Raw genomic sequence first — 57671 nt, 5'->3', positions numbered from 1 at the left:
ATATAAAAAATCATTTAAATACTGTTAAAAGTGTTATTACTAATACAAAATCTCAATTTATTGTTAATTCTCCAGTTTTTGGTAATTTAGGTTTACTTATTCTAAGTGATAATGTATTTTCTTCAATATCAAATAAATGGATTATTGGATCTATTCTTTTACTTGCACTAGGTATTATCATATTTTATTATTTCACTAAAAACTCTACAATTAACCATTATTCACACCGAAACTATATTGAACAAAAAAAATATATAGATGCAGAACGACAGCGAATAAGTAGTGAAATGCACGATGAAATTGGTGCAGGTTTATCTGCTATAAAGCTTTTTTCGGAAGTAGCCAGTAAAAACAGAAAAGATGTTGACGAAATCAGGCAAATTAATGTTATGATTAATGAAATGGCTGATAAAATAAATGAAATTATATGGAGTACGAATGCTGAAAGTGACAATTTAGAAAGCCTTTTCGATTTTATAGAAGGACAGTCTAGAAAATTATTTGAACATTCGAGCATTACATTTACGGCGTCGATGCCAAATGATATTCCTGATGTAATCATTACAAGCCAAATCAGAAGGAATAATTACTTGCTGATAAAAGAAGTTGTGCATAATGCGCTTAAACATTCGAAAGCCACCACAGTCCATTTAGGAATAAGCATTAGTAATGGTCTAGTTATTTATTCTATAAAAGATAATGGGATTGGCTTTGATCCAAATGTTACGAAAATAAATGCAATGGGTTTAAGTAATATTAAGCTCAGAATAGAAAGGTTAAAGGGCAGTCTGATTATCGAAAACTACAAAGGAACAGGCATTCTTATAAAAATTCCTTTAGAAGGAATGATCATGAAATTTGAAAAGAAAAGGTTTGGATGGATATTTCCTGAAAAAGAAACCCGCCGTTAAGGACCAGATTAGCTTTCTTGCACATTATAAAACTATTTTTTTCTTCTTGAAGAAACTTCCGATTAAATCCAGGAATAATTGGGGTTATAAGTAATATCGAACAGAGCTAATTGAGCCTAGACAAAATGTGCCATGGGAAGCGTTCGCATAATAAATTATAGGCTTTGCATAAAGCTTCAAATACCAAAAGGAATAATTTTTACATTTGATTGTTAGCAATCCTTAACCATAATCAGCTAATGATTATTGCAAGGATTTAAGTTAACGCCTCAAATTAGGCAAGATACAATCTTGCCTTTTTTTATGCTTCAGATTTTTATTAAAATTCTGTATTACAAATATTTAGTTATCTATTAATGAATATTGAATTGCAACAAAGAACAATAGATATTTTTAACTAAAAAGATGAGAATGCTTGAGAGCTTAATAAAGCTAGCAAAATAAGCACGAGTGAGAAAACTATTGCTGAATTTGTAGTGTTCGTTTTATAAATAAAAAACCCTCTTTAAAATTAATTAAAGAGGGTTTTTAGTACCCCGGAAGGGACTCGAACCCCTGACCCTCGGTTTAGAAAACCGACGCTCTATCCAGCTGAGCTACCGAGGCCCATTTTTTTAACGTGTGCAAATATAGAAGTTCTATTCAATAAGGAGAAATAAATTTTAATTATTTCAGCCTATTTCAGGATAAAAAACCAAGAATTCTTATAAGTAATTCAAAACTAATTAATTACCTAGACACTTTTTTTTGCTGTTTCTAAATGTAAAAATGCTTTTAAACGCTTTTTCTGCTTTAAGCATATTTTTCGAAGATAAAAGTTGTGGAGAATAATAAAAATCAAGTTTAATTTGATAAGTTTAAAATTAAATTTAGATTTGTCTAAAAATAAATTTAGATAAATATGAATCCCTTTAAATATCTCTTATGCCTTTCTCTAATTGTATTTCTTTCGGGGCTGGCAAATGCCCAGGTTAGGATTTTAAAAGGTCGGGTAACATCTGCTACAGAAGCCAAAGAAAACATTAGTGTTAAAATCCTGGGTTTGAATAAATCTGTAAAAACAAATCACATGGGGCAATATACCTTTGAGCAAATTCCCGTAGGTAATTATGAAGTTGTTTTTAGTGCAATTGGTTATCAATCAAAAAAGGAGCGAGTTACTATAGATAAGGATGATCAGTTGTTGGATATAGAAATTTTGCTAGGTGAATCAAGTTTGAATGATGTTGTGATTACGGGCGTTAACCGTGCTACAGAATTGAGAAAAAGTCCTGTACCCATTGCCGTACTTTCACAAAAAATCATGAATCAAAGTGTAAGTACGAATCTTATTGATGCAATTGTGAAAGGTATTCCTGGAGTATCAGCCGTAACGACTGGGCCAAATGTTTCGAAACCCTTTATCAGAGGATTAGGTTATAACCGTGTACTCACATTATATGATGGTTTAAGGCAAGAAGGACAGCAATGGGGCGATGAACACGGAATAGAGGTAGATGAGTATGGAATTGCCCGAGCAGAAGTAGTTAAGGGCCCGGCAAGCCTAACCTACGGCTCTGATGCATTGGCGGGAGTTATTAATATGATTCCCTATAATCCTAATTTTGATGATGAAAAACTGAAAGGTGATTTTACGCTAAATTATCAAAGCAATAATGGAATGGCGGGTTCTTCATTAGGTTTGGCATATATTAAAAACGACTGGAAATATACATTTAGGGCAACTGGCAAGGCTGCACACAATTACTACAACAAGGTTGATGGCTATGTTTATGGAACAGGTTTTAGAGAATATAATTTATCGGCGAGTGCCAGAATAGATAAAAAATGGGGCTTTTCAAAAACTGCACTTACATATTATGATAACCTAATGGAAATTCCCGATGGGAGTCGCGATTCGCTAAGCCGACGTTTTACCAGACAGATTTTTGATAATGGAGATGATATTAAAAACCGACCAATTGTTCCAGAGGATGAGTTGAAAAGCTATACCCTAAATCCCCTTCATCAGCACATTCAACATTATAGGTTTTACAATTCCAGTCAGTTTAAATTAGGGAATAGTGATTTAAATGTTTTAATTGGAGCACAACAAAGTGTAAGACGCGAATATAATCATCCAACTGTTTCAGCACAGGCGGGTTTGTATGTTGTGTTAAATACTTTAAATTATGATTTGAAATATAACCTGCCAGATTTTGCTGGAATTGAAAGCACTTTTGGAGTGAATGGAATGTTTCAGGGCAACAGGAGCAAGGCAGCAACCGATTTCCCGATTCCAGACTATGATTTGTTTGATATTGGCGCATTCTACTTTGCTAAAAAATCTCTTGGAAAAGTTGATATCTCTGGTGGCATCCGTATGGATAGAAGAAACATCAATTGGAATAATTTTTATGTTGGAACAAATGCACAAACAGGTTTTGGTCAACAAGTTACAGCCAATGCTCCTGGAGCAGAGCTTCAGTTTCCATCTTTTAATAAAAACTATTACGGCTTATCTGGAAGTGTGGGCTTAACCTATAACCTTTCAGAGAAATTGTTGATTAAGGCAAATTTAGCAAGGGGCTATCGTGCACCAAATATTACCGAAATTGGTTCTAATGGTTTAGATCCTGGTGCCCACATTGTTTATTTAGGAAACAGAACTTTTAAGCCCGAATTTAATTTACAACAAGATATCGGCATTATTGCTTACTTAAAGGATGCTGATATAAGCATGGAGGTTTTTAATAATAGCATCCAGAATTATATCTATCAATCGCGATTAACCGATGCGGCTGGTAATCCAGTTGTTATTGTGCCAGGGAATTTAACATATCAATACCAACAAGCAAAGGCGAGGTTGTATGGAGCCGAATTGAGTATTAATTTACATCCATCGCAATTAAAATGGTTAACTTTTAACACCAGCCTTGCTTATGTAGTTGGTTTAAATAAAGATGAATCTTTGTTAAATCAACATGGCGAAGCCGCAAAATACCTGCCTTTTATACCGCCTTTACAAATTCGTTCTGAAATTAAGATGACAGCTCAAACCACAAAGGGAACTTTTGATAAGCCTTATATCAAGTTTGACGTGGTATTTAGTGCAGATCAGAATAGATTTTATGCTTTAGATGATACGGAAAGTTTTACCGCTGGATATGGCTTACTTAATGCAGGGTTAGGTTCTGGAATCCGATCGAAATCGGGTAAAACCATCTTAGATATTTTTATTCAGTGCGATAATATTTTTAATACGGCTTATCAGTCTAACTTAAACCGTTTAAAATATTTCGAATATTACAATTCATCGCCCAATGGCCGTTCTGGAATTTACAATATGGGTAGAAATATAAGTTTTAAAGCGATTATACCTTTTTAACATACATATAACACGTAATGTGGAAGAATGGAATATCAGTAAATGTGTTAGCGAAAAATATCCTCTACTGAAAGCATTCTTCCTCCATAGCACTTCCTTCTTTTTATTACCTTTATCTTATGGAAGAATCATTAAGCGAACAAAGGCTAAATTTTTTAAGACAATCAATTGGAAAGGTTATTTCAAATTCGCCTTCTAATTTTATGAATTGGCTGGCTCCAGTTTTGGTTAAAGCAGAAAACGGTATTCTGATTTGTAAGTACACCATCCGTAAGGAGATGACAAACCCTTATCAAATTTTACATGGCGGTGTTACTGCAGGTATAATTGATGATTTAATTGGCGCTACCGTTTTTACTATGGGCCTGAACGATAGATTTACTACAGTTAATAACTACATAGATTATTTTGCGCCAGCAAAAGAAGGCGATGAGGTTATTGCTGAAACTGCAATCGTAAAAAGAGGGAAAACAATCTTAAATCTTCAGTGCGAGATATTTTTACCGTCAAAAAAGCGTTTAATTGCTAAAGGCTATTCCAACATGTTAAACATAGGTTAAGCTTTTTTTAATGATAAGATAAAAAGTTATTAATTCCTTTAAATTAACGAAACATTCTCGTTTTAAATTTGTTATAAATTAACCAAAAATATAATGAGCCATGTTAGAAAATTATTCCACCCTACAATTTATTGTTCGAGGCAAAATTTTTACGGGATTTTGCATGCGTATTAACGATGATTTTCATGAAACTTATGCTGTAGTTTTAGATGGTTATCACTCTTTTTGTGTTTGGTTAGATGATAAGTCAGCCAAATGGCATGCTTCAAAGAATGTAGCGATCGATCCTGATGCTATCGATGAAATTATAAGTAGAATTTCATTTCCACCGCAAACATCTTAAATTTCTGTAACAAAAAAGTTGCCGAATAATTATTGAGTTATTCAGCAGGTTTATGCGGTATTATGCAGTAATTTCTTCTCTGAAAGAATGATTATAGTTTGTTATGTAGTTTTTAATAGACTGCAATTAGGTTAAAATTTGTATTTTAAGGCAACTTAAACAAATCACTAACCTAAATCTTTCATTATGATTAACAAATTTTTACTAATTCTGTTAGGGATTTTGACGTGCCATTCTGTTTCCTTTGCCCAAACTTCGATAAAAGGCAAAGTTACAGATGATACAAACGTCGGAATTCCTGGTGTAAGCGTAATGGTAAAAGGAAGTACCACTGGTGCTTCTACAAGCAATGATGGAACGTATTCTATATCCGTTCCTGCAAATGCAACTACGCTCGTATTTACTTCTTTAGGCTTTGCTACTCGCGAGGTTGCTATTGCAGGTAAAACTCAAATTGATGTTAAATTAGCCTCAAAAGACAATGATCTTGATGAGGTTGTGGTTACCGCTCTTGGTATCAAAAGATCACAAAAATCGTTAGGCTACTCTGCCCAGCAAGTTGATGGAAACAATTTGTCGTTAACAAAAGAGCCCAACGTAATTAGCGCATTGGCAGGTAAAATAGCTGGCGCTCAGGTTACGGGTTCATCTGGAGCAAGTATGGGTGGCACACAGAAAATTAAAATAAGAGGGGTTAACTCCGTAACTGGAGGCGGACAGCCATTAATGGTTGTAGATGGAACACCAATTTCTAATTCCAATTTTAGTAGCTCAAATGGGAACGGTGTAGATTATGGAAATGTTGGCCAAGACATAAACTCCGATGATGTAGAAAGTATTAATGTGCTTAAGGGACCTGCTGCTTCAGCACTTTATGGCTTAAGAGGGCAATACGGCGTAATTTTAATTACTACAAAAAAAGGCAAAAAAGGCGCTAAACGTGTAGAAGTAAGTTTAAATTCGGCATTGTCGGTAGAAAATGTTGCCAATTTTATGCCAGTTCAAAACATTTATGGGGTTGGTAATAATCAAACCTTTTTAACTTTTTCAAACGGAGAAAAGTATGTAAATGGTAACGATGAGAGCTGGGGGCCAAAAATGGATGGTACACCAGTAAGAATGTTCTATAGCTTTTATCCTCAAGATCCAGATTTTGGGAAACTTACTCCGTTTGTTCCTCAACCAAATAATATTAAAGATTTTTATGAAACTGGCTTTAACGCAAATAATGGTATTACGCTAACAGGTTCTAACGAAAGTTCTGTGTTTAGAATGAGTTATACCAATGCCTATATAAATGGAACTTATCCTAATTCATTCTTAAAAAGAAATAATTTTAGTTTAAGTTCTTCTTTTGATATTACCTCAAAATTAACCGTTGGTGCAAATGTAAATTATGCAAATAATAATGGTCAGCGTCCTGTTCAGGGTTATCAAGGATCTTTTACAGGGGCTAGTCAATGGTTTCAACGTAATATTGATATCAACCGATTAAAAAATTACAAATATGCGGATGGAACAATATTAAACTGGAATGTAAACCCAAGTACGTCGGGCACTTCTTTAGGTACCATTGTTTCAAACCGACCATCAGATTGGAATAACCCTTATTTTGATGCTTACGAAAATTTAAATCTTGATAATCGTGATCGTTTATTTGGCGATGTAAATTTAGGTTATCAGGTTTTACCCGAACTAAAACTAAGTGGATTTATCAGATCGGATAGATATACTCAGAATATTAATAGAAGAAATGCACTTGGTGGCCGTTTAGATGAAAGCTATAGTACAGGGAAATATCAAAATATAGAAACCAACTACGAGTTTTTAGCGCAATACAGCAAAAAGTGGAATGATTTTGATTTCAACTTAAATGCAGGTGCAAACTTATTAACACAAAAATATGATTATGTAACCTCAACAACTAGTGGAGGTTTATCTTCTCCTGGATTTTACAGTATTGAAGCATCTATCGATCGCCCATTAAGTTATTCGTATTTGAGAGAAAAAGAAGTGAGAAGTGTTTATGCAATGGGATCTTTTGGTTATAAAGACACTTATTTTGTTGATGCCTCAATTAGAAATGATATTTCTTCGACCTTGCCTGATGATAATAATTCATATTGGTACCCATCAGTTTCTGGAAGTTTTGTCTTTAGTAATCTGATTAAATCAAATACACTTTCCTTTGGTAAATTAAGAACATCTTATGCTATCGCAGGTTCTGATTTATCACCCTATGAAACAGCCATAAACTACACAACAGGAACGGTTTATAAAGCTCAGGCTAGCACAGTTACTACAGGTTATGTACCTGATAAATTGAAAAACCCAAATATCAAGCCCTCATTTGCAAATTCATTTGAAGCTGGTTTAGAATTGAAATTTCTTAAAAACCGCGTTGGTTTAGATTTTACTTATTACAAACAAAGAAACAAAAATCAAATTATTGATTTATCTGTTTCAGGAGCAAGTGGTTTTACCAGTACAGTTGTTAATGCTGGCGATATTCAAAACCAGGGAATTGAATTGGTTTTAACAGGTAAACCAATTGTTTCGAAAATATTTGAGTGGAATGCAACGATTAATTATGCTAGAAATAAAAGTAGAATTAATGAATTATATCCAGGCATTAATGTTTACCAGTTAGATGCGAATGTTTATTCGAGCCAAACTGTATTTTTAAATGCAACAGTTGGACAACAGTTCGGCACATTAGTTGGTCCAGGCTATAAACGTAGCGCTGATGGACAACTGTTGATCGGGGCTGATAATTTGCCTGTACAAGAATTAAATAAGGATTTTGGAACGGTTGTGCCGAAATTTACGGGAGGTTTTGTTAACAACTTTAGAATCTGGAAATTCGATCTGGGTACAATGATTGATTTCCAAAGTGGCGGAAAATTCTTTAGCTGGAGTAAAATGTTATCAGTAAAATCAGGGCAGGCTGAAGAAACTGTTGCCCTAAACGGGAACGGTGTTAATGTTCGTGAGCCTTTAGCTAATGGCGGAGGTGTTTTAGTAAGTGGTATTTCACAAGCTACAGGTTTGCCAGTTTCGAATTATGTAGACGCCAGAACATATTTCAGAAATAAAATTGCTACACAGATTTACGAAGAATGGCTTTACGACGCAACTTATATTAAACTAAGAGAAGTTAGCTTAGGTTATACTTTTGATAAAGCAACCTTTAAAAAGATGCCATTTAAATCGTTAAGAGTAGCTGCTATAGCCCGTAACCCGATAATGATTTATCAAAAAGCACCAAAAGGATTAGACCCTTCGGAGCTTTCAGCTGGTAGTGCAACCATTAGCTGGATAGAAAAAGGAGAGCTGCAAACGGTTCGTTCTTTTGGATTTAATTTGAATGTTACTTTTTAATCTTCTCAAACATGAAAATATTTAATAAAAAAACATATTTAGCCCTACTTTCTCTAGCCTTAATGGCTAATGGATGTAAGAAATTTGATTCTAGTTTAAGTACTGACCCAAATAATCCTGCTACACTTTCCAGCGTTCAGTTGATCGCAAATGCGGAGTTTTCGCTACCTGATATTAGTTCCTCACCGTATGGGGTACATTATGCTCAGCATTTATCCTTAACTGCTTTCCCAGATAATAGTCGGTTTGTATCTACAAATTTTAATTTTTATAGTTGGTACTCAGGTCCATTGAAAAATCTGGAAGAAGCTATTGCAAACGCTAAAAATTTGAGTGATGGACCATTGGCAAACCAAAAGGCTGTGGCGAAAATATTGAAAGTTTATTTTATGTGGTTTTTAACCGATAGATGGGGCGACTTGCCTTCATCGGAATCTTTAAAAGGTTCTGCGAACTACACACCTAAATACGATAAACAACAAGATATTTATAACCAATTGTTTATTTTGTTGGATGAGGCCAATGCAGAAATTGTATTAACTAACGGTAATATTAAAAATGATATTGTTTACAATGGAGATATTACGAAGTGGAAGAAATTAGGTAATACAATTCATATGTTAATGGCGCTGCGTTTATCAAAGGTAGATGCTGTTAAAGGGAAAGCAGAGTTTTTAAAGGCAATGGCCAATGGGCCAATGGTTGCCAATACAGATAATCTGGTTTATAATCATCTTGCTGAGCAAGCGAATGAAAACTATTGGTTTAATTCTTTTAGTCGCTTAGGAAGAAACTGGTACGCTTTGAGTAATACATTGGTCGATTATATGAAACCTTTGAATGATCCGCGATTACCCGTTTATGGAAATTTAAATAGTTCTGGAACTTACGGGGGATTAGAATTTGGCAAGGCTTCGCCAACTACTGCTGATATTAATAATTCGTCGCTTTTAGGAACTGCATTACGCCAACAAAATTCACCTGTAACGCTTGTAACCTATTCGCAATTATTATTTGCTATGGCTGAAGCAGCAAAAATTACCTGGTTGCCTGGTGGAGATGCCCAAGCTCAAACTTATTACAACAGCGCAATAACCGAGTCAGTAAGACAATGGACTGGTTCTATTACTACAGTGCCAGCATTTTTGGCGCAACCAGGTGTAGCGTATGATGCTGTTGATGGTTTAAGGAAAATTGGATATCAAAGGTGGGTTCATTTATTTCTAAATGGTTACGAAGGTTGGTCAGAATTTAGAAGAACTGGATTCCCTGTATTAACCTTGCCAGTAGGAATAAACGGTGGAATTATGCCTCGCAGAGATGGTTATCCAACTCAGGAACAATCTAATAACAGTGCAAATTATAATGCAGCTGTTGCAGCATTTCCTTACGGTGGTGCAGATGGTTTAAATACTAGAGTTTGGTGGGATAAACCTTAATTACTTAACAAATTTTAAGTCAACCGATTTATAAAACAAAATGCTTGCTCGATTATTCGAGCAAGCATTTTTTGTTTTGCATCAATATCTTCTAAAAAAAATCTGTTATGATAGAAATCCTTGTGTTATCCGAAGAATAAATAAGCTAAACCTATGGCAGTACAAACGCCAACTAAATCGGCCAGTAACATTGCGCCAACTGCATATCGGGTATTTTTGATACTTACCGAACCAAAATAAACAGCAATTACATAAAAAGTGGTATCAGAAGCACCCTGAAAAACACCAGATAATTTACTTGCGAATGAATCAGCACCATAAGCCGTCATCGTATCAACCATCATTCCTCTGGCTGCACCGCCACTTAATGGCCTGATTAAAGCAGTTGGTAAGGCCTCAACAAAACGTGTGTCTGCTCCAAGGAAAACAAATAAATTTTTAATACCCATAATTACCACATCAAAAGTTCCGCTGGTGCGTAACATACTGATTGCTACCAGCATGCCAACTAAATATGGAATAATTTTGATTGCTGTTTCAAAACCATTTTTAGCCCCATCAATAAAGGCATCAAAAACATCAACTTTTTTATAAATTCCTCCTAAAACAATAAGCAGAAAAACAAAAAGAATAAGTCCGTTACTTAAAAGTCCTGAAAACGATTTAATTCCAGCTGCATTTAAAGAAGTTACATAAAAAACTAGTAGAGCTATTACAATTGAAATGCTTAACACCCAACCAATAATTACAGGTTGGAGTAAATTTATTTTTTGTTTAAATGCAACGATTAACATCGCAGACATGGTGCCAACAAATGTTACAATTAAGCAAGGAATAAAAACATCAGTAGGATCAGAAGCATTTTGAGAGGCACGGATAGCAATCACACTTACTGGAATAAGACATAAGCCTGCAGCATGAATACATAGAAACATAATCTGAGCATTAGAGGCTGTTTCTTTATTAGGATTAAGTTCTTGCAAACTTTCCATTGCTTTTAAGCCAAAAGGCGTAGCCGCATTATCTAAGCCTAACAAGTTTGCAGAAAAATTCATGATCATGTGACCCATTGATGGGTGGCCTTTCGGTATTTCGGGAAAGAGTTTTGAAAAAAAAGGGCCTACAATTCTCGATAGTAAACGAATTCCTCCAGCTTTTTCAGCAATACTCATGAAACCCATAAATAAGGCGAGTATACCAATCAATTTTAAGCATAACTCCACTGATGTCCAGCAAGTTTCTATTATGCCATTTACCTTTGTTAGGTTTGTCGGATCATCTGCTTTACCAATCACCATCCAACTAAAAATTTCAGTTTGCCCAAAAAAAATACATTTAATTGCAGCTACAAGAATCGCAATAACTATAAATCCAGACCAAATTCTGCTTAATGCCATTTATTTGTTTTGTTTAGTTTATAAGTTGAAAATACCTTTTTTACTCGAAAGTCCATAATCGATAAATTTAAAATTATCAATTATGGACTTTTGAAATTAGCTTTTAATTTGACTTAAGGTTTATCGTCGGTTAATTCAAATCCCCAGGTTTTACCTTTTTCGGTTGCAGGGATACCATTAGTCATCCATGCTGGCGCTTTAGCACCTTTTAGATAGTAATCGAAAAATTGTTGCTCGCGAATTTGAATGTCTTTACGGTTTTGGCGTTGAACCAGGTTATGAGCTTCACCATTATAGTTTAGCATCCATACTGGTTTACCCAAACGGCGCAGGCCTGTAAACATTTCAATACCTTGATACCATGGCACAGCTCCATCGGCATCGTTTGCCATAACTACAACAGGTGTATTTACTTTAGGAAACATAAATAAGGGTGAGTTTTCGGTATATAACTCTGGTTTTTCCCAAAGGGTAGCACCAATACGGCTTTGTGTTTTTTCGTATTGGAATTGACGGTTCATACCACTTTCCCAACGAATACCACCGTAAGCAGATGTCATATTTACAACTGGCGCACCTGCCCATGCAGCAGCGTACATATTATTTTGTGTAATTAGGTAAGCAACCTGGTAACCACCCCAGCTTTGTCCCTGAATACCAATTTTGCTACCATCAACCCAACTGTTTTTCTTTAAATTTTCTACTCCCGAATTGATAAATTCTACTGCAGATTGACCTGGATGACCAGTTGTGTATGAAATATCTGGTGCGAAAACTAAATAACCATTACTCACAAAAAATGAAATATTTAATCTTGATGGAGTAGGAGCTGGCGCCTGATAAGAATATAATCCATCAGAAAGTTTTTCGTAGAAATATACAATCATTGGATATTTCTTTAAAGGATCGAAATTTTCTGGCTTATATAAAATACCTTCAGATTGATAACCTTTTGGAGTAGTCCATTTTACCAATTCTGCTGTTCCCCAGTTGTAACTTGCTTGTTGCGGGTTAGTGCTTGTTAATTTTGTTTCAGTTTTGAAATCGTTTGTAACATAAACATCAGGCGAGGCTACATAATTTCCTTTATCGAAAATATAAACATCAGCATCCTTAGCTTTCAATAAATTAGAGTATTTAGCTTTACCCATCACCACTAAATCAGGATTTTTTACTACACCAACATTTTTGCGGTAAAAGCCATTTTCTTTTGTTAAAGTATTAAAACTACTTAACCAAACCAACTCATTTGCTTTTACGAACTTAGTATCTGCACCACGTTCAAAACGATTGTCTTGTTGCGCTCTTTCGTAACGCAATGCAATTTTATTATCTCTGCCGAAGTTATTAGTAATATTTTTTGGCTGACTTTTTCCGTCTGGCGAAAATGACCAGATATCATATCTATCGTAAATTAAAACAGACTTATCATCTTCGGTCCACGTAGCAATGCCGTAAGCTTTCGGCGTATCTGGAACATCGTTTTCCTCATCGGCAAACTTAATCGCCATGCCATTATTTAATTGAGAAACTTTTCCAGTAGCAACATTGTATGTAAACCAGTTCGAAGTATTTTCATCAAAATAGATTACATAATTGCCCGCTGGAGATGCCGAAGCATTACCATTTAATTTTTCAATAATTTTTTTACGCTGACCAGTTTTGGTATCAACTAAATAATAATCTCTTAAAGTAGAACCGCTCCATTGAGATTCTACTCTGCGACCAAAATCCGTAGAAGCTAAAACAAAGTTTGCATTACCATCGCTCACCCTATTTGCATCAGGTAAAGATAAATCCGTTAATGGGATAACTTTTGGATCATTGCTGTAAACATCTATAACAGAAAGAAAACTTCTTTTACCGTCTCTATCTGCATTTTTAAGTTGCATTGGTTGCAAATAATCGTCTTTGTAATTCCAAACATCAACTTTTGCAACTTCGAAATCTACAATAGTGGTATCTTTTGCCTTTTTAATAGGCGCAATACCGAAAAATAATTTTTTTCCGTCTTTACTAAATGAAACTCTTCCATCACCACTAACCGACCATTTAGCTGGTAAACCTGGCATATCATAATCAACTATAGTTTGTGCAGTATCAAGCGTTAAAGAATTGTAGTAAATATTAAAATCTTTAATTTCTTGTTTTTCAGGACTTTGTTCTCCTACAAAAGCCAGGTGCTCGCTCTCATCATCAAAAGTAAATCCTTTAAAGCTGCCTTTACCTTTTACCAAAGTCTTAAGCGTTCCTTTTTCTGTATTTAAAAGGAATACACCTTGAGGTGCAGATTTATCTTTTTTGGAACCACTACAAGCGAAAACCAGTTGTTTCCCATCTTTGCTGAACGCATAGTCAGTAACATACTTATAGGTTTTATCAGCGTTAGTTAATAGATTTTTGACAATCAGATCAGTTCCTTCGTCTTTTTTAGGACCGCCAGCAGGTTCATCGTCAGCAAAATCCGTTTCCGAATCTTTTTTAGGTGCAGTAGTAGCAGCTTTTTTTGCAGTATCTAATTTATCTAATTGATAGGCCATATAGCCAAAGCCAGTTTCTGGAAATTTAAAAGACTTTACTCTTGCAATTTTAGTTACCGTATTCGAAGTTAGATTTGCTATACCCAAACTATCTTTTGGCATTGCATCGGGTTTTGCTTTTTTAATTTTTGCCTGGCGTAAATCTTTATAAAAAGGTTTTATTAGAAAGGCAGCGAATTTCGAATCGTTGCTAAACTGGCCCAGAGAAGCACGCGGTACCGTTAGCTTTGCGTTTGTTTTTAAATTTGTGATATATAAAGTTGCATCACCTTCTTGTTGTAAAACACTGTATAAAGCCAATTGGCCATTGTTTGATAGTTGCTTTGTACCTATTGATTCCCATGTATCATAAACTTTATGATCCAATGGTTTTTTTTGCGCACAGGCAAAGCTGACAACGAAAAACAGAATAATTGTTAGTCCTTTTTGCATTTTATGAATAAATTAATTTGTTGGTTGAGATTCAATCCTTAAAAATTGCAAAATTTTGTCTTAATAAAAAAGATGTACGTCAAATATTACAAATAAACACAGTTTTTATTCAATTCGGGATGTTGAATTAATTTATTTCTTGATATACTAACTCAATTCCTTAATGCCAAAAGCGATTTTACTAAGCAGGGGATATTAAACCAAAAAGCCTCGATTGCTTTTAAACAATCGAGGCTTTTGATATATAAATAAGTAATTACTTTTTACCTTGTTGCTGTTGTTGCTGACGCATGTAATCATCTAAACGCTGTTGGAATTTAGATTTTTTCTTTTTCTCATCAGCTGGTTTCGCCTTATTTTGTTGAATTAAAGCATGAATTTTATCATCATCAACCATTTTACGGATTAAGAACTGCTGTCCGAATGTCATTAAGTTAGCTAAGAAGTAGTAATAATTTAATCCGGCAGGATAGCTATTTAATACACCCAAGAAAATTACTGGCATAATGTAGCCAATGTATTTCATTTGACCTGTTGCACCCGAAACCTGGTTGTTAAAGTAAGTCATAATTAATGTAGAGATCGTCATCAATACACACATTAAACTTAAGTGGTCGCCTATGAAAGGAATTTTAACACCGAAACGGATAAACTCATCATAAGTAGATAAATCTTTCATCCAAAGGAAACTTTCTTGTCTTAACTCGAACAAGTTAGGGAAGAAGAAGAAGAAAGCCATAACTAATGGTAATTGTAAAACCATCGGCAAACACCCGCCTAGTGGATTTACACCAGCTTTCTTATAGAGTTTCAAATATTCTTGCTGAACTAAAGTAGGATTATCTTCACCAACTTTTGCTTTAATCTCATCCATTTCAGGTTTTAAAACCCTCATTTTAGCCATCGATAAGTATGACTTGTAGGTTAATGGTGATAATGCAAGTTTTAATAAAATGGTAAGCGCAAAAATAATCAGGCCATAACCCCAACCGAAACCGTTAAGGAAATTAAATACTGGCAATACGATAAAACGGTTAACATATTTTAATGGCCAGTAACCCATATCAACTTGCTGCTCCAAATCGTATCCTTGAGCTTTCAAAGTCGAGAATTTGTTGGTACCAAAATAGAATTCCATTTCGTAAGCCTGATTTGCAAGATGTGTGTAAGGCAATTGCATGTTTGCACTATAGAATTTAATCTGACCTGGAGTTGTTGGAATTTTAACTTCTAAACTTCCTTTTTCAAATGCTTGTTTAGCAATTAATGAAGCAGAGAAAAAATGTTGCTTAAATGAAACCCATTGGATTTTTCCTTTAGTTAATTCTTCTTTCTCATCTTTTGAAACACTTAAGTGGTTTACATCGCCATCTAAATATTTGTAGTATGGAGCAGAATAACGGTGCTCACTTTCAATAGATTTTTCTTGTTGCAATAACGTTGCATCCCAGTTTAAGTTAATTGTGTTGCCAGAAATAACTTGCTGTAAACCAACCAAATTAACATTAAATGCTACCTTGTTACTTGCTGCTTTTAAATCGTAAGCAAATTCTACATAAGCATTGGCACCATAATTAGCACGCATAGTTACATTATTGCCATTTTTAACAGGTGTAAAGTATAAATCGTTTGTGTTGATTACTTTTCCTGCTGCATTAATGTTTAAGCCAAACTTATTGTTGTTTCCACTAAACAAAATTAAAGGTTTACCATCAAAAGTTTTTTGGCCTTTAACTTGCACCGATGCAATTTTACCACCTTTATTACTCAAGGTAATTAATAAGTTTTCGTTTTCTATAACTGTATTCGATTCTGTTCCAGCTAAAGCGGTTCCGAAAGGGCCTTTAAGCGCTAAAGAATCAACTGCAGGATTTGCAACAGCTGTATTTTTTACAGTATCTTTTAATGTAGTTGCAGTAACACCTGCTTTTTTAAGCGAATCAATTTTCTCTGTTTCTTTGGCTTTTTTAAGTTCTGCTTCACTTGGTTTGAAGAAGTAGAATGATCCTGCCAAAATGATCATAATCAGGAATAATCCTGTAAAGGTATTTCTATCCATTATTTATTTTTATGCTGCAGTTAATTAGTTTTCTTTTTAGCATACTCCATTGCAGCAGCCACAAATTTAACAAAAAGTGGGTGAGGATTTGCTACTGTTGATTTTAATTCTGGGTGAAACTGGCCGCCCACGAAAAAAGGATGGCTTTTTAATTCTACAATTTCAACAAGGCCCGATTCAGGATTAATACCAGAGGCAATCATTCCTGCTTCTTCGTATTGTTTTAAATAGGCATTATTAAATTCGTAACGATGACGGTGGCGCTCGTTTATATGTTGTTTACCGTAAATAGCAAAAGCCTTTGTGCCTTTTTTAATGTCGCAAGGATAAGAACCCAAACGCATTGTGCCGCCTTTATTTGTTATTTTTTTCTGCTCCTCCATCATGTTGATTACAGGATTTTCAGCATTTTCTTCAATTTCTACCGTATGTGCGCCTTTTAAGCCTAAAACATTACGGCCATATTCAATTACGGCACATTGCATACCTAAACAAATACCAAAGAAAGGAATGTTATTTTCTCGAACGTATTTAATTGTATCAATTTTACCTTCAATACCGCGACTACCAAAACCTGGTGCAACTAAAACACCTTGTAAATGGCCTAATTTCTCTTTTACATTATCAGGGAAAATGCCTTCAGAGTGAATATATTCTACTTTTACTTTACATTCATTTTTAGAACCAGCATGTACAAAAGATTCTATAATCGATTTATAAGCATCAGGTAATTCAACATATTTTCCAACCAAGCCAATTTTAACTTCAGCTGTAGGATTTTTTAAACGACCAAGAAAATCTTTCCAGCTTTCCATATCTGGATCGTTTTTAGTCGGTAATTTTAATTTCGCTAAAACAGTTTTATCTAATTGTTCTTTTAACATCAGCAAAGGCACATCATAAATTGTAGATGCATCCATTGATTCGACAACTGCGTTGATATTAACGTTACAAAATAAGGCGATTTTTTTTCTCAAATCAGGGCCTAAGTGATGTTCGGTTCTACAAACCAGGATATCGGGCTGAATACCATATTCTAACAAGGCTTTAACCGAGTGTTGTGTTGGTTTTGTTTTCAACTCTCCAGCCGCCGCTAAATAAGGTACTAAAGTTAAATGAATTACAATTGCATTCGAATTGCCTTCTTCCCATTTAAACTGACGAACAGCTTCTATAAACGGTAAAGATTCGATATCACCAACCGTACCACCAAGCTCCGTAATTACAATGTCGTAATCGCCGCTATCACCAAGAATACGCATATTACGTTTAATTTCATCGGTAATGTGCGGAACAACCTGTACAGTTTTACCTAAATACTCACCTTTACGCTCTTTGCTAATTACGTTTTGGTAAATACGACCTGTTGTAATGTTGTTTGCCTGCGAAGTTGGAACATTTAAGAAACGTTCGTAATGACCAAGATCTAAATCGGTTTCAGCACCATCTTCCGTAACAAAACACTCACCGTGCTCGTATGGATTTAATGTTCCTGGATCGATATTAATGTACGGATCGAATTTTTGAATGGTTACACGATAACCTCGTGCCTGTAAAAGTTTAGCTAAAGAAGCGGATATGATGCCCTTACCTAAAGAGGAAGTAACACCGCCCGTAACAAAAATATACTTAGTCATGTTTGTGAATTTATGCAACAAAGGCAAAAAATGTTGCTTTTTGTACGGGGTACAAAGGTAGTAAAATTAGTCGTTCAAGCAGAAATAAAACTCGGTAATTTTAAAAATGATAAAGCAATGTTATTTAATGGATTATAAAATTGTTTTGTTGCATTACATTTTTTGGTAAAGCTAAGTCGATAACAATTATTAAGATCAGTTTCGTTTTTCGCTTTAAATTATGATGATAATTTGTGCTTTTTGTGATGGGGGTTAAGAAGATAATTAGTAGATATAAAAAGTGAATTAACAACAATTGTAATAAATCTTTACCTTCTTTTCTTTTTCGCTCCAGGCAATGTAAATGTTGTTCTCTTTTCCTAAACGATACTTAAAGCCATTTAAACCCGATTTTTTTAATTCCTCATAAAGCGCTTTATCTGGGGTGTAATTATCAGCTTTATCATCTGGCATAACTGCAGGTTCTAGAAAATTATCATCACTAAAAAAGTCGTTAGCTATTGTTTTAAGAAAAATAATTTGATCTTTTTCTTTCGATAAATCGATGTTGGGATCTGTACTACCCAAAAGCTCAGTACCTTTTAGTTTCGCATTGTAAATTTCGATGCCTTCAGCATTTTTGATGCTGAAGTTTAAAACCATATCTTCTGGCTTTCTGCCAGTTAATTCAATTTTAAATGTATCTAATGTCTTTAAATTTGAAAATGATTTACCTATGCTCGAATTTACATTCTTAAATTCTATGGATTCTGCTTTTTCTTTTTTATTTGATTGACAAGCAAATAGAACAACAACACATGTAATGATAAGTAATGATAATTTTCTCATGGTCGAAAATACGAATTTTAGAGTTTTATCAAATTTTTAGTTCGAATTATAAAGAATAACCTACTGATAAAGCTAATTGAAAATCTAAATATCCTTTTGGAGCATCGCTTCCTTGAAATGTTTCTATGTTGAAATATTTTTCATAACCTATTCCAGTAGTTGTTTCGAGAAAAAATCTTTTAGCTGGAATATACAGAAACCCAATATTAATACCCGAACGGATGGAATTCGCCTTGAAGTTTCTATCATTTCCAAAGATAAATATCCAGTAGGATGAACGTAGGCATTATTTGATACAATTGTTTTGTTTAAGTTTCCTGTATATATTCCAAAAAAAGGCGTAATCTCATGTTGTTTTATTTCATAAGCATACATTTTTGCTCGCAGTAAAAATCCGTTATATTCATAATCTCTTCCCCAGTTTAATACTCCTGTGTTATAAGAAAGTTCCAGGCCATATTTTAGTGCGATAGTTTTCTCAATAGAAAATGATGGTAGCTTAGCAATCAGATTTAATAAATTTGTTTTTAAAAAGATTCCGTATGGCTTTTGAGCTATTCCGTTTTTGGCTATAAATAAGAAAAGCAATAAGTATAAAAACCTCCTCTTAGTATATCGTTTTCTAAAAATAATTTAATTTATCCAATTGAAAACATTTTTTTGTAATATTGCGTAATCAGTTACGTAATTAATTTAATATATGAGCTTTTTTGAACAAATAGGTAAGGTTGCTATTGGAAGTAGATTAAGAATGTTAACCGACAAGGTTACCGAAGACGCAGCACAGATTTATAAACTTTACGATATAGATATGCAACCCAAATGGTTCCCCGTATTTTATTCTCTATCAAAAGGAGAGGAGAAAACCATTACGGAGTTAGCTAAAGAGATTGGTCATTCACATCCCTCCGTAAGCAAAATAATCAGCGAGATGTTGAAGAAAGGTTATGTATTGGAAAAGAAAGATAAAAGTGATGGGCGACGGAATGTAGTTAGCCTTTCTAAACAAGGTTTGATCATTTCGGATAAGGTTACTAACCAGTTAATTGATGTTAATGCGGCTATTGAAGAATTATCGGCACAAACGCAAAACAAACTTTGGGAAGCGATAGGTGAGTGGGAATTTTTATTAGAACAAAAAACATTATTAAAAAGAGTGGAAGACAAGAAAAAACTTAGAGATAGCGAGCAAGTTGAAATTGTTGCTTATGAGCCAAAATACCAGGAAGTATTTAGGGCGTTAAACGTAGAGTGGATATCAGCATATTTTAAAATGGAAGAATCTGATTACAAAGCTTTAGATCATCCGCAAGGCTATATTTTAGATAATGGTGGACATATTTTAGTTGCACTTTACAATGGCGAACCTTTAGGTGTTTGTGCGTTGATTAAAATGGATGATGAAGAATACGACTTCGAGTTGGCAAAAATGGCTGTTTCTCCGAAAGCACAAGGTAAAAATATAGGTTTTTTACTTTCTAGCGCAATTATAGAATTAGCAAAAAAATTAGGTGCTTCTAAAATTTATTTAGAAAGTAATACTATTCTTAAGCCCGCCATTAACCTTTATCATAAACTAGGTTTTGAAAAGGTTGCTGGCAAACCTACGCCATATACACGTTGCAATATCCAAATGGAGTTGGTGGTAAGCTAAAATCCTTATATTAAGCCACGAAGCAATCTCAAATAAAGAAATTGCTTCGTACCATTTACTCTAATTTCAAAGCCTTTAAAAGCTTATTCAACTTTTTAAGGTCTTCTGGTGTATCAATAGCAACAGTTTCTAAATCTGTAATTTTTGTTTGGATGTAAAATCCGTTTTCAATCCAGCGAAGCTGTTCTAAACTTTCAGCAATTTCTAATGAGGATGGTGCTAATTTTGTAATCTCTTTTAAAGATTCTGTTCGGTAACCGTAAATACCAACGTGTTTGTAAAACTGATGTTTTTCTGCCCAAACACCTGGTTCTCCATTTCTAATAAAAGGAATAGGGCTTCTACTGAAATACATTGCCCTGCCGTTTATATCAATTACCACCTTTGGACTGTTTGGATTATAAATACTTTCCTGACTTTCTATCGGTTTTATTAAGGTTGCCAGCTGAACTTTTTCTTCAACAAAGCAACTGGTAAGTAAATCTATTTGTGCAGGTTCTATAAAAGGCTCGTCACCCTGAATATTAATTACAATATCAAAACCAGTAAGCTGCTCAATAACTTCAGCGCATCTATCTGTTCCGCTTTGGTGTGTTGAAGCTGTAATTACATACTCGCCACCAAATCTTTTAACTTCTTCAACAATACGTTCATCGTCGGTTGCAATTACAACTTTCGATAAACTTTCTGCTTTGGATGCCTGCTCATACACCCTTTGTATCATGCTTTTGCCAGCAATATCTACCAATGGCTTGCCTGGAAATCGGGTAGAGGCAAAGCGAGCAGGAATTATCCCGATAACTGATTTTTTATCTATCATATATTTTTTTGATAGAGCCTGTAGGCTACAAAAGCAAAAATTAACCCCAAAATAATATAGGAAATTGGATGTGCAAAATTAAGTGTCCACCCCAAAACTTCAATTCGTTTTCTGATGATAAATCTTGAATCGTTTCTATTAAAATAGAAAATACCCCATTTCCAGTTTTCTGGTTTATCATGTTCGAAATCTTTTTCCATCGTTTACAGATTGATAATTTTACTTAAAAAACCTTGACTGATTATGTAACTCTTCATAATTATATGAGATTGATAAAGAGTGTTTTACAGTGTTATAAAAGTTTAGATTTCTTACAAAGTTCAGGGTAACAATTTTGAATTATTTTTTCTTGCAGCTTAAAAAAATTAAAATAATCCGTTTATTTCGGCTTCTATAGATTGAATTACCGTACCTAAATCTTCAGGATTGTTAGTGAAATCCAATTTATCCTTATCAAGAATTAATAATTTACCAAGATCGTAGCCTTTAATCCAGGCTTCATATTTCTCGTTCAGTTTAGATAAATAATCGATACGAATACCAGCTTCATATTCGCGGCCTCGGCGTTGTATATTATTTACAAGCGTTGGCACAGAAGCACGTAAATAAACCAGCAAATCTGGAGGTTTAATAAACGATGTAATATTATCGAAAATAGCACGGTAATTATCGTGATCACGGGTAGTCATCAAAGCCATATCGTGTAAGTTTTCAGCAAAAATATGTGCATCTTCATAAATCGTTCTGTCTTGAATAACATTACGTTTATTTACTTCGATGTCTGTAATTTGTTGAAAACGACTGTTTAAGAAATAAATCTGAAGGTTAAAGCTCCAGCGTTTCATGTCGCTATAAAAATCTTCGAGATACGGATTGTTATCAACAGCTTCATATAAAGCTTCCCATCCATAATTTTTTGCCAACAAACCAGTTAAAGTTGTTTTACCAGCGCCTATATTTCCTACTATTGCTATGTGCATATATAATGATGTAAGATGTGAAATATGTAAGAAGGAAAATGAAGGGTTTTAAGCGCTCATCTAAAGTCTCTTATCTCAAATCTATTAAATAAAATTAAAAACTTTTAAACCCAATTAAGTTACGAACTTCTTTAATGGTTTTCTGCGCACTTTCTCGAGCTTTTAAAGCACCGTGTTTAGCAACCTGTCTTAAATATAAATCATCTTTAGATAACTCTTCAATTCGTTCTCTTATTGGTGAGTTAAAAATAATCATATCTTCTGCAAGCTGTTTTTTCATATCTCCGTATCTAATTTGCATTTTGTTGTATAAACCGTCAAAATGCTCAACCGTATCAGGAGTAGAAACAATTTTCATTAAATCGAATAGGTTTTGAATAGCTTCGGGTTTTGCCTGGTTTTCTTCCGTCGGGCCACTATCGCTAACCGCACGAGATACCTTTTTGCGAATAATTTCTGGACTATCAGACAAATAAATGCAATTTCCATCACCGTCAGATTTGCTCATTTTACCTTTACCTTCTAAACCTGGCACTTTTACCAAATTTTCAGAATAACTAAACGCAAACGACTCTGGGAATAAATCGGTATTATACATTCTATTAAAACGATTTCCAAAATTCCTGGTCATCTCTAAATGTTGCTCCTGATCTTTACCAACAGGAACTTTTGTAGCCTTGTGAATTAAAATATCTGCCGCCATTAGGGTCGGATAGGTTAATAAACCAGCATTAACATTATCGGGATTTGCTCTAATTTTCTCTTTGAAAGATGCACTGCGTTCTAATTCGCCCAAATAAGCATTCATATTCAGGTACAAATAAAGCTCAGAAACCTCTGGTACATCGGATTGGATATATATTGTTGCCTCTTCAGGATTAATGCCACAAGCTAAATATTCTACTAAAACGTGTCTTACATAACCATGCAAATCGCCAGGTACTGGATGTGTAGTTAAAGAATGGAGGTCGGCAATAAAAAAATAGCAGTTGTAATCGTACTGCATTTTTACAAAGTTAGTTACTGCGCCAAAATAATTTCCTAAATGTAGCTTTCCTGTTGGCCTGATGCCACTCACCACTGTTTCTTTCATAATGGCACGAAATTAAAAATAAAAAGCCATCAAACTATAGTATAGATTCAATTTTATATCATAAAAAAAATATCTTCTCCTAGGTTAATCAATACCTGCACCTTGTGGTCATATCCATTTTATCGTCAAATATTTCTAAGGTCATCTTTGGGTTAGCGTCGGTGTTAGGAACTGGGTTTACACTGGCGAACACCTGGCTAAGTACTGGATACAGATATTATTTACTACGGATAGTTATTATAGTAATGTGCTCTTTTATTGATGTGATTAATGTAATTGAAAATAAAATGATTATGATCTGATCAGCACTGAGATCGTGAGCTTATATCATAATGAATTATCAAACTATTTTATATTTTTGACAATCTATGATAAAATTTTTTAGGCAATTACATCGCGTTTGGTACCTTTTCTGGATACTGTTTTTCTTTGCACTCTTTTATCCGATTTATATAATTACGTCTAAAAATCCGAAGTATTATGGGATATTAAATTTTTGCCGAATGGCAAATAGCTTTCTATGTAGTTTATTTGCAGGGGTATTTTTCTCTTATAAATTTGAAGAGCCATTAGATAACAAGCAAACTTATATTTACTGCGCCAACCATACATCTAATTTAGATATTATGATATTTTGCATTTTGGCAAAAGGACGGTATCATTTTATGGGCAAAGATGAATTATTAAATAACCCTGTATTAGGCATATTTTTTAAAACTATTGATATATCTGTAAAACGAGATAGTAAAATATCAGCATTCAGGGCTTTTAAAAAAGCAGGCGAAAATTTAGAAAAGGGAATGAGTTTAATCATTTTTCCAGAGGGCAAAATAGATGATCACTACCCACCAAAACTTGGCGAGTTTAAAAATGGTCCATTTCGCCTTGCAATAGAAAAAAATATTCCTTTAGTGCCAGTAAGTATAACCAATGTTTGGAAAATTAACTGGGATGACGGTGCTAAGTATGGAAGTAAGCCTGGAATTTGCGATATTTACGTCCACAAACCAATAAATACATCTCAGCTAACAGATGGTGATACAGATGGATTAAAAGAAAAGGTTTTTAAATTGATTGATAGCAAACTTTTATAATATGAATTTAGACGCAAAGACCATTCACAAAATAGCCGATTTGGCAAGGATTCATATTGATGAAAAAGAGGTTGAAACCCTCATTCCTGAAATGAATAAGATCTTATCGTTTATGGAAAAATTAAACGAACTAGATACTTCTGCTGTTAAACCCTTGGTTTATATGAATGAAGCTACAAATGTGTGGCGCGAGGATGTTGTTAAACAGGAAATTTCTACTGCCGATGGTTTGAAAAATGCAGCAAAACATACAGATGAGTTTTTTATGGTTCCAAAAATCATTGAGAAATAAGCTTCAATTAATTGGTTAAAATTTAAGCTGCGTTTAGTAACATAATTGATGTTTTTTAAAATCGCTTGTAACATCTTAACCATTACCCTTGTCTAAAAAATAAAAACTATGTCGCAACCACTCATCACCATTAAAGAAATTGGACGTAAATACGTTATCGGTTCAGAGGTAATTCATGCTTTAAAATCAGTAAGTTTAGATATAAACAAAGGTGAGTTTGTAGCGTTAATGGGTCCTTCTGGTTCAGGTAAATCTACGTTGATGAATATTTTGGGTTGTTTAGATACACCTTCGAGTGGAACTTATATATTAAACGGAACGGACGTAAGCCACATGACGGATGATGCTTTAGCTGAAGTTCGCAATCAGGAAATCGGTTTCGTTTTTCAAACATTTAATCTTTTACCGCGCTCAACTTCTTTAGATAACGTAGCATTGCCGCTAATTTACGCAGGAAACAGTAAAAAGGATCGAGATGCTCGCGCTGCTAAGGCATTAGAAAATGTAGGTTTAGGAAATCGTATGGATCATAAACCCAACGAGCTTTCTGGTGGTCAGCGTCAACGTGTAGCTGTTGCCAGAGCATTAATTAACGATCCTTCTATTATTCTTGCCGATGAGCCAACGGGTAACTTAGATACCAAAACCTCTATCGAAATTATGGGTTTGCTCGAAGAAATTCATAGCAAAGGAAATACAATTATTTTGGTAACGCATGAGGAAGATATTGCTCAACATGCACACCGAATTGTACGTATGCGTGATGGTTTGATAGAGAATGATTACTTGAATACCGATATAAAAAATGTTTCACCACGCTTGCAGGCTTTAAAAGAAAGCGGAAGCGATTGGGAAAAAATAAATTAATCCCTAAATCCCCAACGGGGACTTTTTAGGATTTTATATAATAATTTCCCTTTAGGGATTAAGGGTATGAAAATCTACACAAAAACTGGCGATAAAGGCCAGACATCATTAATTGGTGGCACTCGTGTTGCAAAATATCATTTACGTATTGAAGCTTACGGAACCGTTGATGAATTAAATTCGTACATCGGGTTAATTATGTGCCAGAACATCGATGCCCATCATCAGCAATTACTTAAAGAGATTCAGGATCGATTATTTACGGTAGGCTCTTCTTTGGCAGCCGACCCTGAAAAATCTAAAATGAAGATTCCTGATTTGCATGATAGCGACGTTACTTTGCTTGAAAACGAAATGGATGCTATGAACGAAAGCTTGCCAGCATTAAAGCATTTTATTTTACCAGGCGGTAATACGGTAGTTTCCTACTGTCATATTGCCAGATGTGTTTGCAGAAGGGCAGAACGTTTAACTGTAGAACTTGCAGAAAATAGTTTTGTAGATGAACGCGTAACAGTTTATCTAAACCGTTTGAGCGATTATTTATTTGTTTTGGCACGAAAACTGAATATTGATTTCGGAGCAGAAGAAAACATTTGGATACCTCGTGTTTAATGGTGGAAAAATAAGTTTGTTTTGCTCAGAAATTTTAATATACTTTGCGAAATATTAAGAATAAGAATTTAATTGAATTGAAGATATGTATTGGACACTAGAATTAGCTTCCCACCTGGAAGACGCACCATGGCCTGCAACAAAAGATGAGTTAATTGATTACGGTATCCGTTCTGGAGCACCTGTAGAAGTTATCGAGAATTTACAGGCATTAGAAGATGACGGCGAGCCTTATGAAACAATAGAGGAAATTTGGCCAGATTATCCTACTAAAGAAGATTTCTTCTTTAATGAGGATGAATACTAAAGAAAGCCTAAGAAGCTCCCGATGAAAATCGGGAGCTTTTTTTTTGCATTTTATTTTATAAGCGATGAAAATAGAGGCAAATGGCGAGATCAAAATAAATCTTTACATTTTTTAAACAAAAGATTATCGTGTGTGTTAATACTTCAATATTTACTTAAAAAATTAACACTATGGGGAATTTATTGTATTTAGTAGCGGTAGTATTGGTAATACTATGGGTTATAGGTTTTGTATTTCACGGCTTTGGTGATGTAGGTGGAATTATTCATGTTCTACTTGTGATAGCTGTTATAGCAATATTACTTAAGGTTATAGGCAGAGCTGCCTAAACAAAATAAAAATACCCTTTATAATTTAAAGGGTATTTTTATTAATTAACATTTCTGCCAATTCTAAATCGATGGGGTAGGTTATTTTTATGTTGTTTCTTTCTCCTTCGATAATATTTATTTTTTCTCCAAGTGCTTCTACAACACTTGCATCATCTGTAAAGGCTAATTCAAAGTCTTGCTCGTATGCACTTCTCAAAACTGATAGATCGAATACCTGAGGGGTTTGTACCAGATAAACCTCATTTCTTTTAATGGCAGATGTTTCGCCATTTTTTAAAAGCCTAACACTATCGCTAGATTGTACTGCAACAACTACATTTCCTAATTCAGTAGCTTGCTTATAACTATAATCTATAAGCTGTTTTGAAATTAATGGTCTAACTGCGTCATGTATTGCTACGAAGCAATCTTCGTTAATTGTTTTAATGGCATTCTGAACAGAATTAAATCGCTCTGAGCCACCAGCAATAATTTCGTGCGGTATGTTAAAATTAAATTCATTACAAAGCCTTCGCCAGTAATTGTGCTGGTCGGTGTGTAATACAACTAAAATTTTTGGTTGAGAATCGCTTTGCGCAAAAGCCTTTATAGTGTGCATTAAAACCGGAAGGTTATTAAGCAATAGAAATTGTTTTGGGGTTTCAGTTTGCATTCGATTTCCCGAACCTCCTGCTACAATTACAGCGTAATATTTCATCATCAAAAGTATCAAGTATTTAGTATCAAGTAGCAAGTATAGACTTTAGTCTCGATACTCGATACTTAATACTTGAATCGATTTTAGATAATTAGCATGGCATCACCATAGCTATAAAATTTATATTTTTCTTTTACTGCAACTTCGTAAGCATTCATTACGTTTTCGTAACCGCCAAAAGCACTTACCATCATTAATAAAGTAGATTCAGGTGTGTGGAAATTGGTTATCATCGAGTTTGCAATACTGAAATCGTAAGGAGGGAAGATAAACTTACTTGTCCAGTCGTTAGCAGCTTTTAAAGTTCTGTTTGCAGAAACAGCCGATTCGATAGAACGCATTGAAGTTGTACCAACGGCACAAATTCTTCTTTTTTCTTCTAAAGCTTTATTTACAATATCAGCATCTTTTTGCTCAATAATAAATTGCTCAGAATCCATTTTGTGTTTAGTTAAATCTTCAACTTCTACAGTTCTGAAAGTTCCTAAACCAACGTGTAAGGTAACTTCGGCAAATTCTATACCTTTAAGTTCAAGGCGTTTCATTAATTCGCGACTAAAGTGTAAACCTGCAGTTGGAGCTGCAACTGCACCTTCGTGTTTCGCGAAAATTGTTTGATAACGTTCTTTATCTTCAGCAGTAGCTTTACGTTTAATATATTTAGGAAGTGGAGTTTCGCCTAAAATTTCAACGTTTTTTCTGAATTCTTCATCAGTTCCTTCGAATAAGAAACGGATTGTACGGCCGCGAGATGTAGTGTTATCTACAACCTCAGCAACTAACAAATCGTCATCGCCGAAATATAATTTATTACCAACACGGATTTTACGAGCTGGGTCCACTAAAACATCCCATAAACGTAGTTCTTTATTTAACTCACGAAGTAAGAAAACCTCGATTGTAGCACCAGTTTTCTCTTTATTGCCATATAAACGAGCAGGGAAAACTTTTGTGTTATTTAATATCATAACGTCTTTGTCATCGAAATAACCTAAAACGTCTTTAAAAATTTTATGTTCAATTTTACCGCTGTCTTTGTGTAAAACCATCAAACGTGCTTCGTCGCGTTGTTCAGCTGGATTGTTAGCCACTAGTGCCTCTGGTAAGTTGAATTTGAATTGTGATAATTTCATTCTTGATGAATTTTTTGAGGTGCAAAAATACGAATTTAATTCTTCTTTTTCGTATTTTATCAAACGCAATTATAGTGTATTATGTTTTAATATGCTTATACAATTAAAAAAATGTTTAATAGATATAAAATTAATTAGTTTTGATAATGAACTGTAACCTTTTTCACTTCTTTGCATCTAACAGATAATTATGATAATTTTCAGGCTAATAGGCGAGAGTTTTCGTTTTGCATTTGATGCATTACGCCAAAACAAGTTACGTACAATGTTATCGCTCCTGGCGATAACTATTGGTATTTTTGTAATTATTTTTGTGTTTTCTGGTGTGGATACCTTTCGTGGTAAATTGCAATCGAGTGTCGATAAGCTTGGTTCGAACACAATTTACATTCAGAAATGGCCATGGAGCTTTGGCGATAATTATCCATGGTGGAAATACGCAAACCGTCCGCAACCATCAATTAGGGATTTCGAAACCTTAAAAGAAAGAATGAGCAATGCTGATGGTATAACTTTTGAAATTTCTACAGGTAATAGAACTATTAAATATAGAAGTGGTTCAGTTGAAGGGGTTTCTATTTCTGCAGCTTCTCAGGATTTTAATAAAACATGGAATTTTGAACTGCAATCTGGACGTTATTTTACTGAAAATGAAAGCAATAACGGTACGCCAGTTTGCTTAATTGGAGCCGAAATTGCAGAGGGTTTATTTGGTGATGAAGAACCTATTGGAAAACAAGTACAAGTTTTAGGTAGGAGAGTTACCGTAATTGGGGTTTTCGTAAAAGAAGGCGAAGATATGTTAGGCACCTCATTAGATAAAAGTGTTAACCTGCCTATAAATTTTGCTAAGGGAATTTTGGATGTACAGAATGAGCGCTATAATCCACAGATTACAGTTAGAGGATCTGATCATGTATCATTAGAAGAAGTAGAAAGTGAGTTGCAGGGTTTAATGCGATCAATTCACAGGTTAAGGCCCAACCAGGAAGATGATTTTGCCTTGAATAAAACAACAATCCTTTCTAATCAGCTTAATAAAATGTTTGATGTTGTTAATATCGCTGGCTGGGTAATCGGAGGTTTCTCTATTCTTGTCGGTGGTTTCAGTATTGCTAATATTATGTTTGTTTCGGTAAAAGAACGCACTAATATTATAGGTATTCAAAAATCGCTTGGTGCTAAAAGATATTTTATTCTTTTACAGTTTATATTCGAAGCAATTTCGCTATGTATTTTGGGTGGCTTGCTTGGATTATTACTCGTTTATTTACTCGCCCTGGCAATAGGAGCTATAACCGATTTTCACATTATCCTTGGCTTAAATAACATTACACTAGGCATTGGCATATCTGTAATAATAGGCACAATATCAGGTTTCTGGCCTGCATATTCGGCATCGAGATTAGATCCTGTTGAAGCAATTAGAAGCTAGAGAGGAGAGGATATATTCTAAGCTATAAAAATACTCTAAAAGGAAATAATTATGGCTTAGAATGCGGATAATGGTTTAAGGATTGAGTTTTTGTTGAGGGTTTATTTTTCTTTGTAAACCTTTCATAAAAACTTTTGGAATTTGCCCCAATGTAAATGGAATATTTATCGCAAACGATTTTACCATTAAATTAAGAGAATATTTAAAATTTAATTCCCGAATTAGATTGTGCTTAGCAAATTCAACTAAACCACTCATATACCTTTCATCAAGAATTTTACGTTCATTTGGTTTTAAAAGTTTCTCAAATTTTAAAATTTTAGCTTTTACATCAGCTATATATAAAAATTCTAAAACCTCGCTCCATTTTCTGCCATCATAAATATTAATTTCATCAACACGCTTTTTCCATAATTTTTGCAGTGTAAAGGCAGCACGGCAGGGTTTTGATAAAATTAGTTCTAGATACATACACCAATCGTCGCCAATATTCATTTCCTCATCCCAACCTGTTAATATTGAAGAACGTTTAATAACAACAGACGAGGATGGCGAAGGACACGATTTTAGATATAAGTCTCTAAGTTCATTATATTCTAGTAAAACCCAATTATCCTGTTCCTTTGGGAAGTATGGGATTAAAAACGGATCTTTTGATAGGAAATCCCAAGTGTCGCCATATTTTGTATCCTGATCCCAATTTGCAAAAACAAAATCCAAATCCTCACCTGACATTTTTTTTATGCAAGTTTCTAAAAAATCAGGATACCACATATCATCAGAATCCAAAGAGGCTATTATATTGCCCTTTGCATATTTTAAACCTAAATTTCTAGCAGAAGCTTGCCCTCCATTTTTCTTATAATGATACTCTACGTTAGGATATTTTTTGATAAGTTGGGACGTATTATCTATAGAGCCATCGTCGATAACTATAATTTGAATATTCTTATATGTTTGATTTATAGCGCTTTCTATCGCGTCTGCAAGCTTCGGTTCTCTGTTGAATGTTGGAATAATTACGGTAACAAGATTCTCGGTATTCATTAAGATAGATTTATAAGGGGATAATTGTAAAACTATTGCTCAGTTTTTCCTCGATAAAGATAAGGTGCTACTGCTAAAATTAAAAATTGTAATGAGTAATTTGGCCATCTTAATTTTTTAAAATTTCCACATTTAAATAAAATCAACTTAAAGTGAGTAGGAGTGACTGCACAAAATCTTTTAATAATGTTAAATGATCCGATTGTTCGTTGGTATAATGACATAATTATTATTTCAGAAACATTATTAATGAAGACATTGTTTCAAATTCTGCATTTTTTTATTTTTAAGATCAATTAGTACTTATGCATCGAAAAATCATGTGAATTTGAATATTAAGCGTGCTATTTTTTTTTCTAAATAAATCATCCCCACTAATTTTTGAGTATTGATATGCAGGACCTGCTAAATTTTTCAGTATGGATTTTATCATTGTTAGGTTTATTGTGTTTTACCTTTTTAGATTAGTTATTAGCTTTCTTTCTTCTCATAAATTTTAATAACCTCCAATAATCCTGTAATACTTGTTTTATCGGGTAAGGAAAAAGCAAAATATGAGCAATGAGTACTATTATATTTAGATAATTAATTAATGAGAAGTATATTAAAAGAGAGAGAGGTAGAAATGTTTGATAATAATCGCTCATCAAAATTTGGAAAATGGCTTTTTTATTCGTTAATATCAGAATAACCTCACTCTTATATATTATATATCTTGCAGCAACCACTAGAAAATAAAAAACAATACCAACATAAAGTATACTGAGTTTAAGTTGATAAAACATAAAAACTAGCGATATGATTTCAACTACAAAAATTAGCCTTTCTTTATATATAAATTTATTTGGTTCTATTCTACTTGCATAAGTATTAAGATTTACTTTGAGATCGTTATCACGATCTACAAATTGATGCCATAAAATACCTCTAAAACCGTAGCACAAGGACCATATTCCAGTTGATGAAAACCACCACCAGTTTATTTCCTGCTTGGTAAGGTAACTCACACTAGAAATCATCAGTAGGCTAGGAAAAAGATGTGAACCAGAGGCATCACAAAATACGCCTAAAATCCCCCTATTTTTAAATCTAAATGGTTTTATAGAGTACAAACTAAATACCACCCAAGAACCTAAATATAAAAAGCAGGATAATAAATCGGGATAATATATATATTCAAAACCTAATCCTATCAATAAACATCCAATGGGTATAACCCATCTTAATTTTGGGGGTATATTTTGAACTCTGTTCGATTTTCCACTTGCTAAATCTTCATTGAGATCAGTAATGTCGTTAATTACACTAACATATATTGCACCAATAACCAGCGACACTAAGATGATCGCTAAATGAGGTGCAACTATTAAAAGTGACTTTGGTGAGAATGTGCAAGTAGCGTAACCTATTGCTAGTAGAGGTGGCAATTTATATGTCCACCACTCTTGAGAACGAATGGTATTAAATATTTTCATTCGTACTTAATTTATATGCAGACAATGCCTCCAGACAGAATCCAGTTATTAATTCTTCTGAGCCATAGCATTGAAGTTTTTTTGGTCCGCCATAATATACGGCCCATCTTGGCCATTCTCCATACTTTTCTTGAGTTTTAAGAAGGTATTTTATTCCACTTTCTATAGCTGGGCTATTAGAGCCTAAATTCAGAAGGGATATAATTCCCAAAGCGGTATCCAGTATAGATACGCCGAACCTACCATCATCGTTAGCTGTTTGCAATATGCGCTCAACTATTGGGTTTTTTATCGCTACTAATTCAATAGGGTAGTTTTTGTAATTCCTCGAAAAGAAATAATAAATTGTAAATGGGTTTAAGTACCAAAGATCACAGCTTTCCTCTTTTTTATCATCAATTATTTTAATTAAATAGGGGATAATTGCTTTCGTATCTTCATCTAAACCGAGATAATATAAAACGTTGGCGTTAACAACAGCATCTACATCATATCTTTTTGCTTCTACATTTTTCCAAAAAAGAAGCGCTTTAATCGGATATTTAAAATCTCTTAAACACAAAAGCCAGTAATCCTTACTCCGCACCCAGTTAAAACGTAATGTATACCAAGAATAGAATAGGCCAGATTTTGTTCGGTTTAGCAATAACATTTTCCTGTTTGCAGGATAATCTTTGTTTAATGCTTGTAGTAATTTTGAAGCGCAAGAAGTATTATCAACATCAGGTGGGCAAAGCTTGAATAAGGGAGTCCAGGATGTAAAATGAGGCCATATACCACCTCTTAAAGTTTGATATTGTAGAAAGCCTACACAGCGTTCGTGTATTTCCTTAACTTCTGGAATATGCCTTAAGTTAAGTAGTGAAAAACCAATCAATGAAGTTGGAAACACACTACTATCGTGAATTGCAATTTGCATCGAATCATCGCCCCAACCTATATAGCAACAAAATTCGCCATTTGGCAGTTGGTGTTGATGTAGGTATTTTACACCATCATAAATAGCCTTTTCTATGTCTAAAACCATGCTCACATCAATGATTTAAAAGTTCTAAAATAGAATTAGCAAAATGTTGTTCAGGCCTTTTCGGAACAACAGTTGCAATATGATTAGCTGCATTTTTGCCAATTTCTTCCCAATCGTTTAATCTTTCCCAAGCCCGTTCCATGGCTTGTCCGAAAGATTGTTCATTAGCATAACCTATAAAACCAGTAACGCCCTCTTCAACAAGTTCGGTATTTCCCCCAACATCTGAGATTATAACAGGTCTTCCTGCAGCCATAGCTTCTACCATTGATAAAGGCAGACCCTCGCATCTTGATGGAAGTACAAGAGCGTGATAGTCTTGCCACATATTTTCAATATCATCAACCTGCCCTTTAAAATCTATATTGGAAACACCAAGTAGTTTTGCTAAATCCTTTATCGCTACTTCATCTACGCCTTTACCAATAAATGATATACTAACAGGACGATTTCTCCATTTTTCTTCTGATAATATCCTAATGAGAATATCCTGACCTTTATCTAGTAAAAATAATCTGCCAACACAAGCAAATTTAAAAGTAAGCCTATCCTTGGGGTACGGAACTAAATTCCCAGAGAGCTTAACTGGGTTAAAAACTACACTTGCGTTCGATAGACGCTGTCCAAATTGTTCTTCAGTTAAGCGCAAATTGTGTTTTGAAACAAAATAAGTTTTTAATGCAGCTTGCAAAGTATTACTCATACTTTTCCGATCGCTAGTTTCTGGCCAATAAAAGTCTACAGCTTTTTGTGAAACGATAACATAAGGAATATTTAGAACCAAGCATTCATTTGCAAGCTTTAGTCCATCAAAATTTATCCCCTGCGAAAAGATTACCAATTCAGGTTTTTCGTTTATTATCAGGCTTTTAAATTTTTTAAACCGTTCTCCTTGATAAGGCTTAAGCTTTAGTGCGATGGCAGCATCATTCAAGAATTTAGATGTTAATTTTAAGGCTTTTTTTGCAAATGATTTTTCACGGCCGAATTCCAAAAGTTTAACATTTCTATCAATTAGCTTTTTGAGTTGCGGATGATTTCTGTCTAATAAAGATTTAATAACGGTGATCTCAAACCCAGCATCTTGAAAAAAAGGAATGCTCCTTCCCCATAATTCTTCGCTGCCACCCCAATCATCTATACTTGTACTTACGATTACTATCTTTTTCATCAGGTGAGAGAGAAATTAATTATCATTAAATAAATTATAGTAATCACCCTTTTTAGCTACAAGCTCTTCGTGAGTTCCAGATTCTGTTATACTACCACCAGATAAAAAATATATATAATCAGCATGTTTAATCGCCGATTGTCTGTGACTGATAATTAAAGCTGCCCGATTACCTATTCGTTCTCTAAACGAATCAAACAATTCTTTTTCTGCATTTGCATCCAGAGCACTGGTGGCCTCATCTAGTACAACAAATCTGGAATTACTGAAAAATGCCCTTGCAATTGCTAATTTTTGCCATTGACCAATGCTGACTTCATGTCCGTCATCAAAAATTCTTCCCATAACAGTTTTATATTTTTGAGGGAATTTATCTATAAATAAATCTGCTCCAGAATTTTTTGCTGCTTCAAAAACTTCTGTTTGCTTTCTTTCGTTATGAATATCGCCAAAACGAATATTGTCTTGAACAGTAAGATTGTATTTTCCGAAATCTTGATAAACTGCGCAAATCTGTTTTCTGTATTCATCGCTTTTAAAATGTTTAATATCATTGCCATTTAGTGTAATAGAACCTGAAGTAGGATCGTATAAACGGCATAGCAATTTAATTAATGTAGATTTCCCTGCTCCGTTACTGCCTGCAACGGCAATGATTTTACCTGCAGGTAACTTTAAATTGATATTATTTAATGTTCTTTTGTCTGCATGAGGATAAGTAAAATCAACATTTTTTAGCTCTAAATCAATTTCATGATCTGCTGGGATAGACCTAGGATGATCTGATTCTACTAAATTATTCTTTAAATCGAACAGTTCAAAAATACTTTTAACGAAAATGTTGTTTTGGTAAAGCGCTGATATGTTGGCAGATAGGCTTTGCATGAAATTGAATGCTTGCGGAAATGCGACAAGAAATAATGTAATATCTCCAACACTTGTTACACCACGTATACTTCCAATTGCAATGTATGCTATGCATGCAAAAAAGCCAATTGTAGCAATTGAGGATGTAATTAATTCTTTATAAGTTCTCTGCTTGCTTATTTTCAACCGCCCAGAAAGTAATAATAAACGGATTTCGACATATAACTTTCTGAGGTAATTTCCCAAGCCAAAACTTCTGATTTCTTTTGCGTGAATATCTGAAGTTAATAATGTACTAAAGTAGTTCGATTTTCGCTCTAATGCAGTTTGAGACAAACGAAGGATATTTTGACTGTCAGCAAACTTAATTCTCACCCACAATGTTGGGATAACAAAAAGTGCCAATATTGGAAATAAACGCCAATCTATAGCTACTAACATCGATGCTATTAAAATCAGGCTTAATATATTTTTTGCAATATCAACAATTGTGAAAACAATTATATTAGGCCGATCTGTCGCCATATCTCTTGCTCTTTTCAAAATATCGAAATACCCAGGGCTTTCATAAAAAGAAAGATCTAAATTGGTAGCTATACTATGGATCTTAGCATCTATAAATTCGGATACTTTTCCAGATTGTATTTCTGTAATATAGGTTGAAATTGCTTTTACGGACGTATAAAGAACTGCTGATATGGCAGCTAGCACAATGTATTTAATTACTTCTGGCTCGTGCTGTATGCTAGAAACATTGTATTTAGAAATTTTATCTATTAGAAGCTTTAATACGTAAAGTGAAGAAAAAAACAACCCACTTTCTAAAAGGATAAAACCAACTGAGATTATAAACCATTGTTTAGAACCTTCCCAGATAAGCTTTAAAAGCCTAAAGATGCTTAAATTGGTACTAAATTTTTGGACTTTTCCGGCGAAAGATTTGAACATTATAGGATGATGTGATTAAGGGAAAATACTTGGGTGTTAAGATAGTACAATTAAATATTAGCGGTAGTTTTTTTTTAAAGTAATTAAAAATTTCGACTAAATAATTATGATCAAATTTAGACAGACGTTTTCCGTTGTAGAGGTTAGTGAAATAAGATAACCTCAATATAATTTCTAAACGAAAAATCAACCATAAGTTTCTTTCAGTTTTATCGCTGAAATACATTGTGATTTTATGTTCTAGCATTTTTTCTAAGAAAAGCTCTGCTAAAATAGTAAAATATGAGTGTTTTTACAGAATCCAACACATTTTTTGATGTAATTACCAAAAAAAGCCCTTCGCTAATCAATAACGAAGGGCTTTTACTAAGAATAACTGTTAATTATTTCAATTTTGCTAATGCCTCTCTTATTCTTTTTAGTGCTTCAACCAAACTCTCGTCTGATGCTGCGTATGATAAACGGATGTAGTTGTTATTACCGAATGAATCGCCACCAACAGTTGCTACGTGACCAACATTTAATAAATATAAAGCTAAGTCTGATGAATCTTTGATTTCATTTCCATCAGCATCTTTTTTGCCAAAGAAAGAACTTATTTCAGGGAAGAAATAGAAAGCACCATCTGGAAGATTGGTTTTTACACCTGGTATTTCATTTAATAAATTATAGACCAGTTCTCTACGACGAAGGAATGCTTCCTTCATTATTAAAACACTTTCTAAACCTTGCTCGTAAGCTACAATGCCTGCTCTTTGTGCTATAGAACAAGTTCCAGAAGTAGTTTGACCTTGTAGTTTATCGTTAGCGGCTGCAATTTCCTTGTTTGCTGCGATATAACCTAATCTCCAGCCAGTCATAGCAAATGCTTTGGAGAAACCATTTACGATGATTACACGCTCCTTAATGCTGTCGAATTGCGCAATAGATTCATGTTTATCAACAAAGTTGATATGTTCATAAATCTCATCCGATAGGATATAAATGTTTGGATGTTTTTCGAAAACCTCTACTAATGCTGCCAATTCATCTTTACTGTAAACAGAACCTGTAGGATTGCAAGGCGATGAAAACATGAAAAGTTTTGATTTTGGGGTTATAGCAGCCTCCAATTGTGCTGGTGTAATTTTAAAATTACTATCAATATCCGTATCAATAAAAACCGACTTTCCTTCTGCAAGGTTAACCATTTCAGAATAAGATACCCAATATGGCGTAGGGATAATTACCTCATCTTCAGGGTCTATTAAAGTAAGGATCACATTAGAAAGTGATTGTTTCGCACCCGTAGAAACAACAATCTGAGAAATGTCGTAATCTAAATTGTTTTCGGTTTTAAGCTTGTTTACGATTGCCTGGCGTAAATCTGGATAGCCTGGAACTGGCGAATAACGTGTATAATTTTCATCTAATGCTTTTTTTGCAGCATTTTTAACGTGGTCTGGTGTATTAAAATCTGGCTCGCCAACGCTCAAACTGATTATATTAATTCCTTTTGAAGCTAATTCACGACCTAATTTGGTCATTTTTAAGGTTGCAGATTCTGATAGACTGTTGATTCTTTTGGATAAGGTGCTCATGGTTAATTACTTTGACCGCAAATATATAAACCAAATATTATTCTGCACTAAAAAAGCAATAGTTTTTATCATTTAATTTATATGATAACAGTATTTTTGAAAAAAAATCGTCGTGACAGTTAAAAAGAAAGCTATAATTATTTCGTTGGTAGTGAGTGTTGTATTAATGCTTGCAAAGTTTGTAGCTTATTTTATAACAGGCTCAAACGCTATTTTAACGGATGCTGCAGAAAGTATTGTTAATGTTATAGCTGGCAGTTTTGCCTTTTACAGCATCTATTTAAGCACGCAACCAAGAGACGAAAATCATCCTTACGGACATGGCAAGGTAGAGTTCTTTTCTGCTTTTGTGGAAGGGATTTTAATTTTGATTGCTGGTGTAATTATTATATTCAAATCTTCATACAATTTAGTTTATCCTCACGCGGTAGGGCAATTGCTGGAGGGAACATTAATCATTGGGATCACGGGCTTAGTGAATATGATTGTTGGTTTTTACTTGATTAATGTAGGTAAAGACGAGCATTCTATAACTTTGATAGCGGATGGAAAACACTTACTTACTGATACTTATACAAGTGGGGCAATTGTTATAGGCTTAATTTTAATTCAACTGACAAATATAATTTGGTTTGATAGTCTATTGTCCTTCATTGTAGGGTTTTACATCGTGTATTCTGGTTATAAATTAACCCGTGGATCTGTTGGTGGCTTGATGGATGAAAGTGATTTTACTTTGCTAGAGGAGGTTGTTGATGTTTTACAAAAGAACAGACATAAACCTTGGATAGATGTTCACAACCTTCGTACACAACAATATGGACCTGAATTTCACATCGATTGTCATGTTACCTTGCCCTATTATTTCGATTTGAATAAAGTGCATAAAGAGATTTCTCAAATCGATGAATTAATTAATAAAAATGGCGTTCGTAAGGCAGAACTGTTTATTCATGCAGATCCTTGCTTGCCAGAATGCTGCCATTATTGCCACATGAGCGAATGCCCTGTAAGAGCCGAGGCTTTTAAAAATGAAATTGTTTGGACGCCAGAAATTGTAATTAGAAACAAAAAGCATTTCGAAAATGAGTTACTTTAACGTTAGGGTTTATGGTTTGCTAATTAATCAAGATAATGAAGTTTTGGTTAGTGATGAACAGGAGTATGGCTTTCGTTTCAGTAAGTTTCCTGGTGGAGGCTTGGAACTTGGTGAAGGATTAATTGATGGATTAAAAAGAGAATTTGTTGAAGAATGTAATGCAGAGATTGATGTAACCGCTCATTTTTACACTACTGATTTTTTTGAGAAATCTTCATTTAACGATAGTCAGGTTATTAGCGTTTATTATTTGGTTAAAGAGAAAGCGCCTCTTCAGCTTGCCTTTAAAACAAAAATTTATGATTTTGATGGGCAGGGTGAAATTCTACAGTCTTTTCGCTGGGTTAAAATAGAAAATTTATTAATAGATGAAATTACATTCAAAACCGACAAAACTGTTGTCGAACTTTTGAAAAAACAATTCTCTTCAAATGGAGCATAAATTCTTCTATCTTCTGAAACCAATAATAAGGCTTTTACTTTTTGTTTTCTACTTATTTCTTTGGGCGATACCCGTTGGTTTTTTAACCCAATTGCCGCTTTTTAAATTTCAAGAGGGAAGTTTGCCGAGTTTGTTCTTTAGCGAAATATCACTTACGTTTATGGCGATTGGAGCATTGTTTATGATATTTCAAACTTATCCAACCAGAAATTTTGAACGTGTATTTGTCGTTAAAAACAATTTGCTATCAGGCTTTTTAAAAGGTACTGGAATCGGCCTAGCTTTAATTCTGGCTTGTACGGGCCTAATGTTTATCAACGGGAATGTAGATTTCTTTTATACTAAATTTGAAGTGAGCTCAATTTTGAGTTATCTAATATTTTTTATTTTTGTAGGCATTTCTGAGGAATTTGTTTTTAGAACCTTTCCATTGGTGGTTTTTGCAGAGCGATACAAAATCTGGGTTTCAATATTTCTAAACGGATTACTTTTCGGTCTAATTCACATTTCAAACCCCAATTTTTCTGTATTTGCAATGATAAATATTACACTATGCGGTATAGTTTTCGCATTAATTACTTTGCAAAAAAGAAATATTTGGTGGAGTGTTGGGATGCATTTTGGATGGAATTTTTGCCAGGGAACTTTACTAGGTTTTAAAGTTAGCGGTATAGATGCTCCAGGTTTAATGGTATCAAGGCCAGTTGGAAACGCAACATTCTCTGGCGGAAACTTTGGGATAGAAGGCTCGGTTATCTGCACCTTCATTTTAGTTTTATATCTGGTTTGGCTAATTAGAAAACAGAAGGTAGAGCCTGTAGAAGAAGTTTTTGTCGAACTTGAGATTCGTAGAGAAGTATAAAAAAAAGTCGCAGTTAGTAACTGCGACCTAAATAATTTTTAATCTACTGGTTCCAGATATTTTTTTAGGGCATCATTTAGAAAATAGTTCCAGCCGCCTTTAAAACTTTCCTTGCTAAAATCTTTTCCGTTTTCGGCAAAGCTTTCTAAACCAGTATGCGTTAAAGTTAATCTGGTTTTATCTCCAGCTTCAAAAAGTTCCCAGGTAATTTCTGAATTGCCAGGATAATTGTCATATTTCCAAGTGTAAGCAATCTTTTTTCCTTCTTCAATTTGGGTAATTTCGCACAAATGCAAAAAATGAGGACCTTCATCAGGGCCACCTAAAAAATCGAATTTAAAACCAACTTTAGGTTTGAAATCCTGCAATTGGAAATACCACTTTTTAATTTCACTGTTGTCTGTTAATGCATTCCAAACTTTTTCAGTTGGTACATCATATACGCTTTCTACGATTAAGGGTTTCTTTTCCATGATATTTATTTCTAAATTTTCGGATGTTTCTTAATAAAAAAGCAAATACTAAGCATACTTTGTTTTAAAAATAAAATATTCGGGTCGATTAACCCAATGGCATTTTAGCCATATCCATATAAAGAATACTCCATCTTTGTCCATCTAAATCGACGAAACCACAGCCATACATCCAACCATCTTTATAGCCAGGTTTGCCATAAAGCTCTCCTCCAGCATCTAAAACTTTTTGTGCCAGTTCATCAACTTCTTCGGAGCTTTCTGCATCAAAAGAGAATAAAACTTCTGTTCCCGAAATATTGTCGGATACTTCAGATCCTGCAAAAGTTTCATAAAGTGATTTCTCGAAAAGCATAATGATCAGATTACCTTCTCCAACCATTAAAGAGGCCGAGTCTTCTCTAACGCCATACCTGTCGTTTGGAGTGAAGCCAATTTTTGTAAAGAACTCTTTTGATTTATTTACATCTTTTACAGGAAGGTTTATCCAAAGCGATTTTGTCATAACATTTTATATTTTGTTGTATGTAAAGATATGCATCCGATTTTTGGATAGCATACTAAAATAAGAAAACTTAAAGGGGTATTTGAGACAAAACGATTTTACTATTTACTGTATTTTTTTGCAAATTTTTCTGGTGCAACACTGCAGTAAGATTTAGTAAGGGCTTCTTTTAATTTTTCTGCTTCGATAAAGTTAATTTCAAAAATTGTCCAGCCTTGCTTACCCCAACCTGCAGGAGCAGGGTAGATGGCAGATGGATCATAATCAGAAAATAAATTTTGATCGGCTACTGATAACTTAAAAATGGCTTTTGCATTGGTATTATCAATAGTAATAAAAATTTTATCGTCTACTTTGAATGTGTTTTTACCAAGGTTTGGTGCCTCTGTTACTTCATCAAAAGATAGTGCAAGTTCTCTGAATGCTTCTGTACTAAATATATTCATAATTTTAAATTAATGTCTCAATAGTGCTGCTATTGAAAATTTCATTCGACAAATTTACACCTATTTATCCTTGTTCTGAAACTAGAAATACAGAAACATTTATCAAAAATTATAATTTATACAATTTCTGCGGATGTTGTTCTGCATGATTCAGAATTAGGTTAATAATATAACTATTGGATTGATAAATGGATAAGCTTTCCTTTATTGGAGCCAGGCCATCACTAAGATAGTTTTTATCCGTAAAATAACCCATCCCATAAAATATTCCTTTTTCAACAACCAAACAACTCATTTCTTCCTCTTTTCGGCCTTCATCTACCAAAGCAAAACTAGGTTGTAACCGCTGAATATCATCTAGAGCCGCATTTAACCGTTTGTTGTAAACTGCAACCGTTTCTATACCGCTACAGGCACCAAAACATTGTCCATTTTCATGAGCGATACATTTAGAAGCCGTTTTTTGCAAGTAACAAAGTTTAGCGCAAAGCTGATACTTTTCGACCAGCATATTTAGGTAGTTGTAACCCTCTAATAAGTTATTAAAACTTTGAAACGCTTTATTGTTTTTCTTATGCTTATCAATGGCTAATCGCATATAACCATTCTGGTCTTCGAAAATATATAAGTCATACTTATGCTCGTAACGTTTCATGGCTCGGTTATTTTCGGGCCAAAGGCGCTTAATTTCATTGGCTTCTAAAATTAAAGCCATTAATTCCGTTCCACAGGTCACATAATCTACATGATGTATGGTTCTTAAAAAATCTTGTCTTTGTCTGTTTGGTTGGTTGCCCGTGAAATGACTGGTTACTCTTTTCTTTAAATCTTTCGCTTTGCCCACATAAACAATTTTCCCTTTGTTATCTTTAAAATAGTAAACGCCAGGTTGATTAGGCAACTTCATAATTGCCGCTTTATCTAAATTCGGAGGTAAAACTTGTTCTTTTGATGTTTTTTTTAGCATTTCTGCAATTATACCTTCCGAATCGTGCTCTAACAATAAGTTAAAAAGTATGCTTGTTGCATCTGCATCTCCCGATGCACGGTGCCTGTTATTAATGGGAATTTGTAAGGCATTGCAAAGTTTCCCTAAACTATAAGAAACCTTACCAGGAAATACCTTCCGACTTAAGCGTACAGTACAAAGTTTTCGGCATTGCAAATCATAACCTGCGTTTGCCAAATGGTGCTTTAAAAAAGAATAATCGAAGTTAACGTTGTGAGCTACAAAGATTTTATTATGTAACAACTGATAGATTTGTAAGGCTACATCCTCAAAAATAGGTGCATCTTTAAGCATTTCATCATCAATACCTGTTAATGCTGTAATATATACAGGAATATCACGCTTAGGGTTAATTAAGGTAGTATAGCGCTCTACAATTTGATTACCATCATGAATATTTATGGCAACTTCTGTTATTCCATTTGCCGAAGCATGGCCTCCTGTGGTTTCTATATCTACAATTGCGTATAACATCAAAATGATTTGAATACAAATTTATGCTAAAATAATTAGTAATAAAAGTATTTTCAATATATTTTTAAAACAAAAAAAGCGACAACGTATTACCGTAATCGCTTATTATAATTTTGAGTCCTTGTAGCTTAAAGTTTGCTCAACAATTTGCTTAAATTAGGTTTAATACCAATGCTAATGGGTAAGGTATTAAAAGTTCTGTTTTGAATTTTAGTAAATCCGTACATGTAACTAACCTCAGCAAACAAATTGGCACCACCGAGGTTATATTCTATACCGCCACCTGCTTCGATCATCCCCATGCCGTTGGTTTTGTTATCCATTGTCACTTGTAAGGTTTGTGCATTTACGCCTGCTTGTGGAGTTAAAATAAAACCACCACCACCGCCAGCGAAACCATAAAAGGCCCATTTATCTACAATTTTTCTATAACCTAAAGCAACGTTTAGTAAATAAGTGGTGGCTCTTCCTTTTTCTATATTATATGTATAGCCTGCATCTGGTGTAATCTGATTAAATTCGAAAGCATGTAAGCTAACCTTTGGATAAAGAAACAATCCTCCATCTCCTAAACCTAAATTTAAACCTAAAGATGTGGAGAATTTAGGTTTAAGATAATCAGCAGTTTCTCCCATTGGAAAAGCGAAACCGATTCCACTTAAGGAGTAGAGTTTATCTGGTCGGCCACTTTGCGCTTTAACATTTAACGATAGGGCTATTAATAGTATCGCAATCGGCGTTAATAATTTTAATTTCATATGTGTTTTTCTAATTTTCTGTTAATCTGTTTACTTTCTGAAGCATCTCTGTCATATTAAAAGGTTTTTCCAGATAATCATCGGGATTATGTTTTTGCGATGAGATGTAGCTTTCTTTATATCTGGCCGAAGCCATTATTACAGGGATTTTATCCGTTTCTGGAGAAGATTTCAACTGTTTAAAAACTTCTCTGCCATCCATTCCATTTAACATAATATCCAGAATTATTAGATCTGGATTAAACTCTTTAATGGTTTTAAAAATAAATCTTGGCGATAATAGAGGGTAAACAGTATAATTTTCAGACTCTAAAGCAAGCTGAAAAACTTCTAAAATATCGGGATCATCATCTACAACCAGTACCTTTTTCAATTGATATTTTTATTTAATTAACTAAATGAACAATGCTAATACAATGTTTATAGAAGAATGTTTGGGCTTAGGCAGATATTTATTAAATTGTACAATAATATTTCTAACCAAATAGATTTCTTGTTGCTATGAAAGTGGATTACATTGCGTTATCTGTGCCTGTATTTTTTATCCTGATTGGGATAGAATTAGCTTACAATTTTTATAAAAAACTAAACTATTACCGTTTAAACGATAGTATTGCAAATTTAAGTCAGGGAATAGGGCAGCAGCTAACAGGTATTTTCATGAAAACAGCACTGTTTTTTGGATATAAATACATTTTCGAGCATTGGCGGGTTTTCGATATGCCTAAAACGATATGGATTTGGATTATTTTATTTATCGGCGTAGATTTTTTCTATTACTGGTTTCATAGAATGAGCCATCAGGTTAACGCACTTTGGGCGGCACACATTGTTCATCATCAATCGGAAGAATATAATTTAACTGTAGCCTTGCGACAAAGCTGGTTTCAAGGTTGGTTTAGCTGGGTTTTCTATTTGCCATTGGCTTTTGCTGGTTTCGACCCAATTATGTTTTTAACATTAAGTTCTTTTAATACATTATATCAGTTCTGGATTCATACCCGAGCCATAAAATCGATGGGGTTTTTAGAATACATCTTAAACACGCCATCACATCACCGCGTTCATCACGGCTCTAACCCAAAATATATCGATAAAAACCACGCGGGTACGCTTATAATTTGGGATCGGTTTTTTGGTACTTTTCAAAAGGAAGAAGAAGAAGTTTACTATGGCATCACTAAACCTTTAGCCAGCTGGAACCCTGTTTGGGCCAACTTGCATTATTGGGATGATTTAATAAAAACAGCCAAACAATCGCCAAAAATTAGCGATAAGATTAAAGTATTTATAAAACCTCCAGGATGGTTTCCTCAACATTTAGGAGGCTTTCAGCAAGCACCAGAAATTAATGCGAAGCTGTATAAAAAGTACAATCCCGAATATCAATCTAAACTTACTGGTTATATTTTAGTGCAATTTATTGTTGCATTGGCTGCTGGTTCGGCTATATTGTTTTCTTATACACAGATGGAAACTATTCCAGTAATTTTTGGAACAGTACTTACAATTTTAACATTAATAACCTGCGGTGGTTTGCTTGAAGAAAAAAAGTGGCAAATTAAATTCGAATTTTCGAGGTTAAGTTTAGCCATAGCATTGGCTGTAATTTTAAAATTCCCGATTGGTTATCAGGTAATATTCATCGCCATTCAGTTAATATCTGTAATTTGGTTTGTAAATTTGCAAAAGGAAAATCCCAATTCTAATGAAAACTAAGTTATTCTCTTTTATTTTCGCGGTTGTTTACATCATTCAGCTATATGCTGAGGCCGCTGGAAACAGCCAGCTACGTAATTTCTCAAAACCACTAATTGTACTAACACTTTTAGTGTGGCTTTACAGCAGTACCAATTTAAAAGGAAAATTTCATAAACGTATTTTTACAGGTTTAATTTTTGGGCTTGCTGGCGATGTTTTACTTATGCTACAATCGGGCCAACCAAGTTTTTTTATTTTTGGCTTAATTGCATTTTTACTTTGCCATATTTTTTACATTAGGGCATTCATTCTCGACCATAAATCAAATCCAAATTATAAAAATCCCTTCTTTTTGTGGATTGTTGGTGCGTTAATTATATTTTGCGTAGGCTTGTTTTTTTATCTACAACCATTTTTAGGAGCAATGCAATTTGCAGTTTTAATTTATGCTATAATCATCACTTTTATGGCTATAATGGCTGCAAATCGTTATGGTAAGGTGAATATTTTTAGTTATAAACTTATATTATATGGTGCATTATTTTTTCTGTTATCAGATAGTGCTTTGGCAATAAATAAATTTGCACAGCCCATTCCACAAGCTGGCGTTTTAATTATGGCAACCTATATGATTGCACAATATTTAATTGTTTATGGCACGATTGAAAGAAAATTGGTGGTAACAAAAACAGAGATTTAATTTTTTTAGCTTGCTGATTTTTTGGAAAGCAATGTTCTGCAATAATCGGTTACAGCAGTCCTGCTATCGTTTCGATCTTTTAAAAAGTTCTGTTATACTAAACCCGAAGCAACTTTTCTATAGGTTGCAGTTGCTTCGTGCCTCAGCATGATCGTGCATGCAAGGTTACTGCTATTTAAAAGTATTTTCACTCTATCAGGTTTATTAAACTCGAGTTTTTGCAAGAAACTTAATGCTATATCGGTTACAGTTTACAAATGTTAACAGCCATGAATGACAAGTTGTCTAGCCTTCCTTATCCTTGTAGCCAATTTCGAACTCAAGTGATTTGGATATAATGTTTAACTCTAATAATCCCTGCACTGTTCTCCCAGGTATAATTAATATACCCAAATCTGAATTTTTCGGTGTTCAAGCGTGGTTATTTCCAATACTTTAGTCTTTTTGCTTTCTTTCCTTATCCAAAACTGTAAAAACCTGCACCAATCTTTCTCCATTTTCATCCACGAGCGTTAAAGTGTGTTTTCCAGGTGGTGGACTAATTGCCAGTTGATGATAGTTTGTTGTTGTAGCTACATATTCATTGTCAATATGCCAGTAGATTTTCGAGCTTTGATTTCGATGCGCTGCATTTAATACAATTTTGCCACGCGAACCATTCAATTCTAAAGGAATGTAAACAGCTGCCCCATTTTTTGGATAAATAAGTTCCATTACGTTATTGCCCCCAGAAATATCGCAACCCGCCATAAAAGGAGGTAAGCTTTTGTAATCGCTGTTTTTAATTTTGTAATAATACTCCATAGCTGGTGGTAAAATAAACCAACTTTTATGCTGCATATTGGTTACACTTTCACATTGGTCGGTAACTCGGTAAGTGGCCGTTCTATCTAAATGTATTAGTTTATGAAAAGGGCAGTCAGTGGTTTTTTCTCCAGCCGTGGGCACCAATTCCTCTACAATATCAATGCAATTTTCGCCAGCTTTATAACCACTTTGCTTACAAACTTTAATTTTTTTTAGTTTAGTTTTTGGTGTTTCAAACCATTTTCCGTTAGGTAATAATTTAAAAATATCAAACAAAACAGGAGCGGCAGCTTCAATCCCAACCAAACCTGGTCTACCTTCTCCATCGGCATTGCCAACCCAAACGCAAACCACGTAATTTGGCGTTAAACCAACAGCCCAGGCATCGCGAAAGCCAAAACTTGTTCCTGTTTTCCAAGCCACCCTCTGCGATGATGAAAATTGTTCCCACAAACCCTCATCGCCAGGACGCATCACTTCTTCCATGGCATTAAAAGTTGCCCAAATTGCACCATGATCTAAAAACGAATTGCGCTGATAATCCTGGCTTTCTTTTTTATCAGTTTCAAAATAGGTAGCTTGTTTATAATCTTCCGGATTGTATAAACCTTTGTAAGTATTAAAATGGTTTAGCGTTCGTACCATACTCATGTAGGTGTTGGCTAAATCCCACATGGTAACCTCGCTACCACCCAAAATTAACGACAAACCATAATGGTCGGCGGGTTGATTTAAAGTTCCTATGCCAAGTTTTTTAAGTTTATCGTAAAACCTTTCATATTTGTATTGTTGCAGCATTTTAACCGCAGGAATATTCAGCGAACGACTTAAAGCTTTATCTGCAGCAATTGCTCCATCATAGCCTAAGTCATAATTTTGTGGCGAGTAGCCTGCAATTTGAGTAGGCACATCGGGAATCAAAGTGTGTGGTAAAATAAAACCATCGTTTAACATACTGGCGTAAAGAAGTGGTTTTAACGTGCTACCAGGACTTCGCGGTGCTTTAATCATATCTACATGACTCTGCAAATCTGCGTTTTCTGGTTGATAGATATTGCCAACGTAACTAACCACATTTCCAGTTTTTGCATCTAATATCAAAGCCGAAATGTTATTAATATCATTCGCTCGGTAACGGTTATTATATCTTTTCAGAATTGAATTTACTTTTAGTTGTATATCTTCATTTAAAGTCGATTTAATTCTGGTCGAATTGATTTTTAAATTTGCTCTTTCTACCTTAAAACGATTCAACAGATGAGGTGCGTTTTGTGGTAGGGGCAATGGCTTGCCCGGAACAGGTTCAAGTTTAGAAAGGTTTGCTGTAGATTGATCGATGTATTTGAGCTTGACGAGTTTATCCAGTAAATCGTTTCGTTTTTTAATTAGCCGAGTAGCGTTTTTACCTGGATGTACAAGCGACGGACTATTTGGTAAAACAGCTAATGTTGCCATTTCGCCCCAGGAAAGTGTTTTTGCATCACGTCCGTAATAGCGCCAGCTCGCTGCTTCCAAGCCTACAACATTACTGCCGAATGGTGCATTTGCAGCATAGAGGCCAATAATCTCTTCTTTTGAATATTTTAATTCTAATCTAAAAGCTAAAATAATCTCATACAATTTTTGCCAAATGGTTCGGTCTTGCTTTCGTGATAATCGAATAACTTGCATGGTCAACGTACTTCCACCGCTAACTACGCTTTTAGCTTTGAGATTTTGTCGCATGGCCCTACTCATTGCCAAAAAATCTACTCCCAAATGGTTGTAGAATCTTTTATCTTCAAAAGCAATAATGCAATCTTTAAATTTTACAGGTACAGAATCTGCAACAGGAAAGCGCCATTGTCCATCGCTCGCAATGGCGGCACTTAGTAAGTTACCATTATTTGCTTCGATAATAAATGAAGTTGGTGATTTGAAAAGCTTCGCAGGAAGTAAAAATAAAAATACCAAAAGCAGTGCAACGCAAGAAATATCTGAAATAAGGAATGCTTTTGGGGATTTATTCATTGATTTTGGTGCTTTTTTATCTCAGTTCGTATCATCACGAACAATCAGATTAAACTTGGTTTTATGTTTCGTTTCGTGAGTAAACAAACCGAGGCGGTTGTAAATTTTGCTTCGTACTCTGTTGCCATTGTTTTGTTATGTTACCATGGTTGGTGTCCTCATGAACCATTAAGTTAAAGGTTTATATGTTTCGTTTCGTGAGTAAACGAACCGAGGCGGTTGTAAATTTTGCTTCGTATTCTGTTGCCATTGTTTTGTTATGTTACCAAGGTTCGTGTCCTCACGAACCATTAAACTAAACTTGGTTTATGTTTCGTTTCGTGAGGACACGAATCGAGGCGGTTGTAGATTTTGCTTCATACTCTGTTGCCATTGTTTTGTTGTGCTGCCATGGTTGGTGTCCTCACGAACATTTAAATTTGGTTTTATGTTTCGTTTCGTGGCGACACGAACCGAGGCGGTTGTAAATTTTGCTAAAATTGGTTTATGTTTCGTTTCGTGGGGAACCGAGGAGGTTGTAAATTTCGGTTCGTACTCTCTATTGCCCATTGTCTTGTTATGTGCCATAGTTCGTGTCCTCACGAACAATTAAGTTAAATTTGGTTTTTGTTTCATTTCGTGGGGACACGAACCGAGGCAGTTGATTTATTCATTGATTTTGGTACTTTTTTATCTCAGTTCCTCATCACGAACGATTAAGTTAGTTCTTTTTATAATTCAGTTAGTGAGGAAAAGAACCGAGCCGGTGGATTTTGGTATTCAACCTCGCATTTATATTTCTTTATTTGTAAATAAAAACGTAGGTAATTCGCTTTAAGATTGGTTCGTGCCTCGCAATGACGACCGTTATATAAGTCATTGCGAGGTACGAAGCAATCTGTGTTTATTATAGTTTACCATATTATCAAGTTGCCGAATTCAGCATGACAATAATTCTAATAAGCTTAGAGAAGCCTGCGAAGTTTATTTATGAAAGCTCCGCAGGTCAATTTATCTTATTTCACCACCTGAACCCATTTTCCATCCTGCGTAGCAGAAATATCATTGTTATACATTGCCTCACATTGAACAGCAGATAAATAATACCTGCCAGTGTAAGAAGCATTCAATAACACCTTATAAACCAAACTTTCATTCTCACGGATATTAAAATAAGTGAAAACACGATCATCACGAATATCCTGATAAGTAAAAGGGGAGGATGCTAACATACTTTGGTTATCATTTACTCTAGTGTTGATAATTTCCCATCCCGATGGGAAAATTTGTGTTAGTGCCATTTGTTCATAATAGCCCATTCTGCCAGGATTTTTTACCGTAACTTCTGCATAAAAATCGGTTCCCTGTTTTAAAGTTGTTGGATCTAAAGGTGTACCATTCAAACGTTTATAAGCCACATTCATATCTAAAACATCAGGGCGGTTTGGTAAGAAATTATTCTGACCAGCAACTGGTTGTCCTTCTAAAACTAAACGTACAAACAGTACATTACTGCCACTATTGGTAACCGATGCCGTGCCGCCTTTAAAGTTAACAGCAGTGCTATTAATGTATTGATTAGAACTTACAGGAGCTGATTTCCCATCCAAAACATATTGATATTGCAATTTATTAGATGATTGATTTGAACCACAGAACTTCGCAATAGCCAATAAACTATAAGCTGTCGTTTGAGTGCTATACCAGGTATTTTCTCCCAATTTAGCCGCCAAAGGTTGCAATAAGCTTGCTGCCTTAGCTTTCTGACCTAAAAGAGTTAAGGTTTCTAAAATCATGGCTTCATCTCTAACATCGGATCCGTAAGTTCCACCCAATTGCTTATAAGATTGAATGGAGGTACCTAAACCACTAATCATATTTTGAGCAACATTACCTTGTCCAGCCAGTTTGTAAGCGGCTGCCAGTCTCCATTTCGCCGCTACCGATAAATATTCGAAAGCTTTTAACCTGTTCATCGCCGCCATTTCGGGCTTTTTAGCTAGGGCAAGCATGTATAAACGATAAGCTTGAGATAAATCGCCACCATAAAAATTGTTGCTATTCGGTGCCCAATTTGTAGCTTTTGTTTTTTGGTAACGCAACAATTCATCCAGTAATCCGACAGGCAAAGTGTAACCTGCATTTTGTGCTTCTACCAAGAAATGACCAGCATAGTTACTTCCCCATTCATCAGAGCTTCCTTCACCAGGCCAATATGATAACCCACCATCTGTAGTCTGGAAACCTTTTAATCGGGTAATTCCTGCTTTGATGTTCGATTCAGTTTTCGCCTTTTGCTGTTCGTTTAGTGGACTTAGTCTGTCAAGAAACAATTGTGGGAAAATGCCCGAAGTTGTTTGCTCAACACATCCATGAGGATATTGAATTAAATAACTCAAACGTTTTTTTAGGTTAATTGCAGGTATAGAAGAAACTTCAAGGGTCCCTGAATTTGTTCCTGTCATCCCGATAGGCTGATAATTTATCGCCCATTTTTGACCAGGTTGAACTGTTGCAGAAACAACATTGGTTACATAAGGATTTGGATTTCTAATGTCCATTTCTACATCGTAATCAGTTCTTTCAGCACCACTTTGTGCAATTACTTTAACCTTTGCAATACCAACAGTATTAGGAGCTTTCACTTCGAAATAGGCCATTTGCTCGCCAGTTTTTGCGTAGTAAAGCTGTTGTTTATTCGTTCCTTGGACAATTAAATTACTAGCTTGGAGCTGAACGGAAACGTTTTTAAGATTATTTTCTGTAGCAAAAACCGTAACAGGTAAAGTAAAAGTTTCGCCAGGGCCAATAACGCGAGGCAGCGTAGCCAGAACCATTAAAGGCTTTTTAACCTGAACAGATTTTTCTGCAAAACCATAAGCCGCATCTTGCCCAGCAACAACCATCGCTCTTACAGCCCCTATATATTGTGGCAATTTGAATTTGTGTGTTTTGCTTTCGCCTTTGCCAACTGTAAATGGCCCCATAAATTTAACCACGGCTTTAAAACGGTTTGCCTTAGCAGGATTTAGGTTTTTGTTGATGCTTCCATCTCCACCAATACTTAAAATACGTTCCAAATTCCCACCCCAGGCACCTAATACATAGTCGAATAAATCCCAGGTTTTAACGCCTAATCCTTCACGGGCGTAAAAAGCACTGTGTGGGTCTGGTGTTTTAAAACGTGTTAAATCCAATAATCCTTCATCAACCAAAGCAATTGTATAAGTCATGGCTTTGCCGTTTTGTTCGCCAACGGTAATAGTATTTTCAGTTTCAGGCTTAATTTTATCCAACATCTTAATGGTTGGTTTTAAAATTGTTTGTGGGTCTTCAATTGAAAGTGGAATTGCGCCATACATTCTGATTGGTAAATCATTAACCGTTTGTGCATGTGGTTGCAGCAGGGTGATGTTGGCAAATACATTTGGCGCCATTTCTTTCTCTGCCTTAAATTTGTATTGCGTTTGTCCAGTTTTGGTATCAATCCAGAATGTTTTTAAAACTCTGCTGCCGTTTTCGATAGAAATTAAAGCTCTACCATCCTTAGCCGTTGGGATGGTTAATGTAATTTCTTCACCTACGGTAAATTTCTCTTTGTTAGCTGTAAACGATAGCATGGATGCCTCGGTAGGATAAGCACCTTGTTCCCGTTGTGCCCAACCTGGCCAATCTATATAGACAGATTTTCCAGTAACATGCCCACCATTTAAATCGCGAACCAGGATTAAATAACGCCCCCATTCTGGCTCATCAATACGTAAATTCCAGCTTCCTTTACCATTTGATAAATTTACCTGATGTGTTTCTATAAGTTTGTTGTATTGATTTTGTGTGAAATTTGCATACGTATATTGATTGTCTTGTTCCCACCACCAACGCCATTGCGTTTTGTAAACTTCAATTTGTACCGTTTTACTTCCGCTTAAAAGCTTTCCATCAGTGTTAACATTTACAATTTCAATTTTATGGTCTTTGCCTGTTACCAGCATGCCACTTAATTTATCACCTTTTTCAGGACGAATACCTAAATAGCTACTGTAAACATGATAAGGTATACTAAAGTTATCGATGCTGAAGTTGCCTCCAGGTTCGAAAACCTTAGTGGTAAAGTTTGCTCTTAATACACCAGGAGCAGTATTATTTTCGTTTAAATTGGTGTTGATTTGAGCAGTTCCAGCGCCATTTAATGTGCCTTCGAAAATGGTTTTTACCTGAGATTCAAAATTAACGGTTGGGTTATCAAAGCTAAAACCTTCAAATCCTTTAAATTTCGTTTCGGTAGTATTTAAGTTTACATCAACTTTAGCCTTTAGGTTTTGTGCAGGAGTACCAAATAACCATTTTGCGGATAGGGTAGATGCAGAAGTCCCAGCGGTTAAATAAGTTCTGTTACCAACATTAAAATCAATTTTCAAACGGTTCGGCATTACCGTTTCTATCTTCAATGTTTTGGTAAATGTTGCGCCACCAGCTTTAACTTTAGCCATCCAGTTACCAGTTGGCGCTGTATTTTCGGTTGCAGTTTTAAAAGTATAAAATCCGTTTACAGGCTTTCCGTTTATTAAACGTTTATAAAGCTGTCCTTTCGGATTGTAAAATTCCATAGTAACTGGATAGTTTGCGGGAAGTTTTTTCAATTTATCTTCCAAAACGAAAGAAACAAATAAACTATCACCTGGACGCCAAACACCACGTTCTCCATAAATAAAACCTTTTAAACCGCTTTGTACAACATCTCCACCAACATCAAAACGGCTTAATGGTAACGAACTTCCATCATCCAATTTTAGATAACCGCGTTCTGAACCATTTTTGGCAATTAATAAAAATGGTTGACGTTTCAAATCAAATTTTGCAAAGCCATCGCCATCGGTTTTTGTGGTGAAAATAATTTGCTTTTGGTAATCCATAAGCTCTAAATTAACACCACTTAAAGGTTTTGCGGTTAATAAATCGGTAGCGACAATAAGCATACTGTTGTCGTTGCCACGTTTTGCAACTAGCCCGATATTGGATGCGATTAGATTTCTGCTTGCCCAACGTTCATTAGTGTAAAACGAAGGTGTGCAAGGATTGTCTTTATCATTCCAACGGTAATTTTGCGGGTAATAATTGTTGTAGCGTTGCCAGAAATCATCATCTTCATCTATCTTTTTGCCGTAATTACCACCTTCTTCGTCATAATAACCTTCGTCATCACCCTCCACTTTTTCATCGTTTACTTTGCAGTTATAAGCGTTGTATTCCTGCCTGAAAGCAATCGTTACGCGGTACATTGCGCCAGGCTCTGTGCGAATCATTTTATCTAAATCTAAGGTAAAACGATTCTTTTTATGCAGGTCTAATGCCTTATCTTCATCTAAACGTACCGTTTTCTGTAGAATCGGCTTTGCAACACGACGCAATTCGTTACCATCTTTATAACTATTGGTTTGGAAAAATTGAGGGATATTATTTTCATAAATCTTAATTACCGTAACATCAACAGCCTTTAAATTGATGGCTTCGAAAGGTAAAACCAATTTGCCCGAATTTGGTAAAATTGTTCCACCGCCTGCAATGGTAACCGATGGAATTTTATCCTCGAAAACAAGATTAGCTGTTTTGCCACCAGTTAAGGTTTTAGCATTGATATTTTCTACACCATTGTTAACATTTAACGTGTAATTGCCCTTCAGTTTTTCGGCAGCATAAACCTTAACCTGACTGCCATCAATGGTATAGCGCAAATCACCCAGGTTTCCAAGCGTTATCATACCTGTTAAATCCTGACCAACACCAATCGGTTCAGAAAACTGTACCAAAGCATAATCTTCTTCACCCTGGATAGCTTTCATGTTTAAAATTTCGAACTTATTTAAAGCTGGAATCCGAATTTCCTCTTCACCTTTTTGTTCAGCATCAATGGCATCGCCATCCCAATTTAATTTTAATTTTTGATCAGATGCTTTTTTCTTAATACTATCGATCGTAAACTTTGAGGTGTTTTTAGCAGGATCATGTTGCCATTTTACCTTTAATTTTTGGTCAAAATCTAATTCAATAATTTTCTCAATCTTTGATGTTTCCTCCACATCAGCAGTTGCCACTTCTCCAGTTAATTTCATATAATCTAAAGACGTATTGTTTTGCGACACCAAACCATTTTGCGAAAGCATTACACCCGGTGTAATCACTTTGAATTCAAAATCGAAATCTTCCAAGCCTTTTTCTGTATCCGAAACATCAGAAAGTTTAAAAGTCGCCTCATATTCTTTACCTGGTTTTAAGTTTTCATCAGGTCTAAATTCTACTGTTTGCGGGTCAATCCAATACGTTTTTCCAGAAATAGATGGCGAAAAATCAAACAGATCACGAGAATCGGCTTTGCCTAAATCTTGCATTCCCGTTGCTGCGTTGGCTAAATGAACGCGAATAAAACTCTTTTTTGAAATCGTTCCAGACGTATAAGCTTCGATATATTTTGCATAAGCTTGATTATCCTCATTTGTTTTTTTCTTTCGATTAAAAAAAACAAAGGCGATTGCAGCAATTGAAACTGCAAGTAAGCCTATGAAAATAAATTTCTTTTTGGAGGACGATTGGTAGGTAGATGGTTGTTCCATTTTTGAAATTTTAAAGTAGATGTGGTTGAAAATTAACTAAAATTTGCATTAAAATTAATTATGTTGAAAATTAGGAGGTTGTGAAGATTTGGTTTGAAATATCATTTTTCTTCAAGAATTTAATAGATTTAGATTTAAATGGATGTGTAAATCTGTTAAATATTTTTATTCTACAAATGTCTGATTGCTATTTGCTAGGTTAGAAACGATATACGTAACTGTTTTTTGATTATTCGTCACTATATAAATCCTAATTTCGAATAACCCCGCTAAAGTCCAAATGATAAGACTTATCTAAAATTGAGTTTGCGCATTTGCTTTGATTTAGATATGTTTACAAAATCAACCCAATTCAACCAGATATGATCAAGAAGCTATTAATTTTTTCGAGCTTAATTTTTTGTACTAATTTTTCTTTTGCTCAGAAAGCAGGAGTAGAAGAGGCAGTAACTAAATTAACTAATTTGATGATTAAACCAGATAGTTTGGCACTGGACAAGTTAATTCTGCCTAACTTAAGTTATGGACATTCGAGCGGAAAAATTCAGAGCAAACAAGAGTTTTTACATTCTTTACTTTCTGCTGAATCTGATTTTGTCGATATTAATCTAACGGATCAAACAGTTATTATTCAAAATAAAACAGCCTTGGTCCGCCATACATTAAATGCGAAAACTAACGATAAAAATGTTCCTGGAAATGTTAAATTGTATATTTTGCTAATCTGGAGTAAAGAGAAGGCAGGTTGGAAGTTATTAGGCAGACAGGCGGTTAAGGTGCTTTAACATTGTACGTTCTAAGTGATAAGTTTTACGTTTTTCAAAACCTATATCGTACAACTTAAAACTTATAACTTACTTTATCATAACTCCAGGTCTGTTTACCAAGGGGATTTTAATTAAATTGGTATCAACAATACTTTCTGGCAGGAATATAAATTTCTTATCGTAAATGGTAGAACCGATATAATAGCTTAGCCAGTATTCATTAGTTAAACCGAAAACTTCTGGGTCAATTGCTTCAACGCCTTTAAAATCATTGGCGGCCATATCGCCAATAAAATGCCTTAAAACAGATGTTTTAACTTGTTTTCCATCTTTTTCTCCATAACCTTTCGAACTAATTAAAACATTGCTGATTGGTTCGTTTTTCAGGTTAACTAAATAAACCGTCCAGTTTTTTACCTCAGGTGTTTCGCCCATCAGCACAACGGCCATCGCGATATCTTCAACTGTATTTTCGGGTAAATCGGCTTTCATATTTGTTTTTTAGTTTTTAGTTGTTTGGTTTTTTAGATATATTATGTTCTAAAAAACCAAACAACTAAAAAACCGACAATCTATTTCTTTTTCACCACAGCTTTTTTAGCAGCTGGTGCTTTCTTTTTAGCTGGCGCTTTTTTCTTGGTTTCGAAAGCGTTGGGTACTTGCTCTACAATCATCTTTTTAATCACTTCCAAATCAACATCAG

At 34.6% G+C, this 57671-nt stretch carries 48 protein-coding genes and 1 tRNA gene (2 of these 49 cut by a window edge); 20 read left to right on the top strand and 29 right to left on the bottom strand.

The features are described 5' to 3' along the window. Nucleotides 1-911, top strand: the 3' portion of a protein-coding gene (locus ACZZZI_RS18040; protein WP_463490445.1) for a sensor histidine kinase. Its footprint begins 289 nt before the window's first position; only the last 911 of its 1200 coding nucleotides appear in the window; the start codon falls outside the window, past its left edge; its stop codon occupies nt 909-911. 532 nt (nt 912-1443) lie between these two features. On the opposite strand, the gene ACZZZI_RS18035 is transcribed toward ACZZZI_RS18040, so the two are convergent. Beyond that, a tRNA-Arg gene (locus ACZZZI_RS18035) sits at nt 1444-1517 on the bottom strand. Nucleotides 1518-1812: 295 nt separating this feature from the next. On the opposite strand from ACZZZI_RS18035, the gene ACZZZI_RS18030 reads away from it, so the two are divergent. From ACZZZI_RS18030 to ACZZZI_RS18010, 5 genes are all read left to right on the top strand, one after another. Further along, nucleotides 1813-4278: a TonB-dependent receptor gene (locus tag ACZZZI_RS18030; protein ID WP_463490443.1), complete on the top strand. Its 2466-nt coding sequence runs from the start codon at nt 1813-1815 to the stop codon at nt 4276-4278. Nucleotides 4279-4397: 119 nt separating this feature from the next. Next, on the top strand, nt 4398-4838 hold the full coding sequence (locus ACZZZI_RS18025; protein ID WP_316758731.1) for a PaaI family thioesterase: 441 nt from the start codon (nt 4398-4400) through the stop codon (nt 4836-4838). 100 nt (nt 4839-4938) lie between these two features. Continuing rightward, complete coding sequence (locus ACZZZI_RS18020) at nt 4939-5181, top strand: hypothetical protein (protein ID WP_463490441.1); 243 nt, start codon at nt 4939-4941, stop codon at nt 5179-5181. Nucleotides 5182-5367: 186 nt separating this feature from the next. Further along, nucleotides 5368-8562 (top strand): SusC/RagA family TonB-linked outer membrane protein, encoded by a 3195-nt coding sequence (locus ACZZZI_RS18015; RefSeq protein WP_463490439.1) that lies wholly within the window; start codon nt 5368-5370, stop codon nt 8560-8562. An 11-nt stretch (nt 8563-8573) separates the two neighbouring features. Then, nucleotides 8574-10001, top strand: a complete 1428-nt coding sequence (locus ACZZZI_RS18010) for a SusD/RagB family nutrient-binding outer membrane lipoprotein (RefSeq protein WP_344764022.1) — start codon at nt 8574-8576, stop codon at nt 9999-10001. 125 nt (nt 10002-10126) lie between these two features. Here ACZZZI_RS18010 and ACZZZI_RS18005 read toward each other — a convergent pair whose 3' ends face one another. The 6 genes from ACZZZI_RS18005 to ACZZZI_RS17980 form a co-directional block, all read right to left on the bottom strand. Beyond that, nucleotides 10127-11398 carry a nucleoside recognition domain-containing protein gene (locus tag ACZZZI_RS18005; protein ID WP_344764020.1) on the bottom strand — a complete coding sequence of 424 codons (1272 nt, stop codon included), beginning with the start codon at nt 11396-11398 and terminating at the stop codon, nt 10127-10129. Nucleotides 11399-11511: 113 nt separating this feature from the next. Then, nucleotides 11512-14370 (bottom strand): S9 family peptidase, encoded by a 2859-nt coding sequence (locus ACZZZI_RS18000; protein WP_463490436.1) that lies wholly within the window; start codon nt 14368-14370, stop codon nt 11512-11514. 256 nt (nt 14371-14626) lie between these two features. After that, nucleotides 14627-16429, bottom strand: coding sequence for a membrane protein insertase YidC (yidC, locus tag ACZZZI_RS17995; RefSeq protein ID WP_316758743.1), 1803 nt, complete (start codon nt 16427-16429; stop codon nt 14627-14629). A 20-nt stretch (nt 16430-16449) separates the two neighbouring features. Then, nucleotides 16450-18066, bottom strand: coding sequence for a CTP synthase (locus ACZZZI_RS17990; RefSeq protein WP_316758745.1), 1617 nt, complete (start codon nt 18064-18066; stop codon nt 16450-16452). Nucleotides 18067-18351: 285 nt separating this feature from the next. Continuing rightward, the gene (locus tag ACZZZI_RS17985) at nt 18352-18894 is read right to left on the bottom strand and encodes a hypothetical protein (protein ID WP_463490433.1); all 543 of its coding nucleotides are present in this window, start codon (nt 18892-18894) and stop codon (nt 18352-18354) included. Between the two features lie 147 nt (nt 18895-19041). Next, nucleotides 19042-19482 carry a hypothetical protein gene (locus ACZZZI_RS17980; RefSeq protein WP_463490431.1) on the bottom strand — a complete coding sequence of 147 codons (441 nt, stop codon included), beginning with the start codon at nt 19480-19482 and terminating at the stop codon, nt 19042-19044. 112 nt (nt 19483-19594) lie between these two features. Between ACZZZI_RS17980 and ACZZZI_RS17975 the strand changes: the two genes are divergently transcribed. Further along, nucleotides 19595-20548 carry a bifunctional helix-turn-helix transcriptional regulator/GNAT family N-acetyltransferase gene (locus tag ACZZZI_RS17975; protein ID WP_463490429.1) on the top strand — a complete coding sequence of 318 codons (954 nt, stop codon included), beginning with the start codon at nt 19595-19597 and terminating at the stop codon, nt 20546-20548. Between the two features lie 55 nt (nt 20549-20603). On the opposite strand, the gene kdsB is transcribed toward ACZZZI_RS17975, so the two are convergent. The 4 genes from kdsB to trpS all read right to left on the bottom strand — a co-directional run bounded on the left by kdsB (nt 20604) and on the right by trpS (nt 23441). Next, nucleotides 20604-21368 (bottom strand): 3-deoxy-manno-octulosonate cytidylyltransferase, encoded by a 765-nt coding sequence (kdsB, locus tag ACZZZI_RS17970; RefSeq protein ID WP_463490427.1) that lies wholly within the window; start codon nt 21366-21368, stop codon nt 20604-20606. After that, the gene (locus ACZZZI_RS17965; RefSeq protein ID WP_344764009.1) at nt 21365-21568 is read right to left on the bottom strand and encodes a DUF5808 domain-containing protein; all 204 of its coding nucleotides are present in this window, start codon (nt 21566-21568) and stop codon (nt 21365-21367) included. The genes kdsB and ACZZZI_RS17965 overlap by 4 nt, the downstream gene beginning before the upstream one ends. A gap of 165 nt (nt 21569-21733) precedes the next feature. Continuing rightward, nucleotides 21734-22348, bottom strand: coding sequence for a deoxynucleoside kinase (locus ACZZZI_RS17960; protein WP_316758757.1), 615 nt, complete (start codon nt 22346-22348; stop codon nt 21734-21736). A 94-nt stretch (nt 22349-22442) separates the two neighbouring features. Continuing rightward, complete coding sequence (gene trpS / locus ACZZZI_RS17955; RefSeq protein ID WP_316758758.1) at nt 22443-23441, bottom strand: tryptophan--tRNA ligase; 999 nt, start codon at nt 23439-23441, stop codon at nt 22443-22445. Nucleotides 23442-23944: 503 nt separating this feature from the next. Between trpS and ACZZZI_RS17950 the strand changes: the two genes are divergently transcribed. From ACZZZI_RS17950 to ACZZZI_RS17925, 6 genes are all read left to right on the top strand, one after another. Then, nucleotides 23945-24535: a lysophospholipid acyltransferase family protein gene (locus ACZZZI_RS17950; protein WP_344764007.1), complete on the top strand. Its 591-nt coding sequence runs from the start codon at nt 23945-23947 to the stop codon at nt 24533-24535. Nucleotide 24536: 1 nt separating this feature from the next. After that, nucleotides 24537-24827, top strand: coding sequence for an Asp-tRNA(Asn)/Glu-tRNA(Gln) amidotransferase subunit GatC (gatC, locus tag ACZZZI_RS17945; protein ID WP_316758763.1), 291 nt, complete (start codon nt 24537-24539; stop codon nt 24825-24827). Between the two features lie 108 nt (nt 24828-24935). Beyond that, nucleotides 24936-25694 (top strand): ABC transporter ATP-binding protein, encoded by a 759-nt coding sequence (locus tag ACZZZI_RS17940; protein WP_316758765.1) that lies wholly within the window; start codon nt 24936-24938, stop codon nt 25692-25694. Between the two features lie 66 nt (nt 25695-25760). Then, nucleotides 25761-26309 carry a cob(I)yrinic acid a,c-diamide adenosyltransferase gene (locus ACZZZI_RS17935; protein ID WP_316758767.1) on the top strand — a complete coding sequence of 183 codons (549 nt, stop codon included), beginning with the start codon at nt 25761-25763 and terminating at the stop codon, nt 26307-26309. Between the two features lie 85 nt (nt 26310-26394). Beyond that, nucleotides 26395-26616 (top strand): DUF2795 domain-containing protein, encoded by a 222-nt coding sequence (locus tag ACZZZI_RS17930; protein ID WP_010603503.1) that lies wholly within the window; start codon nt 26395-26397, stop codon nt 26614-26616. 170 nt (nt 26617-26786) lie between these two features. Beyond that, complete coding sequence (locus ACZZZI_RS17925) at nt 26787-26945, top strand: lmo0937 family membrane protein (protein WP_109924584.1); 159 nt, start codon at nt 26787-26789, stop codon at nt 26943-26945. A 25-nt stretch (nt 26946-26970) separates the two neighbouring features. Here the strand turns inward: ACZZZI_RS17925 and ACZZZI_RS17920 are convergent, their stop codons facing one another. Beyond that, entirely contained in the window at nt 26971-27648 is a 678-nt protein-coding gene (locus tag ACZZZI_RS17920) for a 2-C-methyl-D-erythritol 4-phosphate cytidylyltransferase (protein ID WP_316758772.1), read from the bottom strand. 80 nt (nt 27649-27728) lie between these two features. Next, nucleotides 27729-28778, bottom strand: coding sequence for a tRNA preQ1(34) S-adenosylmethionine ribosyltransferase-isomerase QueA (gene queA / locus ACZZZI_RS17915; RefSeq protein ID WP_316758775.1), 1050 nt, complete (start codon nt 28776-28778; stop codon nt 27729-27731). Between the two features lie 190 nt (nt 28779-28968). Here queA and ACZZZI_RS17910 point away from each other — a divergent pair, with 190 nt between their 5' ends. Continuing rightward, nucleotides 28969-30213 (top strand): ABC transporter permease, encoded by a 1245-nt coding sequence (locus ACZZZI_RS17910; RefSeq protein WP_316758777.1) that lies wholly within the window; start codon nt 28969-28971, stop codon nt 30211-30213. Between the two features lie 75 nt (nt 30214-30288). Here the strand turns inward: ACZZZI_RS17910 and ACZZZI_RS17905 are convergent, their stop codons facing one another. From ACZZZI_RS17905 to ACZZZI_RS17880, 6 genes are all read right to left on the bottom strand, one after another. After that, nucleotides 30289-31260 (bottom strand): glycosyltransferase family 2 protein, encoded by a 972-nt coding sequence (locus ACZZZI_RS17905; protein WP_463490421.1) that lies wholly within the window; start codon nt 31258-31260, stop codon nt 30289-30291. Between the two features lie 464 nt (nt 31261-31724). Beyond that, nucleotides 31725-32735, bottom strand: a complete 1011-nt coding sequence (locus tag ACZZZI_RS17900; RefSeq protein WP_463490419.1) for a UbiA family prenyltransferase — start codon at nt 32733-32735, stop codon at nt 31725-31727. Then, on the bottom strand, nt 32722-33762 hold the full coding sequence (locus ACZZZI_RS17895) for a hypothetical protein (RefSeq protein ID WP_463490417.1): 1041 nt from the start codon (nt 33760-33762) through the stop codon (nt 32722-32724). The genes ACZZZI_RS17900 and ACZZZI_RS17895 overlap by 14 nt, the downstream gene beginning before the upstream one ends. Before the next feature lie 7 nt (nt 33763-33769). Beyond that, nucleotides 33770-34933 (bottom strand): glycosyltransferase, encoded by a 1164-nt coding sequence (locus ACZZZI_RS17890; RefSeq protein WP_463490415.1) that lies wholly within the window; start codon nt 34931-34933, stop codon nt 33770-33772. 15 nt (nt 34934-34948) lie between these two features. Further along, nucleotides 34949-36748: an ABC transporter ATP-binding protein gene (locus ACZZZI_RS17885; RefSeq protein WP_463490413.1), complete on the bottom strand. Its 1800-nt coding sequence runs from the start codon at nt 36746-36748 to the stop codon at nt 34949-34951. Between the two features lie 383 nt (nt 36749-37131). Next, nucleotides 37132-38328 (bottom strand): pyridoxal phosphate-dependent aminotransferase, encoded by a 1197-nt coding sequence (locus ACZZZI_RS17880; protein WP_463490411.1) that lies wholly within the window; start codon nt 38326-38328, stop codon nt 37132-37134. A 112-nt stretch (nt 38329-38440) separates the two neighbouring features. Between ACZZZI_RS17880 and ACZZZI_RS17875 the strand changes: the two genes are divergently transcribed. From ACZZZI_RS17875 to ACZZZI_RS17865, 3 genes are read left to right on the top strand one after another with little or no spacing between them, the layout of a single operon-like run. After that, a complete protein-coding gene (locus ACZZZI_RS17875; RefSeq protein WP_316758793.1) occupies nt 38441-39427 on the top strand; it encodes a cation diffusion facilitator family transporter in 987 nt (328 codons plus the stop codon). Next, nucleotides 39414-39869 carry an NUDIX domain-containing protein gene (locus ACZZZI_RS17870; protein WP_463490409.1) on the top strand — a complete coding sequence of 152 codons (456 nt, stop codon included), beginning with the start codon at nt 39414-39416 and terminating at the stop codon, nt 39867-39869. The genes ACZZZI_RS17875 and ACZZZI_RS17870 overlap by 14 nt, the downstream gene beginning before the upstream one ends. Further along, nucleotides 39859-40731: a lysostaphin resistance A-like protein gene (locus ACZZZI_RS17865; RefSeq protein WP_463490407.1), complete on the top strand. Its 873-nt coding sequence runs from the start codon at nt 39859-39861 to the stop codon at nt 40729-40731. The genes ACZZZI_RS17870 and ACZZZI_RS17865 overlap by 11 nt, the downstream gene beginning before the upstream one ends. Before the next feature lie 38 nt (nt 40732-40769). On the opposite strand, the gene ACZZZI_RS17860 is transcribed toward ACZZZI_RS17865, so the two are convergent. From ACZZZI_RS17860 to ACZZZI_RS17835, 6 genes are all read right to left on the bottom strand, one after another. Next, nucleotides 40770-41204 (bottom strand): SRPBCC family protein, encoded by a 435-nt coding sequence (locus ACZZZI_RS17860; protein ID WP_463490406.1) that lies wholly within the window; start codon nt 41202-41204, stop codon nt 40770-40772. A gap of 88 nt (nt 41205-41292) precedes the next feature. Continuing rightward, nucleotides 41293-41709 carry a VOC family protein gene (locus ACZZZI_RS17855; protein ID WP_463490405.1) on the bottom strand — a complete coding sequence of 139 codons (417 nt, stop codon included), beginning with the start codon at nt 41707-41709 and terminating at the stop codon, nt 41293-41295. Nucleotides 41710-41810: 101 nt separating this feature from the next. Beyond that, on the bottom strand, nt 41811-42155 hold the full coding sequence (locus ACZZZI_RS17850) for an MmcQ/YjbR family DNA-binding protein (protein ID WP_344763979.1): 345 nt from the start codon (nt 42153-42155) through the stop codon (nt 41811-41813). Nucleotides 42156-42264: 109 nt separating this feature from the next. After that, complete coding sequence (locus ACZZZI_RS17845) at nt 42265-43638, bottom strand: exonuclease domain-containing protein (protein ID WP_463490403.1); 1374 nt, start codon at nt 43636-43638, stop codon at nt 42265-42267. A 128-nt stretch (nt 43639-43766) separates the two neighbouring features. Next, nucleotides 43767-44396: a hypothetical protein gene (locus tag ACZZZI_RS17840; protein ID WP_463490402.1), complete on the bottom strand. Its 630-nt coding sequence runs from the start codon at nt 44394-44396 to the stop codon at nt 43767-43769. Nucleotides 44397-44406: 10 nt separating this feature from the next. Beyond that, nucleotides 44407-44769, bottom strand: a complete 363-nt coding sequence (locus ACZZZI_RS17835) for a response regulator (RefSeq protein ID WP_316758810.1) — start codon at nt 44767-44769, stop codon at nt 44407-44409. Between the two features lie 128 nt (nt 44770-44897). Here ACZZZI_RS17835 and ACZZZI_RS17830 point away from each other — a divergent pair, with 128 nt between their 5' ends. Then, nucleotides 44898-46115: a sterol desaturase family protein gene (locus ACZZZI_RS17830; RefSeq protein ID WP_463490401.1), complete on the top strand. Its 1218-nt coding sequence runs from the start codon at nt 44898-44900 to the stop codon at nt 46113-46115. After that, entirely contained in the window at nt 46105-46797 is a 693-nt protein-coding gene (locus ACZZZI_RS17825) for a lysoplasmalogenase (RefSeq protein WP_463490399.1), read from the top strand. Before ACZZZI_RS17830 ends, ACZZZI_RS17825 begins: the two co-directional genes overlap by 11 nt. A 435-nt stretch (nt 46798-47232) precedes the next feature. Here ACZZZI_RS17825 and pbpC read toward each other — a convergent pair whose 3' ends face one another. Together pbpC and ACZZZI_RS17815 are read right to left on the bottom strand one after the other, a co-directional pair. Then, on the bottom strand, nt 47233-49614 hold the full coding sequence (gene pbpC, locus ACZZZI_RS17820) for a penicillin-binding protein 1C (protein ID WP_463490397.1): 2382 nt from the start codon (nt 49612-49614) through the stop codon (nt 47233-47235). Nucleotides 49615-50609: 995 nt separating this feature from the next. Continuing rightward, the gene (locus ACZZZI_RS17815) at nt 50610-56201 is read right to left on the bottom strand and encodes an alpha-2-macroglobulin family protein (RefSeq protein WP_463490395.1); all 5592 of its coding nucleotides are present in this window, start codon (nt 56199-56201) and stop codon (nt 50610-50612) included. 362 nt (nt 56202-56563) lie between these two features. Between ACZZZI_RS17815 and ACZZZI_RS17810 the strand changes: the two genes are divergently transcribed. After that, nucleotides 56564-56986, top strand: a complete 423-nt coding sequence (locus tag ACZZZI_RS17810) for a nuclear transport factor 2 family protein (RefSeq protein ID WP_463490393.1) — start codon at nt 56564-56566, stop codon at nt 56984-56986. Between the two features lie 69 nt (nt 56987-57055). Here the strand turns inward: ACZZZI_RS17810 and ACZZZI_RS17805 are convergent, their stop codons facing one another. Next, a complete protein-coding gene (locus ACZZZI_RS17805) occupies nt 57056-57460 on the bottom strand; it encodes a hypothetical protein (protein ID WP_316758823.1) in 405 nt (134 codons plus the stop codon). An 80-nt stretch (nt 57461-57540) separates the two neighbouring features. Continuing rightward, nucleotides 57541-57671 carry the final stretch of a type I DNA topoisomerase gene (gene topA, locus ACZZZI_RS17800; protein WP_463490391.1) on the bottom strand. 2434 nt of this gene lie beyond the right edge of the window, so only the last 131 of its 2565 coding nucleotides appear in the window; the start codon falls outside the window, past its right edge; the stop codon is at nt 57541-57543.

The sequence above is a fragment of the Pedobacter sp. AC190 genome (assembly GCF_979258025.1).
The sequence above is the reverse complement of the archived record's forward strand: the minus strand, read 5'-3'. Positions and strand labels throughout refer to the sequence as shown.

Coding starts and splice junctions, on each gene's coding strand:
- ACZZZI_RS18030 (WP_463490443.1), top strand. CDS start 1,813: ATGAATCCCTTTAAATATCTCTTATGCCTTTCTCTAATTGTATTTCTT.
- ACZZZI_RS18025 (WP_316758731.1), top strand. CDS start 4,398: ATGGAAGAATCATTAAGCGAACAAAGGCTAAATTTTTTAAGACAATCA.
- ACZZZI_RS18020 (WP_463490441.1), top strand. CDS start 4,939: ATGTTAGAAAATTATTCCACCCTACAATTTATTGTTCGAGGCAAAATT.
- ACZZZI_RS18015 (WP_463490439.1), top strand. CDS start 5,368: ATGATTAACAAATTTTTACTAATTCTGTTAGGGATTTTGACGTGCCAT.
- ACZZZI_RS18010 (WP_344764022.1), top strand. CDS start 8,574: ATGAAAATATTTAATAAAAAAACATATTTAGCCCTACTTTCTCTAGCC.
- ACZZZI_RS18005 (WP_344764020.1), bottom strand. CDS start 11,398: ATGGCATTAAGCAGAATTTGGTCTGGATTTATAGTTATTGCGATTCTT.
- ACZZZI_RS18000 (WP_463490436.1), bottom strand. CDS start 14,370: ATGCAAAAAGGACTAACAATTATTCTGTTTTTCGTTGTCAGCTTTGCC.
- yidC (WP_316758743.1), bottom strand. CDS start 16,429: ATGGATAGAAATACCTTTACAGGATTATTCCTGATTATGATCATTTTG.
- ACZZZI_RS17990 (WP_316758745.1), bottom strand. CDS start 18,066: ATGACTAAGTATATTTTTGTTACGGGCGGTGTTACTTCCTCTTTAGGT.
- ACZZZI_RS17985 (WP_463490433.1), bottom strand. CDS start 18,894: ATGAGAAAATTATCATTACTTATCATTACATGTGTTGTTGTTCTATTT.
- ACZZZI_RS17975 (WP_463490429.1), top strand. CDS start 19,595: ATGAGCTTTTTTGAACAAATAGGTAAGGTTGCTATTGGAAGTAGATTA.
- kdsB (WP_463490427.1), bottom strand. CDS start 21,368: ATGATAGATAAAAAATCAGTTATCGGGATAATTCCTGCTCGCTTTGCC.
- ACZZZI_RS17965 (WP_344764009.1), bottom strand. CDS start 21,568: ATGGAAAAAGATTTCGAACATGATAAACCAGAAAACTGGAAATGGGGT.
- ACZZZI_RS17960 (WP_316758757.1), bottom strand. CDS start 22,348: ATGCACATAGCAATAGTAGGAAATATAGGCGCTGGTAAAACAACTTTA.
- trpS (WP_316758758.1), bottom strand. CDS start 23,441: ATGAAAGAAACAGTGGTGAGTGGCATCAGGCCAACAGGAAAGCTACAT.
- ACZZZI_RS17950 (WP_344764007.1), top strand. CDS start 23,945: ATGGCAAATAGCTTTCTATGTAGTTTATTTGCAGGGGTATTTTTCTCT.
- gatC (WP_316758763.1), top strand. CDS start 24,537: ATGAATTTAGACGCAAAGACCATTCACAAAATAGCCGATTTGGCAAGG.
- ACZZZI_RS17940 (WP_316758765.1), top strand. CDS start 24,936: ATGTCGCAACCACTCATCACCATTAAAGAAATTGGACGTAAATACGTT.
- ACZZZI_RS17935 (WP_316758767.1), top strand. CDS start 25,761: ATGAAAATCTACACAAAAACTGGCGATAAAGGCCAGACATCATTAATT.
- ACZZZI_RS17930 (WP_010603503.1), top strand. CDS start 26,395: ATGTATTGGACACTAGAATTAGCTTCCCACCTGGAAGACGCACCATGG.
- ACZZZI_RS17925 (WP_109924584.1), top strand. CDS start 26,787: ATGGGGAATTTATTGTATTTAGTAGCGGTAGTATTGGTAATACTATGG.
- ACZZZI_RS17920 (WP_316758772.1), bottom strand. CDS start 27,648: ATGATGAAATATTACGCTGTAATTGTAGCAGGAGGTTCGGGAAATCGA.
- queA (WP_316758775.1), bottom strand. CDS start 28,778: ATGAAATTATCACAATTCAAATTCAACTTACCAGAGGCACTAGTGGCT.
- ACZZZI_RS17910 (WP_316758777.1), top strand. CDS start 28,969: ATGATAATTTTCAGGCTAATAGGCGAGAGTTTTCGTTTTGCATTTGAT.
- ACZZZI_RS17905 (WP_463490421.1), bottom strand. CDS start 31,260: ATGAATACCGAGAATCTTGTTACCGTAATTATTCCAACATTCAACAGA.
- ACZZZI_RS17900 (WP_463490419.1), bottom strand. CDS start 32,735: ATGAAAATATTTAATACCATTCGTTCTCAAGAGTGGTGGACATATAAA.
- ACZZZI_RS17895 (WP_463490417.1), bottom strand. CDS start 33,762: ATGGTTTTAGACATAGAAAAGGCTATTTATGATGGTGTAAAATACCTA.
- ACZZZI_RS17890 (WP_463490415.1), bottom strand. CDS start 34,933: ATGAAAAAGATAGTAATCGTAAGTACAAGTATAGATGATTGGGGTGGC.
- ACZZZI_RS17885 (WP_463490413.1), bottom strand. CDS start 36,748: ATGTTCAAATCTTTCGCCGGAAAAGTCCAAAAATTTAGTACCAATTTA.
- ACZZZI_RS17880 (WP_463490411.1), bottom strand. CDS start 38,328: ATGAGCACCTTATCCAAAAGAATCAACAGTCTATCAGAATCTGCAACC.
- ACZZZI_RS17870 (WP_463490409.1), top strand. CDS start 39,414: ATGAGTTACTTTAACGTTAGGGTTTATGGTTTGCTAATTAATCAAGAT.
- ACZZZI_RS17865 (WP_463490407.1), top strand. CDS start 39,859: ATGGAGCATAAATTCTTCTATCTTCTGAAACCAATAATAAGGCTTTTA.
- ACZZZI_RS17860 (WP_463490406.1), bottom strand. CDS start 41,204: ATGGAAAAGAAACCCTTAATCGTAGAAAGCGTATATGATGTACCAACT.
- ACZZZI_RS17855 (WP_463490405.1), bottom strand. CDS start 41,709: ATGACAAAATCGCTTTGGATAAACCTTCCTGTAAAAGATGTAAATAAA.
- ACZZZI_RS17850 (WP_344763979.1), bottom strand. CDS start 42,155: ATGAATATATTTAGTACAGAAGCATTCAGAGAACTTGCACTATCTTTT.
- ACZZZI_RS17845 (WP_463490403.1), bottom strand. CDS start 43,638: ATGTTATACGCAATTGTAGATATAGAAACCACAGGAGGCCATGCTTCG.
- ACZZZI_RS17840 (WP_463490402.1), bottom strand. CDS start 44,396: ATGAAATTAAAATTATTAACGCCGATTGCGATACTATTAATAGCCCTA.
- ACZZZI_RS17830 (WP_463490401.1), top strand. CDS start 44,898: ATGAAAGTGGATTACATTGCGTTATCTGTGCCTGTATTTTTTATCCTG.
- ACZZZI_RS17825 (WP_463490399.1), top strand. CDS start 46,105: ATGAAAACTAAGTTATTCTCTTTTATTTTCGCGGTTGTTTACATCATT.
- pbpC (WP_463490397.1), bottom strand. CDS start 49,614: ATGAATAAATCCCCAAAAGCATTCCTTATTTCAGATATTTCTTGCGTT.
- ACZZZI_RS17815 (WP_463490395.1), bottom strand. CDS start 56,201: ATGGAACAACCATCTACCTACCAATCGTCCTCCAAAAAGAAATTTATT.
- ACZZZI_RS17810 (WP_463490393.1), top strand. CDS start 56,564: ATGATCAAGAAGCTATTAATTTTTTCGAGCTTAATTTTTTGTACTAAT.
- ACZZZI_RS17805 (WP_316758823.1), bottom strand. CDS start 57,460: ATGAAAGCCGATTTACCCGAAAATACAGTTGAAGATATCGCGATGGCC.